Origin of the sequence: Actinosynnema sp. NPDC091369, assembly GCF_044757065.1 — a bacterium.
Lineage (GTDB): Bacteria > Actinomycetota > Actinomycetes > Mycobacteriales > Pseudonocardiaceae > Actinosynnema.
Map to the genome: position 1 here is coordinate 1 of NZ_JBIVUG010000025.1, position 41,695 is coordinate 41,695.

30 protein-coding genes and 1 pseudogene are annotated in these 41,695 nt (G+C 71.8%); 11 read left to right on the forward strand and 20 right to left on the reverse strand.

Annotation, left to right across the window (positions count from 1 at the left end; all coding sequences use genetic code 11):
* The 4 genes from ACIQMJ_RS39980 to ACIQMJ_RS39995 all read left to right on the forward strand — a co-directional run.
* Positions 1 to 510 (forward strand): cellulose binding domain-containing protein (locus tag ACIQMJ_RS39980; RefSeq protein WP_499766228.1); only part of this gene is annotated, 510 nt, incomplete at its 5' end.
* A 382-nt stretch (positions 511 to 892) separates the two neighbouring features.
* Positions 893 to 3,583 carry an RICIN domain-containing protein gene (locus tag ACIQMJ_RS39985; protein WP_499766229.1) on the forward strand — a complete coding sequence of 897 codons (2,691 nt, stop codon included), beginning with the start codon at positions 893 to 895 and terminating at the stop codon, positions 3,581 to 3,583.
* Positions 3,584 to 3,667: 84 nt separating this feature from the next.
* Entirely contained in the window at positions 3,668 to 4,561 is an 894-nt protein-coding gene (locus tag ACIQMJ_RS39990; protein WP_499766230.1) for a sugar phosphate isomerase/epimerase family protein, read from the forward strand.
* Positions 4,562 to 4,597: 36 nt separating this feature from the next.
* A complete protein-coding gene (locus ACIQMJ_RS39995; protein WP_499766231.1) occupies positions 4,598 to 5,614 on the forward strand; it encodes a LacI family DNA-binding transcriptional regulator in 1,017 nt (338 codons plus the stop codon).
* A gap of 7 nt (positions 5,615 to 5,621) precedes the next feature.
* Here ACIQMJ_RS39995 and ACIQMJ_RS40000 read toward each other — a convergent pair whose 3' ends face one another.
* On the reverse strand, positions 5,622 to 7,991 hold the full coding sequence (locus tag ACIQMJ_RS40000) for a glycoside hydrolase family 9 protein (RefSeq protein ID WP_499766232.1): 2,370 nt from the start codon (positions 7,989 to 7,991) through the stop codon (positions 5,622 to 5,624).
* Positions 7,992 to 8,688: 697 nt separating this feature from the next.
* Between ACIQMJ_RS40000 and ACIQMJ_RS40005 the strand changes: the two genes are divergently transcribed.
* Positions 8,689 to 11,418 carry a beta-L-arabinofuranosidase domain-containing protein gene (locus ACIQMJ_RS40005; RefSeq protein ID WP_499766233.1) on the forward strand — a complete coding sequence of 910 codons (2,730 nt, stop codon included), beginning with the start codon at positions 8,689 to 8,691 and terminating at the stop codon, positions 11,416 to 11,418.
* On the opposite strand, the gene ACIQMJ_RS40010 is transcribed toward ACIQMJ_RS40005, so the two are convergent.
* The 9 genes and pseudogenes from ACIQMJ_RS40010 to ACIQMJ_RS40050 all read right to left on the reverse strand — a co-directional run bounded on the left by ACIQMJ_RS40010 (position 11,369) and on the right by ACIQMJ_RS40050 (position 20,987).
* Positions 11,369 to 11,629: an acetylxylan esterase gene (locus tag ACIQMJ_RS40010; RefSeq protein ID WP_499766234.1), complete on the reverse strand. Its 261-nt coding sequence runs from the start codon at positions 11,627 to 11,629 to the stop codon at positions 11,369 to 11,371. The genes ACIQMJ_RS40005 and ACIQMJ_RS40010 overlap by 50 nt on opposite strands.
* A gap of 31 nt (positions 11,630 to 11,660) precedes the next feature.
* Positions 11,661 to 12,128: pseudogene (locus tag ACIQMJ_RS40015) on the reverse strand (acetylxylan esterase); the annotation flags it as partial.
* A gap of 15 nt (positions 12,129 to 12,143) precedes the next feature.
* On the reverse strand, positions 12,144 to 13,643 hold the full coding sequence (locus ACIQMJ_RS40020; protein WP_499766235.1) for a glycoside hydrolase family 43 protein: 1,500 nt from the start codon (positions 13,641 to 13,643) through the stop codon (positions 12,144 to 12,146).
* 87 nt (positions 13,644 to 13,730) lie between these two features.
* Positions 13,731 to 15,692, reverse strand: coding sequence for a beta-galactosidase (locus tag ACIQMJ_RS40025; protein WP_499766236.1), 1,962 nt, complete (start codon positions 15,690 to 15,692; stop codon positions 13,731 to 13,733).
* A complete protein-coding gene (locus tag ACIQMJ_RS40030) occupies positions 15,689 to 16,228 on the reverse strand; it encodes a TIM-barrel domain-containing protein (protein WP_499766237.1) in 540 nt (179 codons plus the stop codon). The genes ACIQMJ_RS40025 and ACIQMJ_RS40030 overlap by 4 nt, the downstream gene beginning before the upstream one ends.
* Before the next feature lie 51 nt (positions 16,229 to 16,279).
* Positions 16,280 to 17,320, reverse strand: a complete 1,041-nt coding sequence (locus tag ACIQMJ_RS40035; RefSeq protein ID WP_499766238.1) for a LacI family DNA-binding transcriptional regulator — start codon at positions 17,318 to 17,320, stop codon at positions 16,280 to 16,282.
* Between the two features lie 69 nt (positions 17,321 to 17,389).
* Positions 17,390 to 18,367 (reverse strand): carbohydrate ABC transporter permease, encoded by a 978-nt coding sequence (locus ACIQMJ_RS40040; RefSeq protein ID WP_499766239.1) that lies wholly within the window; start codon positions 18,365 to 18,367, stop codon positions 17,390 to 17,392.
* The gene (locus tag ACIQMJ_RS40045) at positions 18,364 to 19,269 is read right to left on the reverse strand and encodes an ABC transporter permease (RefSeq protein ID WP_499766240.1); all 906 of its coding nucleotides are present in this window, start codon (positions 19,267 to 19,269) and stop codon (positions 18,364 to 18,366) included. The genes ACIQMJ_RS40040 and ACIQMJ_RS40045 overlap by 4 nt, the downstream gene beginning before the upstream one ends.
* A 38-nt stretch (positions 19,270 to 19,307) precedes the next feature.
* Positions 19,308 to 20,987, reverse strand: coding sequence for an ABC transporter substrate-binding protein (locus tag ACIQMJ_RS40050; RefSeq protein WP_499766241.1), 1,680 nt, complete (start codon positions 20,985 to 20,987; stop codon positions 19,308 to 19,310).
* Between the two features lie 198 nt (positions 20,988 to 21,185).
* On the opposite strand from ACIQMJ_RS40050, the gene ACIQMJ_RS40055 reads away from it, so the two are divergent.
* Positions 21,186 to 24,032, forward strand: a complete 2,847-nt coding sequence (locus ACIQMJ_RS40055) for a glycoside hydrolase family 3 C-terminal domain-containing protein (protein ID WP_499766242.1) — start codon at positions 21,186 to 21,188, stop codon at positions 24,030 to 24,032.
* Between the two features lie 97 nt (positions 24,033 to 24,129).
* On the opposite strand, the gene ACIQMJ_RS40060 is transcribed toward ACIQMJ_RS40055, so the two are convergent.
* Positions 24,130 to 25,122, reverse strand: coding sequence for a PaaX family transcriptional regulator (locus ACIQMJ_RS40060; RefSeq protein WP_499766243.1), 993 nt, complete (start codon positions 25,120 to 25,122; stop codon positions 24,130 to 24,132).
* 246 nt (positions 25,123 to 25,368) lie between these two features.
* Between ACIQMJ_RS40060 and ACIQMJ_RS40065 the strand changes: the two genes are divergently transcribed.
* Positions 25,369 to 26,709, forward strand: a complete 1,341-nt coding sequence (locus tag ACIQMJ_RS40065; RefSeq protein WP_499766244.1) for an extracellular catalytic domain type 1 short-chain-length polyhydroxyalkanoate depolymerase — start codon at positions 25,369 to 25,371, stop codon at positions 26,707 to 26,709.
* A 42-nt stretch (positions 26,710 to 26,751) separates the two neighbouring features.
* Here ACIQMJ_RS40065 and ACIQMJ_RS40070 read toward each other — a convergent pair whose 3' ends face one another.
* On the reverse strand, positions 26,752 to 29,112 hold the full coding sequence (locus ACIQMJ_RS40070; RefSeq protein WP_499766245.1) for a family 43 glycosylhydrolase: 2,361 nt from the start codon (positions 29,110 to 29,112) through the stop codon (positions 26,752 to 26,754).
* A gap of 566 nt (positions 29,113 to 29,678) precedes the next feature.
* Between ACIQMJ_RS40070 and ACIQMJ_RS40075 the strand changes: the two genes are divergently transcribed.
* Positions 29,679 to 30,662 carry a LacI family DNA-binding transcriptional regulator gene (locus tag ACIQMJ_RS40075; protein ID WP_499766246.1) on the forward strand — a complete coding sequence of 328 codons (984 nt, stop codon included), beginning with the start codon at positions 29,679 to 29,681 and terminating at the stop codon, positions 30,660 to 30,662.
* 7 nt (positions 30,663 to 30,669) lie between these two features.
* Here ACIQMJ_RS40075 and ACIQMJ_RS40080 read toward each other — a convergent pair whose 3' ends face one another.
* Complete coding sequence (locus tag ACIQMJ_RS40080) at positions 30,670 to 31,458, reverse strand: inositol monophosphatase family protein (protein ID WP_499766247.1); 789 nt, start codon at positions 31,456 to 31,458, stop codon at positions 30,670 to 30,672.
* A 10-nt stretch (positions 31,459 to 31,468) separates the two neighbouring features.
* On the reverse strand, positions 31,469 to 32,437 hold the full coding sequence (locus ACIQMJ_RS40085) for a helix-turn-helix transcriptional regulator (protein ID WP_499766248.1): 969 nt from the start codon (positions 32,435 to 32,437) through the stop codon (positions 31,469 to 31,471).
* A 125-nt stretch (positions 32,438 to 32,562) separates the two neighbouring features.
* Here ACIQMJ_RS40085 and ACIQMJ_RS40090 point away from each other — a divergent pair, with 125 nt between their 5' ends.
* Positions 32,563 to 33,510 (forward strand): alpha/beta fold hydrolase, encoded by a 948-nt coding sequence (locus ACIQMJ_RS40090; protein WP_499766249.1) that lies wholly within the window; start codon positions 32,563 to 32,565, stop codon positions 33,508 to 33,510.
* Between the two features lie 67 nt (positions 33,511 to 33,577).
* On the opposite strand, the gene ACIQMJ_RS40095 is transcribed toward ACIQMJ_RS40090, so the two are convergent.
* The 3 genes from ACIQMJ_RS40095 to ACIQMJ_RS40105 form a co-directional block, all read right to left on the reverse strand.
* A complete protein-coding gene (locus tag ACIQMJ_RS40095) occupies positions 33,578 to 34,681 on the reverse strand; it encodes a pectate lyase family protein (RefSeq protein ID WP_499766250.1) in 1,104 nt (367 codons plus the stop codon).
* A 394-nt stretch (positions 34,682 to 35,075) separates the two neighbouring features.
* Positions 35,076 to 36,302: an MBL fold metallo-hydrolase gene (locus ACIQMJ_RS40100; RefSeq protein ID WP_499766251.1), complete on the reverse strand. Its 1,227-nt coding sequence runs from the start codon at positions 36,300 to 36,302 to the stop codon at positions 35,076 to 35,078.
* Positions 36,303 to 36,461: 159 nt separating this feature from the next.
* Positions 36,462 to 36,941, reverse strand: coding sequence for a nuclear transport factor 2 family protein (locus ACIQMJ_RS40105; RefSeq protein ID WP_499766252.1), 480 nt, complete (start codon positions 36,939 to 36,941; stop codon positions 36,462 to 36,464).
* A gap of 123 nt (positions 36,942 to 37,064) precedes the next feature.
* Here ACIQMJ_RS40105 and ACIQMJ_RS40110 point away from each other — a divergent pair, with 123 nt between their 5' ends.
* Both ACIQMJ_RS40110 and ACIQMJ_RS40115 read left to right on the forward strand, forming a co-directional pair.
* Complete coding sequence (locus tag ACIQMJ_RS40110; RefSeq protein WP_499766253.1) at positions 37,065 to 37,982, forward strand: LysR family transcriptional regulator; 918 nt, start codon at positions 37,065 to 37,067, stop codon at positions 37,980 to 37,982.
* Positions 37,979 to 38,494, forward strand: a complete 516-nt coding sequence (locus ACIQMJ_RS40115; protein WP_499766254.1) for a GNAT family N-acetyltransferase — start codon at positions 37,979 to 37,981, stop codon at positions 38,492 to 38,494. The genes ACIQMJ_RS40110 and ACIQMJ_RS40115 overlap by 4 nt, the downstream gene beginning before the upstream one ends.
* Positions 38,495 to 38,507: 13 nt before the next feature.
* Here the strand turns inward: ACIQMJ_RS40115 and ACIQMJ_RS40120 are convergent, their stop codons facing one another.
* The 3 genes from ACIQMJ_RS40120 to ACIQMJ_RS40130 all read right to left on the reverse strand — a co-directional run bounded on the left by ACIQMJ_RS40120 (position 38,508) and on the right by ACIQMJ_RS40130 (position 41,482).
* Positions 38,508 to 39,728, reverse strand: a complete 1,221-nt coding sequence (locus ACIQMJ_RS40120; protein ID WP_499766255.1) for a low temperature requirement protein A — start codon at positions 39,726 to 39,728, stop codon at positions 38,508 to 38,510.
* Positions 39,729 to 39,954: 226 nt separating this feature from the next.
* Positions 39,955 to 40,299, reverse strand: a complete 345-nt coding sequence (locus ACIQMJ_RS40125) for a ricin-type beta-trefoil lectin domain protein (protein WP_499766256.1) — start codon at positions 40,297 to 40,299, stop codon at positions 39,955 to 39,957.
* A 157-nt stretch (positions 40,300 to 40,456) separates the two neighbouring features.
* Positions 40,457 to 41,482: a LacI family DNA-binding transcriptional regulator gene (locus ACIQMJ_RS40130; protein WP_499766257.1), complete on the reverse strand. Its 1,026-nt coding sequence runs from the start codon at positions 41,480 to 41,482 to the stop codon at positions 40,457 to 40,459.
* Between the last annotated feature and the right edge of the window lie 213 nt (positions 41,483 to 41,695).

Below are 41,695 nucleotides of genomic sequence, written 5' to 3' on the forward strand. Positions count from 1 at the left end.
GGCACACCCAGCACCACCAACACCGGCGACTCCCGCATCGCCGCGTTCCTGTGGGTCAAGCTGCCCGGCGAAGCCGACGGCTGCATCGCCCAGGCAGGCCAGTTCGTGCCCCAACGCGCCTACGACCTGGCCATCGCAGCCGGCCCGACCAGCACGACGAGCTCCACGACTACCACCACGTCGTCGGGCAACAACCCGGGCGGTGGCTGCACGGTGAGCCACCGCGTGGTCAGCCAGTGGACGGGCGGCTACACCGGCGAGATCGTGATCACCAACCGGGGGCAGCTGCTCAACGGCTGGACCCTCACGTTCTCCGCGCCGGGCGTGTCCGTCACGCAGGGCTGGAACGGGACGTGGACCGACACGGGCGACGTCGTCCGGGTCACCAACACGTCCTGGAACGGGTCACTCCCGACCGGTGGGCAGACCACCATCGGGTACAACGCCGGCTACAACGGAACCACACCGCCGTTCAGCTCACCCGCCCTGAACGGCACCGCGTGTTCCTGACGCGGTAGCCGCGCCAAGCGGTTCCCCGTCCCGGTCATCGCCTCCACGGGACGGGGAACCGAGGCCGCCACGGGACGGCAAGGTCCACAATGGACTCCCTGTCGGGTGGGTGTCGGAGCCGGACGAGCGGCCGGCACCGGCCCGCCCGGGTGGTCGTACCCCCCCGGCCGAGCCCGGATGAGCACACCTATCGCTTGACGTCGAGTGGCCCTGCTGCTCTGATGGACTACCCGAGCCGCGCGTCCACATCCCGCCTGTGACAACGTGTTCGGTGGCGTCCCCGGCACCTCGCTCGGCGTGCGCACGGGCCTGTTGCGCCGAGATGAGTAGCACACATCGGGGCGGAGTCCGACCATCGGAACCGAGCGAAAGCGAGAAGAGGGTGGATCCAGCCAAGACCGCCGCGAGGTCGTTGGTCGCGATCGCGGTGTTCGTGTCCGCCGCGCTGCTGCCTACCGCCGGGGGCCACTTCCAGGCTTCGGCCGCCGTCCAGGCGACGTACTACGTCGCGCCCACCGGCGACGACGCCAACCCCGGCACGATCGCCTCGCCGTTCCGGACGGTGCAGCGCGCGCGGGACGTGGTCCGCGCGACCAAGGGGACCATGTCGGGCGACATCCACGTCTACCTCCGCGGGGGCACCTACCCGGTCACCGGCGCCGTGGAGTTCACGTCGAGCGACTCGGGCACCAACGGGTACCGGGTCTTCTACTCCGCGTACCAGGGCGAGACCCCGGTGCTGAGCGGTGGTGTGCAGGTCACCGGGTGGTCGCAGCACAGCGGCAACGTCTGGAAGGCGCCGCTCAACCGCGCCAACAAGCTCCGGGCGCTCTACGTCAACGACAAGCGCGCCTTCATGGCCACCAAGACGATCACCTCGCAGGGGTGCTACGGCACGTACGCCGTCACCGCGGGCCAGGCTTCCTGGGCGCGGGAGTCGGGCACGCAGTGCGACGGCGCGAAGTACGGCCTGGCCGACCTGCCCGCGATCTCCCGCAACGCGGACGACGTCGAGATCGAGACGGCGACGACCTGGACGACGGCCATCGCGGGCGTCCGCCAGGTCACCACGAGCGCCGACGGCGCGAACCGCGTGGCGCTGTTCCAGCAACCGGGCGCGGCCATCGCGCAGGGCGCGTTCAACGGCAACCACCAGGTCGGCGGCAGCCACAAGTTCATGAACGCCTACGAGTTCCTGGACTCGCCGGGCGAGTTCTACTTCGACAAGACGAGCCGGACGCTGTACTACTACAAGGCCGACGCCGAGAACATGGCGACGGCGGCGGTGTACGCGCCGAACAACGTGCCCACCGTGCTCCGGGTCGCCGGCACCTCCACCACCGACCACGCCCGCAACATCACGTTCGCCGGCCTCACCGTGCAGCACTCGGACTGGAACCTCTTCACCGTGGCCGGCTCCGCGTTCAAGCAGGCGCAGCAGGGCAACCTGGGCAACACCCAGTACGTCAAGGGCAACTTCCACGTCTACTACTACCGCAACGTCGACGTCCCGCCGGGCATCATCCAGATCGAGAACGCCGACGGCGTCCACCTCGACCGCAACCGGGTCCAGCACACCGGCGTCGACGGCATCACCATGGTCAACGACGTGCAGAACACGCGGCTGACCGGCAACCGCACCAACGACGTGGCCGGTTCCGCCATCACCGTGGGCCACCCCCAGCACGTCTACATCGGGGACCACACCGCGACCAACGGCGAGAAGTACCCGGCTAACGTCGAAGGTCTGCCCAAGAACATCGAGATCAGGAACAACCACCTGTACGACAGCGCCGTGCTGTTCAACGGGCACAGCCCCATCTCGGCCTACTTCGCCGACACCCTCTCGATCCAGCACAACCGGATCGAGAAGAGCCCGTGGTCGGGTATCACGCTCGGCTGGGGCTGGTGGAACTTCGACGGCTCGGCGGGCTCGATCGCGCCCAACCGGCCGACGACCACGGCGAGGAACAACACCATCAGCCACAACCACATCGTCGACACGGTCCAGCGCCTCAGCGACACGGCCCCGATCTACACGCTGGGCAGCCAGCCCGGCACCACGATCAGCGACAACTACCTCCAGGGCGTCCCGGCGGGCCACAAGTACGGCCTGCACCCGGACGAGGGCTCGGCGTACATCACCTTCCGCGACAACGTGCTGAGCGTGGACAAGAACGTCACCTGGCTGATCAACTCCGACGACTTCGGCCGCAAGCACGACCTGAGCATCACGCAGACCTACGGACCCATCAACAAGGTCTCCCAGAAGGTCCTGCCGAACAGCACCATCCAGGACATCCTCACCTACCCCGACTACGTGTGGCCCGCGCCGGCCTACGCCATCGCGGTGAACTCCGGTCCGGAGGACGCCTACCGGGACGTCATCCAGCCGGCCACCCTCTCCCTGCCCGACCACGTCCTCCCGGCGAGCACGTTCGTCGGCTCCGGGAGCGCGGCGATCCCCATCCGGAGCGCCGGTGACGCGACCAGGACGGTCTGGTTGGCGCCTGCCGGCACGACGTCGTTCGCGGTCGGCCCGACGATGACCAGGGCGGGCGGCACCGCGACGACCATCGACGTGCCGAGCTCACCCGGCGACTACCGGCTCTACGTCGTGGACGCGCAGGGCGCCCGGTCGCCCGAGTCCAAGTCGCTGGCCCGGCGGCAGGGCGGCGGGCAGCAGGGCGTGACGATCGTCGGCGGGCAGTCCGGCCGGTGCGTCGACATCCCCGGCACGGCCACGACCAACGGCGCCCAGGCCCAGCTGTGGGACTGCCACGGCGGCGCGAACCAGCGCTTCACGCACACCTCGGGCAAGCAGTTGCAGGTGGGCGGGACCAAGTGCCTGGACGCCAACAACCAGGGCACGACCAACGGCACCACCGTCGTGGTCTGGGACTGCAACGGGCAGACCAACCAGCAGTGGAACGTCAACGCCAACGGCACGATCACCGGTGTCCAGTCCGGCCTGTGCCTGGACGCGAGCGGTGCCGCCACCGCGAACGGGACGAAGATCATCCTGTGGTCGTGCGGCGGCGGCGCCAACCAGCAGTGGAGCCTGCGCGGCTGAACCGACCCGCCGCACGCCCGCGAGACCCGGGGGCGTGCGGCGGTGGAGGTGACCGCGTCCTCGACCCGTGTGGACGGAGGAAGAGTGCACGCGATCGGTGTGAGCACGTGGGTCTGGACGTCGCCGCTGCGGGACGCGGCGCTGGCCGAGCTGGCGTCGCGCGTCGCGGGGTGGGGGTTCGACGTGCTCGAACTGCCGGTGGAGGAGGTCGGTGACTGGGAGCCCGCGCGTGCCGCGCGGGTGCTGGCCGACCACGGCCTCGCCGCGACGGTGTGCCTGGTGATGCCGCCGGGCCGGGAACTCGTCGCGGCGGATCCCGCCACCGTCGCCGCCACCCAGGACTACCTCCGGCGGGTCGTCGACATCGCGGCGGAGGTCGGGTCGCCGGTCGTCGCGGGCCCGGCCTACGCCTCGGTCGGCCGCACGTGGCGCATGGCGGAGCAGGAGCGGCACGACCGCGTCGCCGAACTGCGGGACAACCTGGCGCCGGTGGTCGAGCACGCCCGCGCGGCGGGAGTCCGGGTCGCGGTCGAACCCCTCAACCGGTACGAGACCAGCGTGCTCAACACGATCGGGCAGACCCTCGCGGCGCTGGACGGGCTGCCTGTCGACGGCTGCGGCGTCGCGGTCGACGTCTACCACCAGAACATCGAGGAGAAGCACGTCGGCGCGGCGATCCGGTCCGCCGCGGGACGGGTGGCGCACGTGCAGGTGTGCGCCAACGACCGCGGCGCGCCGGGTGACGACCACTTCGACTGGCCCGACATCACCGCCGCGCTCGCCGAGGCGGGCTACACCGGGCCGCTGTGCATCGAGTCGTTCACCGCGCGGAACGCGAGCATCGCGACCGCGGCGTCCATCTGGCGGCCGCTCGCGCCGACCCAGGACGCGCTCGCGGTGGACGGGCTGGCGTTCCTCCGGGGGCTGGTCGCCGGCGACCGGGGTCATCGCACGACCGGGCGATCCGGCGGGTCATGATCGGTTGACCTCGCCCGTTCGCGTAGGCTGCCGCCCGTGGCTGCGGATCGGCGCACGGGCGGTGAGGTGCGGGTCTCCTGGATCGCGGACCTGGCCGGGGTGTCCGCCTCGACCGTGTCGAAGGTGATCCACGGGCGGCCGGGCGTGTCCGACGGGACGCGCCGGCGCATCGAGGAGCTGATCCGCGAGCACGGCTTCCAGAAGAACGAGAAGGTCGAAGCGGTCCCGATCGTCGAGGTGGTCTTCCAGTCGCTGGACAGCCTGTGGGCGCTGGAGATCATCCGCGGCGTCGAGGAGGCGGTCCGACCGGACGGGCTGGCCGTGACGCTGACGGAGATGCGGGGCGGCCACACCCCGGAGAGCGCCTGGGCCCGGCAGATGCTGGCCCGCCGGCCGGTCGGCGTCATCGCGGTCTCCGCCGAGTTCAGCGAGGCGCAGCTGGCCCAGCTGGGCAGCCGCGCCATCCCGCTGGTGGCGCTGGACCCGACCGGCGAGCCGACCCACTCGATCCCGTCGGTCGGCGCGACGAACTGGAACGGCGGCCTGGTCGCCACCCGGCACCTGGTCGGGCTCGGCCACCGCCGCATCGCCATGGTCAACGGCCCGTCGGAGTTCCTGTGCTGCCGCGCCCGCCTGGACGGCTACCGCGCGGCCCTGGACGCGGCCGGCGTGCCGCAGGACCGCAAGCTCGTGCGGACCGCGCCGCTCTACCACGACGGCGGTCGCGACGCCGCGCGCGAGTTGCTGCGCCTGCCCGACCGCCCCACCGCCGTCTTCGCCGCCAACGACCTGCAAGCCCTCGGGGTGTACGACGCCGCGCGGGAAGCGGGGCTGCGCATCCCGCACGACCTGAGCGTGGTCGGCTTCGACGATCTGGCGTTCACCCAGTGGTCCGACCCGCCGCTGACCACCGTCCGGCAGCCGCTGCGGCGGATGGGCGCGGAGGCCGCCGGGATGCTGCTGACGCTGGCGGCGGGCGGTGAGCCGGACAACGACCGCGTCGAGTTGCCGACGAAGCTCGTCGTCCGGGGCAGCACCGCACCGCCGCCGTGACGGGCGGTCAGCCCGTGCAGGTGTAACCCGAGGGCAGCGCCGTGCTGCCGTCGGGGCGTGACGCCTGGAACCCGAACTCGGCCGTCGCCCCCGGTGCCAGCGAGCGGATCGCGCGTGCGGTCACGGCCTGCCCGCCGGTGGTCAGCGCCGCGTTCCACGACCCGGTGATCGAGTGCCCGGACGGCAGCGTGAACGCCACCGTCCACGTGATCGTCGACGACCCGGTGTTGGTCACCCGCACCGGCTGGACCACGTACCCGGTGCCCCACTGGGTCTGGGTCGTGGCGACGACCGTGCAGCCGGCCCCGCCGCCCGACACGGTCACCGCGACCGCCGACGACGCGGGCGAGGTGTTGCCCGCCGCGTCCCGCGCCCGCACCTGGTACCGGTAGGCGCCCGCGCTCAGGCCGGAGTCGGTGTAGCCCGTGCCCGACGCCGTGCCGACCTGCGTGAACGAGCCGGACGAGCTGGTGGCGCGCAGGACGTCGTAGCCGGTCACGCCGACGTCGTCGGTGGAGGCGCCCCACGACAGCGCCACCGAGCTGCCCGAGGCCGACGCGGTCAGGCCGGACGGCGTGCTCGGGGCGGTCGTGTCGGCGGGCGAGCCGGACCCAGCCCGCTCCGCCGCCCACGCCGACAGCCACGCCAGCGCGGAGTTCCAGTTCAACGCCACCTCGTTGACCGACCAGGCGTTGATGTCGTCCAGGTAGCACTTCTGGGGCTTGCAGCCCGCCAACTGCGCCTGGGCCACCGGGTCCTGCAAGTCGGCGTTCGGACCGCCCGCGAGCGCTCCCGCCGGCGGGGTCGGCAGCGTCGGGTCCAGCTGGTTGGCCCAGAAGCGGTGGTGGGAGTTGCGCGTGGCGCGCTCGCCGTAGCCGGTCACGTAGGAGTGGTTGAACGGGTTGCGCCCGAACAGGTAGTCCAACGCCTGGTACACGCCGGTCCGGTACTTCGCCTGGCCGGTGAAGTCGTGCGCCAGCGCCAGCACGTTCGCCGCGTTGGCGACCACGCCGTTGGAACCCCAGTAGTAGCCGCTCGCCGGCGCCGGGTAGCCCTGGGTCGACGCCTGGGTCAGCAGTCGGTCGCCGTACGAGGCGAACGCCGCGCGGGTGGCCGACACGTCCGAGGCGGACAGGCCGTTGGGCACCAGCGCCAACGTCGTGTCACCCAGTCCCGCGGTCCACCACCAGTCGAACCCGCCCTGCTCGAAACCCCGGCCACGGAAGAACGACGACCCGGTCACGTCCGACCGGTAGCCGCTGGAGCCGGTGGTGGTGAACAGCTCCGCCGCGGCCCAGAAGAACTCGTCGGTCACGTTGTTGTCGACGTACGTGCCGCCGCCGTTGCCGTCGTTGGGGTCGGCGTAGCGCGCCGGGTTGGCCTTGGCGGCGGTGTAGGCGCGTTGCGCGGCGGTCAGCGCCCGCGAGGCGAAGTCGGCGTCGATGGTGCGCCACACCCGCGCGGCCTGCGCGGCCACGGCGGCGAGGTTGAGCGTGGCGGCGGTCGTGACGGCCGACAGCAGGCGCGGCTGCGGGTCCTGGTCGGGCCGCATCGGCAGGGCGGTCCAGTTCTCGTCGCTGACCTTGTGCCGCACCATGCCCGCGTCCGCGCGCCCCGGGGGCACCTGCATCTTCATCAGGAACTCGACGCCCCACCGGGCCTCGTCGAGGATGTCGGGCACGCCGTTGCCGCGCTCGGGGATCGCGAGCTTCCCGTCACTCAGGGCCGCGCCGTCCGCGCCGTTCACGTAGAGGGTGCGCTCGTACTCGTTGATCAGCTGCCAGGCCGCGATACCGGTGTTCACGCCGTACTTGCCGTGGTCGCCCGCGTCGTACCAGCCGCCCCGCACGTCGGAGGTGTAGCCGCACGACACCCGGCACGCCACCCCGTTGTCGCCCTGGTTGGGCGAGACGTTGAGGTGCCCGGCGGGCCGCGCGTACCGCGAGCCGACGTGCTCGGCCAGGATCGGCGTGCCGCTGCGCTGGTGGTAGAAGAACGCCAGGGCGTCGTACCGGAGGCGCTTGAGCGGTTCGGCCGAGATGTCGAACGGGGCGCTGTCCGACCCCGCCACCGAGAGCACGTAACCCGTGCCGGGCGTGTCGAACGCCGAGAAGTCGACGACGTGCACGCTGTCGCCCGACAGGGAGTCCGCACCCCGGACGCTGGTCTGGCCCGAGGCCACGGTGGTCCCGGCGGCGTTGCGCAGCGCCCACGCCGAGGGCGAGCCGGAGCCGTTGACCACCGTGGCCTGTTTCGGCAGGCCGGGCACGTAGGCCACCTGGTTGGCCTTGACCTCGGGACCGGCGTCGGGAGCCGCGAGCGCCGCCGACGGTGTCAGCGTGGCCGCGGTCAGCGCCAGAGCCCCCGCGACCGCCACCCCCCGACGGAGTTGGTGATGAGTGCGCACGGACAGATCCTCCTTGGATCACGCCGCCACCCTGGCCGAAACATTCTCGATCCAGAACGACAGTGTTGCGGACCGGGAGCGCTCCCAGAGGAGCGCTGTCAGTGTCGGATCGTGGCGCACCGGGACTGATTCGGTCAACGTTCGCTGCCAAGAGAGAAAATTTCTCGATCGCTGGTTAGTGCACTTCATCGGGGCCGAGGAGGATGTTCACGCTCACACAAGACGTCGCTCGAAGCCGTCCAGCAAACTTCTGAACTGTGCCAGCCGGCTTAAGAGCTAAAGTGAGCGTGAACATTTTTAGCCGTCCGAGCCGTTGACGCCCCCTTCCGGCCATGGCTACTGTCCAGACGGGCCGCCAGGTCCGACTCGGCCACGCGTCCGCCGGTACGACCGCCCGTCAACGACGACGATGGGGACTTCGATGCGACCAGCACGGCCTACCGCTCCCGTCCCGCCTCGCGCGTCGTCGCCTCGGTGCGATCCGCGCCCGCGAACGCTCTGACCCCGCGCTCACCGGCTCTCCCTACGCGGCGAACCGTCGCGGTGGTGTGCCGGGAGCCCGCACCTCCTCCGCCCTCCGACCGGTCCCGCCGCTGTGCGCGCCGGCGTGCTCGCGCGCGTCGCAGCCCGGTCGGACCCGACCGTCACCCGATCCCCAGGAGACCCCATGTCGTCACCTCTGAACCGCCGCACGCTGCTGCAAGCCGTCGGTGTCGCGGCCGTCGCCACGGCCGTGCCCGCCCTGGCCCCGGGGTCCGCGGTCGCGGCGACGGTTCCGCCCGCCCGCGGTGACGTCGGCGCGTCCGCCTACGCGTTCGACCTCGGCGAGGTGCGCCTGAGCCCCGGACGCTGGATGGAGAACCAGAGCCGGACGCTGACGTACCTGAAGTTCGTCGACGTCAACCGGCTGCTCTACAACTTCCGCGCGAACCACCGCCTGTCGACGCAGGGCGCGGCGGCGCTGGGCGGGTGGGAGGCGCCGAACTTCCCGTTCCGCACGCACAGCCAGGGGCACTTCCTCAGCGCGTGGGCGCAGGCGTGGGCGGTGCTGGGGGACACCACGTGCCGGGACCGGGCCAACTACATGGTGGCCGAGCTGGCGAAGTGCCAGGCGAACAACGCGGCGGCCGGGTTCAACTCCGGGTACCTGTCCGGGTTCCCGGAGTCGGACTTCGACGCGATGGAGGCGGGCAGTCCGAAGTCGGTGTCGTACTACGCGCTGCACAAGACGTTGGCGGGCCTGCTCGACGTCTGGCGGCACGTCGGCAACACCCAGGCGCGGGACGTGCTGCTGCGGTTCGCCGGGTGGGTGGACTGGCGCACGGCCCGGCTGTCCTACAGCCAGATGCAGCGGGTGCTGGGCACGGAGTTCGGCGGGATGAACGCCGTGCTGACCGACCTGTACCAGCAGACCGGCGACGCCCGCTGGCTGGCGACGGCGCAGCGGTTCGACCACGCGGCCGTGTTCGACCCGCTGGCCGCCAACCAGGACCGGCTCAACGGCCTGCACGCCAACACCCAGGTGCCCAAGTGGATCGGCGCGGCACGCGAGTACAAGGCGACCGGCACGACCCGGTACCGCGACATCGCGTCCAACGCCTGGAACATCACCGTGGGGGCGCACACCTACGTGATCGGCGGCAACAGCCAGGCCGAGCACTTCCGCGCGCCCAACGCCATCGCCGCCTACCTCAACACCGACACGGCCGAGGCGTGCAACACCTACAACATGCTCAAGCTGACCCGCGAGCTGTGGCTGCTGAACCCGAACAACGCGGCGTACTTCGACTTCTACGAGCGCGCCCTGCTCAACCACCTCCTCGGCCAGCAGAACACGGCCGACCCGCACGGCCACATCTGCTACTTCACCGGCCTCAACCCCGGCCACCGGCGCGGCAACACCGGCCCCGCCTGGGGCGGCGGCAACTGGAGCACCGACTACACCACGTTCTGGTGCTGCCAGGGCACCGCGCTGGAGGTCAACACCTCCCTCGCGAACTCGATCTACTTCCACAACGGCACCACGCTCACCGTGAACCTCTACACGCCGTCGGTGCTGACCTGGGCGCAGCGGGGAATCACGGTCACGCAGACGACGACCTACCCGGCCTCCGACACCACCACCCTCACGGTGACCGGCAGCGTGAGCGGGTCGTGGACGATGCGCCTGCGCATCCCCGCCTGGACCACCGGCGCGACCGTCAGCGTCAACGGCGCGGTGCAGGACATCGCGACCACCCCGGGCTCCTACGCCTCACTGACCCGGTCGTGGACCTCCGGCGACGCGGTCACCGTCCGCCTGCCCATGCGCGTCGCGCTCCAGCCCGCCAACGACAACCCGGCCGTCGCCGCGATCACCTTCGGACCGGTCGTGCTGTCGGGCAACTACGGCAACACCGCCCTGAGCAGGCTCCCGGTGCTGGACACCACCTCGATCACCCGCACCTCGGGCCTGGCGTTCACCGCGCGGGCCGACGGCGCGACGGTCAACCTCGGGCCGTTCTACGACGCCCACGGCTTCAACTACACCGTCTACTGGAGCACGAGCGGCGGCGGTGGCGGCACGGCGGCCGGTTACCGGCTGGTCAACGCGGCCAGCGGGCTGGTGCTGGGCGTGCAGGACATGTCGACCGCCGACGGCGGCCTGGCCGTGCAGTGGAACGACACGGGGACCGCCGACCACAACTGGGAGCTCGTGCCCGACGGCAGCGCGGTGCGGCTGCGCAACCTCAACAGCGGCAAGGTGCTCGGCGTGGAGGACATGTCCACCGCGGACAACGCCCGGGTCCTCCAGTGGAGCAACACCGGCACGGCGGACCACAAGTGGACCGTCCTGGACAACGGCGACGGCACCCACAAGCTGCGCAACGGCAACAGCGGCAAGGTGCTGGGCATCCTCAACGGCTCCACCTCCGCCGGTGCGCAAGCCGTGCAGGACCCGGACAACGGCACCGCCGACAACCGCTGGCGGTTCGTGCCCTCCGGTGCCCGCCGCGTGCAGAACCTCGCCAGCGGCCTGGTGCTGGGCGTGCAGGACATGTCGACCGCCGACGGCGGGCTGGCCGTGCAGTGGGACGACAACGGCACCGCCGACCACCTGTGGACCGCCGTCGTCGACCCCGACGGGTACTTCCGGCTGCGCAACTCGCACAGCGGCAAGGTCCTGGGCGTCGAGAACGCGGCCAACGCCAACGGCGCCCGCGTGCTGCAATGGGCGGACAACGGCACCACCGACCACAAGTGGCGGCTGCGCTACGGCTCCGGCGGCTACTTCCGCATCCAGTGCGGCAACGGGGGACGCGTCCTCGGCGTGAACGGCGCCTCCACCGCGCGCGGCGCGCAGATCGTCATCTGGGACGACAACGGCACCAACGACCACCTCTGGCGCTTCGTCTGAGCACCGGATCGGGCCGGCCGCGCGATGGACGTGGCCTGCCCGATCGGCTCATGGTCCGGTCGGAGCCCGCGTAGTGGTTGAAGGCGGCGTACACGGTGGACGGCGGGCGGATCGGGTCCATCAGGCCGACGCTGAACAACGCCGGAGCCGTCGCCCGCTGGGCGAAGTGGACACCGTCGAAGTAGGCCAGGGTGGCGAAGGTCCACGGCACGTGCCGGCGGAGGTACTTCGGCGAGTTCCAGGTACGGGCGCTCGCCGCTGGTCTCCGCCGCCCGGCGGTAGTGGCACAGGAACGGCACGTCCGGCAGGACCGCGTCCGGCGCGAGCCCGGCCACGGCGAGCGCGAGGCCGCCGCCCTGGCTCCCGCCGGTGACGATCACCCGTCGGGGGTCGAGCCCGGGTAGCTCGCCGACTGCGTCCACCGCGCGGACGCAGTCGGTCATGAGCCGCCGGTAGTAGTAGTGGTCGGGGGAGTCGACGCCCCGGGTCATGAAGCCCTCGGCCCACTGCGTGCCGCGGCCCTCGGTCGGGTCCGGGGTGTCGTGGCCCTGGCCGCGGCTGTCCACGACGACGTGCGCGTACCCGGCGGCGGACCAGAGCAGGTGGTCGGTGGGCAGGCCGCGGCCCCCGCTGTAGCCGAGGTAGGTCACCACGACGGGCAGCGACCCTTCGGCGTCACGGGGTCGCAGCAGCCAGGCGGCCACCGGTTCGCCGTTCCAGCCGGGTCAGCCGTCGAGCGGCTCGTAGTCGAACCAGTCGAAGTGGACGGTGCGCGCGCCGGCGTACAGGCCGATGACCCGGCCGGTGAAGCCGCCCGCCACCTCGGTGGAGAGATAGCGACCATCGAGCGCGGCGAGGGTGGTGAACGACCCGTCCGGCTCGCCGACGCCGAAGGAAACGGTGTCGGGACCGGTGCGGGCGTCCCGGAGTTGCTTCTCCTCCCGCACGTCCACGCCGAGGACCACCGGCCCTCCCCGCACCGCACGGGACGCGACCACGGTCTTCAGCGAGCCGACGCGGGCGACCACGCGCACCTCGTCGGCGCTCGCCTCGATCTCGTGGTGGTGCTCCTCGTCCAGCCGCACGGCCAGGCCGCCCGTTCCGCCCGCGGCGTCCACCAGCGTGCGCACCCGGCACGACGGGTGCTGCTGGCGGCGGCCGACGAACACGACGTCGCGGTCGTCCGGGGACGCCCCACGCGCCCGGAGGGTCAGCCAGCCGGGGCGTTCCGCCGTCGTGCAGTGCTGCTCCTGGCGGTCGCGCAACGAGATCCAGGCCGGCTGGAGCGCGGGCAGGTCGAAGTCGTCGCGAGGCACCGCGGGCGGCTCCGGAGCCACGGGCCAGGGCACGCTCGCCGCGGGGTCCAGCGGGCCGATCACCGGCCAGTCGTCCACCCAGGTCACGGGTGCGAGGAAGGTCTCGCGCCCCAGCACGTGCCAGCCGGGGGTCCCGCCACCCGGCCGGACGCCGAGCAGCACCAGCCACCACGAGCCGTCCGGCCCCCGCACGAGGTCGCCGTGCCCGGTGTTCTGGATCGGGTGGTCGGTGCCGCGGTGGCTGAGCACCGGGTTGTCCGGGCACGGCTCGAACGGCCCCGCGGGCGTGCGGCCGCGGGCGATCGACACGCCGTGTCCGCGTTCGGTGCCGCCCTCGGCGATGAGCAGGTACCAGTACCCGCCGATCCGGTACAGGTGCGGCGCCTCCGGCGCCTTCGCGCCGGGTGCTCCCGACCAGATCCGCCGGGGAGCGTCGAGCACCTGCCCGGTGTGCGGGTCGATCCGGACCTGGGACACCCCGGCCACCGTGCACCAGCAGTTCCCGTCGTCGTCCCACGCGAGGTCCGGGTCGATGCCGTGCAGGTCGGGCAGCAGGACCGGGTCCGACCACGGTCCGGCCGGGTCGGTGGCGGTGACCAGGAGGTTGCCGTCGCCGCTCACGTTCGTGGTGATGAGCCAGAACCGGCCGTCGTGGTGGCGCAGGGTCGGCGCGTACACGCCCGCGGACGACGGCGTGTCGAGCGGAAGGCGCAGCTGGTCGGGCCGGTCCAGGACGTTGCCGACCTGCCGCCAGCGCACCAGGTCGCGGCTGTGGAAGATCGGCACGCCCGGGAAGTACTCGAAGCTGGAGCACACCAGGTAGTAGTCCTCCCCGACGCGGCACACGCTCGGGTCGGGGTGGAAACCCGGGATCACGGGGTTGGTGAACGCGCTGCGGTCGGGGGACATGCCATCGGACCTTTCCGTGGTCGGGGCGCACGCCTGCGCACCGGTGCGGCACGGCGCACGGTGTGGTCGGCCGGGGGTCGGGTGCGGTCAGGGCCTCCGGAGGACGGCGCAGCCGCCCGGTGCCAGCTCGGTCAGAGGCCCACCGGTGAGCAGGTCGTGGTCGGCCCGGGGCAGCGGCACGGCGTCGTCGCCGTGGTTGAGCAGGAAGCACCACCGGCCGCGGGTGACGGCCTCCACGCCGGGCGGCCACTCGCGGACCACGCCGACCTCCCGCAGCAGGCGGTCGACCAGCGCGCCGTAGTCGGGGGCGTCCAGGACGGTGGAGAGGTACCAGCCGTGGCCGGAGCCGAAGGCGTGGCGGGTGAGCGCCGGGCGTCCGGAAAGCATCCCGCTGGTGTAAGTGGCGACCGCCTCCGCTCCGTCCAAATGCAGGTACTCGCTCCACACCGTGCCGTGCGCGCCGTCGGACAGCGTGATCCGCTCCTCCCGCGGCAACGGCCGCGGCTCCTCGACCCGGATGCCGAGGGCTTCGCGCAGCGGCCCGGCCGGGTAGCCGCCGAGGCGGGCGTGCGGTCGCTCGTCGACCACGCCGCTGAAGTGCTGGACGAGCAGCGTGCCGCCGTCGGCGACGTAACGCCGCAGGTTCGCCGCCCCCGCGTCGGACAGCAGGAGCAGGGCGGGCGCCAGGACGAGCCGGTACCGGCCCAGGTCGTGCTCCGGGTGGGCGAAGTCGGTGACGACCCCCGCGTCCCACAACGCCCGGTGCGCCCGCCGCAGCATCGAGTGGTAGTCGAGGTCCGCCGAGGGCAGGCCGTCCGCCTGCGACGCCCACCACGCCTGCGCGTCGTGCAGCACGGCCACCTCGGCGGTCACGGTCGACCCGGCCACCTCCGCGAGCCGGGCGACCGCTTCGCCGACGTCCGCCACCTCCCGGAAGACCCGGCTGTCCGGACCGGCGTGCGGCACCATCGCCGAGTGCCACGTCTCGGCGCCCGCCTTCGACTGCCGCCACTGGAAGAACAGCGCGCCGTCCGAACCGCGCGCGATGTGGCCGAGGGTGTGCCGCAGCACGTCGCCGGGCTCCTTCGGCAGCACCCGGCCCTCGGCGTAGACGGTGTTCGCGCCCTGCTCCATGAGCAGCCACGGCCGGCCGCCGCCGAACGACCGGGCGCGGTCCGCGCCGAACGCGGTGTCCGCCGCCGCGTCGAGGCCGGGCCGGTCCGGGTAGTGGTCGATGGTCACGAAGTCGAGCTCCCGGCCGAACGCCCACAGGTCGAGGTTCTGGTAGCCGGGCAGCATCAGGTTCGTCGTCACCGGGCGGTCGCTGTGGGCGCGGATCGCGTCGCGCTGCTCCCGGTAGGCGGCCAGGGCCAGGTCGGAGGAGAAGCGGCGGAAGTCGAGCGACTGCCCGGGGTTGTGGTGCCACTGCGTGGCGCGCGGGGGCAGGACGTCGTCCCACGAGGTGTAGCGCTGGCTCCAGAACGCCGTGCCCCACGCCTCGTTGAGCGCGTCCAGCGTGCCGTGCCGCTCGCGCAGCCAGGTGCGGAACGCGGCGGCGACGTGGTCGCACCAGCAGAGCGTGGCGTACTCGTTGTGCACGTGCCACAGCGCGACGGCGGGGTGGTTGCCGTACCGCTCGGCCAGGGCGGAGGCGACGCGGCGGGCCGCGTCGCGGTAGGCGGGCGCGGCGAGGCAGTAGGTGTCGCGGCTGCCGTGCACCAGCCGGACGCCGTCGGCGGTCACCGGCAGCGCGTCCGGGTGCGCCCTGGTGAACCACGGGGGAGGGGACGCGGTCGGCGTGGCCAGGTCGACCGCGACGCCGCCCGCGTGCAGCCGGTCGAGGTGGGCGTCGAGCCAGGCGAACTCGTAGCGGCCCTCCTCCGGTTCCATCAGGGCCCACGAGAACACGCCGACCGTGGCCAGGTTGACCCGAGCCCGGCGCATCAGCTCGTCGTCCTCGGCCCACACCGGCTCGTCCCACTGCTCGGGGTTGTAGTCACCGCCGAACGCGAGGCCGCCGAGGCGGTCGGTCAGGTCGCGCGTCGTCATGCCGACTCCTCGGGCGAAGGCGGCCGTGCGCCGTTGCGCACGAACCGCGGGATGCGTTCGACCGGGGCGGCGACGGTGACCGCCCGCCCATCCGCGTGCTCCCGGCCGGTTCGGGTCCGGTGGACGAAGTCGCGCACGATCACCGACAGCGGCAGGCCGCGCCGCCGGTGCTCGCGGGTGACCCCCGGCAGCTCGTCCTGGGTGCGGTAGCGCCGCCGGCACTGCCGGAACCCGGTCACCCACCACGGCGGTTCCGGCGGGTGGCCGGTCGTGTCGGTGTACTGGCTCGGCACACCGGCCGCCGACCGCGGACCCGACCACCGGAAGTGGGCCGGCAGCTCCGCGCCGTCCCCGTTCCGCACGAACGTCCGCCGGCCCGCCGTCGCAGGGAGGCGCGGGGTGAGGGCGTCGAGCCCCTGACCGCCGGTCCGCGCCCGGACTCGGACCCGGACCGTGTCCGGCCCCCACGCCCCGACGTGCGGTGTCACGCCGTTCGCCCGCCGTTCGAGGGCGTCGCCGCAGTCGCGGACGTGCATTCGGTGCTCCTGGCGGGTGGGTTCGTCGCGTCCGGACCGGGGCGGACGGGGTCAGGACTGGCTGGGCGTGCGGCTGCGGTGCGGCCCGGTGCTCTCCCGAACGGTCAGGACCGGTCGGAGCAGCACGAGCTCGTCGTCCGGTGTCTCGTCGCGCCCAGCGGCGGTGATCCGCTTCAGCACCTGCTCGACGGCGACCCGGCCGAGCTCCTGCGCCGGGCCGGTCACCGCCGTCAGCGCGGGCGCGTACTGCTCGGCCAGCAGCTCGGGGCACAGCGCGATCACGGAGGCGTCCTCGGGCACCGTCCGCCCGCTGATGCGCAGCAGGCTGAGCAGCGGGCCGATCGCGCCCTCGTTCTGCACCACGAAACCCGTGGTGTCCGGCCGGTCGGCCAGGATGCGGGCCAGCGTGCCCGCGGTGCTCTCGTAGGTGCCCTCGCACGGCCGGTGCACGAAGCGCAGACCCCGTTCTTCGGCCCGTTCCCGGAAGCCCACCAGGGTGCGCTCGGCGTACCCGGCGTGCCGCTGGTACACCCCCGAGCCGTACCCGATGAACGCCACCTCCCGGTGACCGAGGTCGGCCAGGTGGTCCGCGCACAGCGCGCCCGCCGCCGTGAAGTCGTGGTCCACGCAGGACAACCCGCTCCGGTCGTCGGGCAGGCCGATCAGCGCGGCCTGCGTGCGCAGCTCGCGCAGCACCGGGATGCGCTCGTCGTCCAGCCCGACGTCCATCAGGATCACGCCGTCCGCCAGCCCGCTGACCGCGACCCGGCGCACGCCCTCCGGGCCCTCGTCGTTGGTGATCAGCAGCACGTCGTAGCCGTGCTGGCGGGCCGTCATGGTGACCGAGATGGCGATCTGCATCATGATCGGCACGTAGACGTCGGCCCGCAGCGGCACCACCAGGGCGATTATGTGCGACCGCTTGGCGGCCAGCGCCCTGGCCCCGGCGTTGGGGTGGTAGCCGAGCTCGGCCACCGAACGCTCGACGCGGCGCCGGGTCTCCTCGGAGATCGAGCGCTTGCCGCTGAGCACGTAGCTGACCGTGCTGGCGGACACGCCCGCGTGCCTGGCCACATCGGCGAGTGTCACCATGCGTGATGCTCCTGCTCCTCGTCCTCTTCCGGGCCCGATCCGGCGCCCGTGCGCGCCAAGTGTGCCCGGTCAGCCCTTGACCGCCCCGGTGAGCACGCCGACACGGAAGTGCTTCTGCATGAACGGGTACACCAGCAGCAGCGGCACCAGCGTCAGCACCACCACCGCCATCTGCAACGACAGGGGCGCGGTCTGCGAGAACTGGGTGCCGAAGCCGGAGTTCACCGACCCCGGCAGCCCGTTGCCGCGGTTGACGTAGGTCAGCAGCACGTACTGCAACGGCCACTTCTCGCTGTCGGTGGGCATGTAGAGCATCACGTTGAAGAACGAGTTCCAGTAGCCCACGCCGTAGAACAGCGAGACGACCGCGGTCACCGCCCGTGACGTCGGCAGCACGATCGACCACAGGATGCGCCAGTCGCCGGCCCCGTCGATGCGCGCCGCCTCGATCAGGTCGGACGAGGTGTCCGCGTAGAAGGCCCGCAGCACCAGGATGTTGAACACCGACACCGCGCCGGGCAGGATCAGCGACCACCACTGCCCGTACCCGCCCAGTTCGGTGACCACCAGGAAGGTCGGGATGAGGCCGCCGCTGACGAACATGGTCACGATCAGCGTCACCAGGATCAACCGGTGGGCCACCGAGCCCGGCCGGGACAGGCCGTAGGCGCACAGGATCGACACCACCATGGACACCACCGTGCCGACCGCCGTGATGCCGAGGCTGACCAGCAGCGCGTTGCGCACCGTGGCGTCGCCGAGCATCACCCGGTAAGCCTCGAAGGTCACCTCGTCCGGCCAGATCACCAGGCCGCCCGCGCGGTTGACCGCCGCCTGGGTCGACAGGCTGGTCACCACGATGATCCACAACGGGACCAGGACGGCCGCGACGACCAGGCCGAGGGTGAGGCCCTTGGTCGTCTGCCCCGCCGCGGTCGGCGGCTCCTCCCACGCCGGGCGCGTGGCGCGCTTGCGGCGTCCGGCGGGCTTGCGGCCGGCCGCGCCGCGCTCGTCCCGGGTGCGGTCGATGGTCAGCGTCTCGGTCATTTCCGGTACAACCCGTCTTCGCCGAAGGCGTGCGCCAGCTTGTTCGCGCCCCAGATGAGCAGGAGCGAGATGACGCTCTTGAACAACCCGGCCGCCGCGCCGTAGCTGTAGTTGTTGGTGGCGATGCCGTAGTAGAACGCGAACGTGTCGAGCACGTCGGCCGCTTCGTGGCCGACCGCCTGCCGCTGGATCAGGAACTGCTCGAACCCGACGGTGAGCGCGTTGCCCAGGCGCAGCACCAGCATGAGCATGATGACGCCGCTCATCCCGGGCAGGGTGATGTGCCACAGCCGCCGCCAGCGCCCGGCCCCGTCCACCGCAGACGACTCGTAGAGGTCGGTGTTGATCGCGGCGAGCGCGGCCAGGAACACGATGATCGACCAGCCGGCCTCCTTCCAGATCGCCTGCGACGTGACCAGCAGCACGAACGAGTCGGGGTCGGTCATGATGTCCCACGTGCCGATGTCGTGGCTGCGGAGGAACTGGTTGAGCAGCCCCGCGCCGCCGAGCATCTGCTGGAAGATCGTGATCGCGAGCACCCACGAGAAGAAGTGCGGCAGGTACACGATCGACTGGAACAGGTTGCGCAGCCGCTCGCTGAGCACCGAGTTCAGCAGCAGGGCCAGCGCGATCGGGATCGGGAAGAACAGCACCAGCTGCACGAAGCTCAGGTACAGCGTGTTGGTCAGCGCACCCCAGAACAGCGCGTCCCCGAACAGGGCCTCGAACTGGGCGAAGCCCACCCACTCGCTCTGCCACACCCCGACCAGCGGGTTGTAGTCCTGGAACGCCGTCAGCAGCCCGAACAGCGGCACGTAGTTGAAGACCAGCAGCAGGACCACGGCGGGCACGGTCATCACCAACAACGACCGGTCGCGCCGCAGCCTGGTCCGCAGGCTCACCTTGTTCCTCCGTGCGGGCGGCCGCGTGTCCACCGAGCTCATTGCCCGGTGCCGTACTTCTGCAGCACGTTCTCGTCCATCCACTGGACGAGCTTGTCGCCGCCGCCGCTGGACTTCCAGGTGGTGATGGCCTCCTTCACCTCCGAGACCTTCTTCTTGCCGTGGTAGCAGTCCTTGATGGCGTCCTCGACGGCCTGCGCCGCGTCGGCGGTGGCCATCGACCGCGGCAGGCTGATGTTCATGTTCCAGAAGACCGGCTTCTTCAGGTGCTCGACGTTCGCGGCCTGCCAGGCGGCGTAGTCCTGCGTCACGACGTCCGACCCGGGGTTGCTGATCACCGCGGGCGGCGAGGCCAGGAACGGGAACGTCTGCGCCTGGACGTTCTTCCTGCCCTCCTCGGTGGCGGTCGGCACACCGTTGACCATGGTGTGGTGCACGCCCTCGACGCCGAAGTTGACCAGCGTGTACTCCACCGAGCCGAACGGCGCGGCCAGGTAGTTGGCCACCGCCAGCAGCTCCTCGATCTGCTCGGGCTTCAGGTTGCTGTTGAGGTAGCTCATGATGCTGGTGGACGGGCCCATGAAGATCTGCGGCTCGCCCTTGCCGTCGGCGGTGAAGAAGTCGAACGCGCCCCGCCGGAAGGCGGGGTTGGCGGCCGTGCCGGACTGGTGGTCGGCCGCGTTCCACGCGCCGGTGCCGCCGCCGGCGATCAGCACCTTGCCGGAGTAGAAGCGGACGTTGCCGTTGGCGTTGTCGCCCGCCATCGCGTCCGGGTGAAGGTAACCCGCGGTCGCGAGCTGGTAGTGCCACTCCAGGGCGTCCAGCAGCTCCGGCATGTCGTACTTGTGGACCAGCTTGCCGTTGTCCACCTTCCACTTCAGGGGCACGTTCCAGGACGGGGACAGGTAGGTCCACACGTCGTCGAACGCCCACACGCCGGCCTTGGCGTCGGTCAGCTCCTTGCCCAGGTTCATCAGGTCGTCGGCGGAGCGCACCTGGTCGGGCGTGATGCCCTTGGCCTCGAACACGTCGCGGCGGAAGTAGGTGGTGCCCGCGACCACGAACCCGCTGGAGAACGACGGGATGCCGTAGATCTTGTCGCCCCACGCCCCGGCCCGCCACGCGCCGGTCGGGATCGCCGCGAGGTTCGGGTACTTCTTGATGTTGTCGCCGGACAGGTACGGCGACAGGTCGGCGAGCTGCGACCCGGCCAGCTCGCCGACGTTGAAGTTCGCGTTCCACCAGGTCGGCAGCTGGATCCAGTCGGGCAGCCGCTTGGCGGCGGTCATGGTGGGGATGATCGTGGCGTAGTTGTTGCCGTCGGCCGGCTTCATCTCCAGCGTGACGCCCAGCGCCTCGTTCATGGCCTGGTAGAACGAGTTGTCGGCGGGCGGGATCGTGCCCCACAGCGGCGTGACGGTCGTGTACTTGCCACCCTTGCCCGGCACGCCCGAGACCGTGGCGACCCGGTTGGTGGGGTAGGTGAGGAACCCGGGATCGGTCAGGGCGTCCGCGGCACCGGCGACCGAGGGGATGTCGGGCTTGATCGAGCTGTTCGGCACGTAGTTCGGCAGCGCGGACTTCAGCGCGTCGCTGTTCGCGCCCGTCTTCTGCTGAGCGCCGCCGCCGCAGGCGGACAACAGGCCGCCCATGGCCGTGAGCCCCGCGACCGAGGCCGAGACGCTCAGGAACCTCCTGCGGTTCAGCTCAATCCCCATCACAGGGCCCACCCTTCTTCGTTGAAAGCGGAGTGTCGAAGCGCTTGACGATGTCGGGAGAGTAGTCATGTGACGTAAGGCACGGCAAGGGTCAGTTCCGCGCGGGTTTCGAGGCCCCGTCGAGCCGATTGACAGCGTCAAGCGGTCCGTGTCAGCGTTGAAGCGCTTCACCTGATCTGATGCGAGGGGTTGTGCCGCGTGAGTTCCTCATCCCTGTCCGCCACCGGGCGGCTGCCGTTCCACGACTCCGGGCTGGACGTGCGCAAGCGCGTCGATGATCTGCTCGCGCGGCTGACGCTGGACGAGCGGCTCGCGATGCTGCACCAGTACGCCCCGGCCGTGCCGCGGTTGGGCGTGGCCGCGTTCCGCACCGGCGCCGAGGCGTTGCACGGCGTCGCGTGGCTCGGCGTCGCGACGGCGTTCCCGCAGGCCGTGGGCCTGGGCGCGACCTGGGACGAGGACCTGGTGCGCCGCGTCGCCGAGGCGACCTCGGTCGAGCTGCGCGCGTTCCACCTGCACCGCCCGCCGGCCGAGGGCGAGGGCCGCACGAGCCTCCAGGCGTGGGCGCCGGTGGTGAACCTGCTGCGCGACCCGCGCTGGGGGCGCAACGAGGAGGGCTACTCCGAGGACCCGGTGCACACGGCGCGGATCGCGGAGGCGTTCTGCCGCGGCCTCGCGGGCGACGACCCGCGGTTCCTGCGCGCGGCACCCGTGCTCAAGCACTTCCTGGCCTACAACAACGAGGACGACCGCTGCACGACCTCCTCCGGCGTGCGCCCCCGCGTGCTGCACGAGTACGACCTGGCGGCGTTCCGGCCGGTGGTGGCGTCCGGGGCGGCGACCGGCGTCATGGCCGCCTACAACCTGGTCAACGGCCGCCCGTGCCACGTCAGCCCGCTGATCGAGGACGAGCTGCGCCGCTGGGCCGAGCCGACCGGGCACGAGCTGTTCGTGGTCAGCGACGCGGAAGCGCCGTCCAACCTGGTCGACCTGGAGCACTACTTCGACGACCACGCCGAGTCGCACGCCGCGGCGCTGAAGGCGGGCATCGACAGCTTCACCGACCACGGCCTGGACAGCGACACGCCGGTCGGGCGGCTGCGCGAGGCGCTGGACCGCGGCCTGATCGACGAGGCCGACGTGGACCGCGCGGTGCGCCGGCAGCTGGCGCTGCGGTTCCGCCTCGGCGAGTTCGACCCGGACCTGGACCCGTACGCGGCGATCGGCCCGGAGGTCGTCGACCACCCGGAGCACCGGGTGCTCGCCGCGCGTGCCGCGACCGAGTCCGTGGTGCTGCTGAAGAACGACGGGCTGCTGCCGCTCGACCGGGCCGCCGCGCCCCGCGTCGCGGTCATCGGCCCGCTCGCCGACGTGCTGCACGAGGACTGGTACAGCGGCACGATGCCGTACCAGGTCACCATCGCCGCCGGTCTGGACGAGGCGGTCGGCGGTGTCGTCCGGGTGTCCGGTGAGGACCGGGTGGCGCTGCGCTCCCGCACCACGGGCCGGCTCCTGGCCGACACCGAGTTCGACGTCACCGACTGGGGCGACGACGTGGTGACGCTGCGGTCCGCCGACACCGGCCGCCACCTCGGCGCGAAGTACGGCCTGCTGGTCGTCGAGGAGGAGCGCATCAAGAGCTGGGACGTGCACGAGACGTTCCGCCTGGAGCCCGTCGCGGACGACCCCGGCACCGTGCTGGTGCGCAACGTGCTCACCGGCCGTTACGCCGTGGTCGACGCGGTCGACGGCCGCGTGGCCGTCACGGGCGAGACGCCCGAGGCCGCCGAGCGCTGGTCGCGCGAGGTGGTGCGGGACGGCGCGGAGGAGGCCCGTGCCGCCGCGGCCGCCGCCGACGTCGCGGTCGTCGTCCTCGGCAACCACCCGCTCATCAACGGCCGCGAGACCCAGGACCGCACCGGCACCGCGCTGCCCGCGCGGCAGGAGGCGCTGCTCCGCGCCGTCGCCGAGGTCCGGCCGGCCACCGCCCTGGTCGTGATGAGCAGCTACCCCTACGCCGTGGACTGGGCCGACGAGCACCTGCCCGCGGTGGTGTGGACGTCCCACGGGGGCCAGGAGACGGGTCACGCGCTCGCCGACGTGCTGGTCGGGGACGCCGAACCGGCCGGTCGGCTGCCGCAGACCTGGTACCGGGGCGACGACGAGCTGCCCCACCCGCTCGACTACGACGTCATCAAGGCCGGGTGGACCTACCAGTACCACCGGGTCGCGCCGCTGTACCCGTTCGGCCACGGCCTGTCCTACACCGAGTTCACCCACCGCGACCTGAGGCTGTCGTCGGAGGTCGTGCCGCCGGACGGGTCGCTCGACGTGTCGGTGACGGTGGAGAACGCGGGTGCGCGGGCCGGCAGCGAGGTGGTCCAGGTCTACGCGCGGGCGTTGGGCGCGCGTTACGACGCGCCGCGCCTGCGCCTGGTCGACTTCCGCAAGGTCCGCGTCGACGCGGGGGAGGCGCGGGAGCTCACGTTCCGGCTGCCCGTCGAACGACTCGCCCACTGGGACGTCGCCCGTGGCGCGTTCACGGTCGACCCGGGGGACTACGAGGTCGTCATCGCCCGTTCCGCCGAGGACCACGTCCTCGTCGCCCGGCTCACCGTCACCGGCGAAGCCCCCGCCCCGCGCGCGCTGGTCGACCGCGACACCCGTGCCGTGGACTTCGACGACTACGCGGCGATCGAGCTCGTCGACGCGAACCGGACCACCGGCGACGCGGTCGGCCCGGTGGACCCGGCGCGACCGGCGGAACTGGTGTTCCGCGCCGCCGACCTGACCGGCGCGGTCGGCGTGGAGGTCGAGGTGGCGCGGGCGGGTGGCGCGGGCTTGGCGTGGCTGGAGCTCCGCTCGGCCGGTCGGACGCTCGGCGCGGTGGACGTGCCGGTGACGGGCCACCGCCACACGTGGACGACCGTCGCGCAGCGGTTCGAGGAGGCGGTGGACGGGGTGCACGACCTGACGCTGGTCCTGCACGGGGACTTCCGGCTCGCCGCGTTCCGCCTCACCTCCTCCCGACCGGCCGCCGGCTGAGCGCGGTCGGACGGTCCTCGCGGGCTTCGGCGGGATCGCCGGTCGGCTCAGTGAGGTCGCACGGTCCTCGCCGACTCCGGCGGGATCGCCCGCCGGGTCACGGCCCGGCGGGCGATCCCGACCGCTCGGTGGTGGGCTCCCACGCGGCTTGCAGGCCGACGAGCATGTCCGCGACGGTGTGCGCCCGGACGTCGGTGAGCGGGTCGGTGGTGAAGCGGCTCGCGACGGCCCGCACGTGCTCCTCGGCCGGTCCGGCGAGGCCGTCGTAGACCGCGGCGAACAGGTCGCGCGCGGGTTCGCGCAACCACCCCGACGGCAGCAGCCGCAGCGGCAGGCGCGGGTCGAGGATCGGCAGCCGGCGGTAGGTGTCCATGACCTCCGTGCGGGCGCGGACCGCTTCCACGCCGGTGATCCGGGACGCGCGGATGTCGGGCAGCAGCGGGCGCCAGCGCCGGATGAAGTCCTCGTAGTGGCGCGTGATGGCGGCCGTGTCCCAGGCGTCGAGCGGGTCGCGCCCGGTCGAGTGGCCCAGCTCGACGTGGCGGGCGCGGAAGACGGTCATGGCGCCGAAGGCGAGGTCGGCCAACTGCGCCCTCGTCTTGTCGGTGAGGTCGTGCGGCGAGATCCAGAGCCCGTCGTACAGCGGCGCGCAGCCGATCCAGCGCAGCCGGTCGCGCAGTTCACGTCGTCGGGCGACCTCGTCCTGCGGCACGGAGAAGGCGATCAACGTCCACCGGTCGTCCCACGGCTCGTCGGCGGCTGCCGCCGCGACGATGGACCGACCGCCGGCGGCCAGGTTGAGCGCGGCGGCCGAGGTGAGCCGGTAGGAGCTGTTGCGGCCCTGCCTGCTGCCCTCCAGCACGCCCCGCCGGGCGAGCCTGCTGATCGTGGTGCGGGCCCCCGCGTGGCTGACGCCCGCCTCGGCGAGCAGCGCCACGATCGCGCCCGACGGCAGCCACGCCCTGGCCCGCAGCGTGTAGTCGGCCAGCAGCGTCACGGTCAGACCCTGGGGTGAGTTGCCGGACTGCCGCCGGGGGAGCCGGACCGACTCGTCCGGGAAGATCTCCTCGATGTCGTACGGGCTGGTCACGGCGGCTCCGGCGGTGGCTCGGACGGGTCGTCCCCACCGACCCTAATGCGGGGGCGACCCGCCGCGCGGCTCCCGCACCGGTCGAGACAGTTGATTGACAGTTTCTTGGTCGAGCGGCACGCTAACTGTCACACGATGGGCGGGCCCGGTCGGCCGGGCGCGTCCACCCGTGCACCTCCGCCGCCACGCGAGCCGCACCCGCGGCCGCCCTTGTTCGACCGTGCGCGAACCGAAGGAGCCAAGCGCATGAAGGTCACACCGAGTCTGTTACTGGCCGCGGCGACGTCACTGGTCGTGGCCGGCCTCGTCGCCGTCGCGCCCGCGCCCGCCTCCGCCGCGTCGTTGACCGAGGTCACGAACTTCGGCGCCAACCCGGGCGGGATGCGGATGCACGTCTACGTGCCGGATTCCCGCCCGACCAACCCCGGCATCGTCGTGGCCATGCACGGCTGCGGCGGTTCGGGCCCCGGCTTCTACTCGGGCAGTGAGTTCGCCTCGCTGGCCGACCGGCACGGTTTCGTCGTGATCTACCCGAGCGCGCAGCAGGAAGCCGGGTTCGGCAAGTGCTTCGACACCTGGTCCGACGCGGCCAAGCGCCGTGGCGGCGGCAGTGACCCGGTGTCGATCGTGTCGATGGTGAACTACGTCCAGCAGCGCTACAGCGGCGACCCGAACCGGGTCTTCGCCACCGGCTCGTCGTCCGGCGGCATGATGACCAACCACATGCTGGCGCTCTACCCGGACGTGTTCAAGGCCGGCGCGGCGTTCATGGGCGTGCCCTACAACTGCTTCGCCAACGCCGCCGACTACCCGCCCGGCAGCAGCAAGTGCACCGGCGGCGGGGGCGCCAACCGCACCCCGCAGGAGTGGGGTGACGCGGTGCGCCAAGCCTACCCCGGCTACACCGGCGTCCGGCCGCGCGTGCAGCTCTGGCACGGCACCAACGACACCCTCGTGCCGTACGCGCTGTTGCAGGAGTCGATCGAGCAGTGGACCAACGTGTTCGGCCTGAGCCAGACGCCCACGTCCACCGACACACCGCAGACCAACTGGAACCGCCGCCGCTACTCCGACAAGGTCGAGGCGTACAGCATCCAGGGCGCGGGCCACAGCCTGCCGTCCAGCGGCATGGCCGCCCAGGCGATCGCGTTCTTCGGCCTGGACCGGTCCGTCGACCCGACCTCGACCACCACGTCGACCTCCACGTCCACCACCACTTCGACGACGACCACGACGACCACCACGACGACGACCACCACGCAGCCGCCCGGCACGTGCCGCGTCACGAGCACCGTGAACGCCTGGAACACCGGCCTGACCGAGAGCATCACGATCACCAACACCGGCACCACCGCCGTCAACGGCTGGTCCCTGGCCTTCACCCTGCCCGCCGGCCAGACCATCACCGCCGGCTGGAGCGCGACCTACTCGCCGACCTCCGGCCAGGTCACGGCCAGGAACGTGGCGTACAACGCCTCGATCCCGCCGAACGCCTCGATCGGCATCGGCTTCCAGGCCACCCACAGCGGCAACACCGCCAAGGCCACGTCGTTCAGCCTCAACGGCATGGCCTGCACGACCGCGTGACGGGGCGAGGCGGCCCGGGAGGAGTCCCGGGCCGCCTCACCGTCAACGACAGGTGCGCGCCTCGTACGGCACCGAGAGGGTGGTCGACACCTCCTGCCCGTCGACCAGCGCCGTCGCCGTCACCTCCGCCGCACCCGCGGCCAGGGTCGACTGCCGGGTCGTGAACGGGTGGAACCGGGTCTTGCCGGGCTCCACGCCGTCGAACGACTTCGAGCCGAACGGCGTCCGGACCACGACGTCGACCGGCACGGCCTCGCCGTTGGTCACCCGCACGGTCAGCTTGGCGTTCGGGCCGGCGCACCGGGTGTCGGCCGAACCCTCGACCTCCAGGGACGGCTTGGCGAACCGCCAGCTGTCCACCTCCACCAGGTCGCGACCCTCGGGCCCGACGAACGTGAAGTACACGTCGTGCGCGCCCGAGACGCCGTCGAGGTCGGCGGAGACCTCGGTCCACTCGCCGACCGGCCCGTCGACCGGGATGGTCGCCACGACGGGCGCGGTGCGGTCGTCCAGGCGGACCTGGACGGACCCGCCGGCGACGAGCGGCTTGACGCGCGCCGAGACCCCGGCGGCGCCGGTCCCGAAGTCCGCCGACGACAGCGACGTCCAGTCGCCGTTGTCGACGTCGTGCAGGGCCAGCTGCGGCACGTCGTTCGGCGCGTTGAGGCGCTTGGTCGCCAGGCCCTGCTGCCAGGCGATCGTCTCCGCCTCGATCACGCGGTACGGGTCGAGGTGGCGGACCTGCTCGACGCCGTCGAACGTGCCGAGCACCTCCTTCACGGTCCCGTCGGCGTTGAACTCCAGCTTCGCGATGTGCGGGCTGCGGAAGCCCTGCGTCGCGCCGCCGGTGATGCGGCGGTTCAGCGTCTGCGCGTGGTAGGTGAAGTAGTGCTCGCCGTCCAGCTCGAACACGGACTGGTGGTTGTTGCCGCCGGCGCCGAAGTAGACGCCGGGGTTCTTGAAGATGACCCCGGCGTACGTCTCCGGCGTCCAGGGTCCCATCGGGCTGTCGGCCATCAGGTACGCGATGGCGCCGGTCGGCGGGCCGTTCGGGTCGATCGGTCCGCCGAAGCCGAAGTTCGACGAGTACGAGTAGTAGTACTTGCCACCGCGCTTGAAGACGTGGCCGGCCTCGAACACCAGCGGCGCGTCGATGGTCTCGGCGGCGCCCTCGGTGCTGATCATGTCGTCGCCCAGCTTGATCACGCGCGTGGACTTCGGGTGGTTGGTGTTCTCGGCGGAGTTGGAGCCGTCGTTGCCGCCGCCGCCGAAGTACAGGTAGCCCTGGCCGTCGTCGTCGACGAACACACCCGGGTCGAACAGCCAGTTGCGGCCGTCCGAGGCGCCGGGGGTCTGACCGGTGATCAGCAGGCTGCCGCGCTCGTCGCGCCACGGGCCCAGCGGCGAGTCGCCGACCAGGACGCCGGTCGCGGCGCCGTTGTTGGCGAAGTACAGGAAGAACCGCTCGACGCCGTCCACGACCCGGCTCTCGACCGCGGGCGCCCACGACTGCGAGGCGTACTTCGCGATGCCGTTCGGCCCGGCGACCGGGATCTCGCCGTGGTCGGTCCAGTTGACCAGGTCGTCGGACGAGATGACGGTGATCGTGTTGATGCCGCCGTAGGTGTTGGTGGGGGAGGTGCCGTCGGGCCCGGGGCTGTAGACCTGGGTGTCGTTGGTCAGGTAGAGGTAGACCCGACCGCCGTGCACGAACGCGTTGCCGTCGGCGCCGAACTTGTGGGAGATCAGCGGGTTGCCCTCGCCGGGGTTCTTGCCCAGGACCTCGATCGTGGTCGACGGGGTGAACTCCCGCAGCGTGACGTCGTCCACCGCGAAGTCCATCAGGTGGGTGGCCGGCGCGGCGGCCGGGTCCGCCGTCCACGGCGTCTCGACGAAGACGCGCGGCGTCGTCACGGCCTGCCCGGCCGGGATCGTGAACGTGCCCTGGAGCAGCCCCCACTGCCCGCGCGGCACGGTGCCGGTGCCCAGGTTGGTGTAGGTCGACCCGCCGTAGTGCATGGTGACGAAGAACTGCTTGGTCGCGGGGCTCGCCGCGTTCTCGTACTTCACCCACGCGGTGACGGTGTAGGTCTTGCCCGCCTGCACCTTGCCCGCCAGGTCCTGCGCGGGCCCGGACCCGGTGGTCCTGCGGTTGGTCACCAGCACCGAGGCCGTTCCCGAGTGGGCGTCGGCGGTCGGCGCCAGGGTCGCGCCGTCGGTGGCGTTGCCGTTGTTGGTGGTCCAGCCGGCGAGGCCGTCCTCGAAGCCGGGGTTGGTGATGAGGTTCGGCCCGGAGGCCGTCGCGGCCGGTGGGACCGCGAGGCCGCCCGCGAGCAGGGCTCCGACGGCGGCGAGGACGACGGCTCTGCGCCGTCTCGACCGCTGTGGGCGTGGTCGGTGCACGTGGTTCTCCTCGGTATCGGCTCGGACGTCGTCCGGGTGGCGGTGAGAGGGGGAAGAGGGCATGCACGACTCCGGGATCCCAAGGGGTGGGTCGGACTCGGGCAGGCCGGGGTATCCGGCGGAGAGGGCTTCCGCACGGACGGCGGAAAGGCAGGTCAGAGGCAGATGTGATCGTTAACATTCGCGCTCGATCAGTGTTGGCGATCACGCATTTCAGTGTCAAGACCGCCGCTGCCGGGGTCGGCGTGGACGGCCGGGTGCGCCGCGGTTCGCGACACGTCGCCACCAGCGCGTTCGTCCACAAGCGAGCCGCGCCGCGCGAAACATTTGCGTGGCGCTAAAATTAGCGCCCGAACATTTAGCGCGTGTTCGCGTTGACTGTCCAAATAGGGCGTGGCTACATTGACTTGCTGGTCAGAGTCGATCGGCCCCGGTGCGGCGCGTCGATTGCCGCAGGTGTCGCCCGCGCCGTGTGTCAACCATCGACTTCGTGGCCGGCCGACCGGTCCAGTGCGGGCGCCGCGCAGATTGGACAGGTAGTGGGGAAGACATCCGGTGTGCCCGCGATGGCTGACGTCGCCCGGCTGGCCGGGGTGTCGCACCAGACCGTGTCCCGGGTCCTCAACGGGCACCCGTACGTCCAGGAGCAGACGCGCCTGCGCGTGCGCGCGGCGATCGACGAACTGGGCTACCGCCCGAACCGCGTCGCCCGCGCCCTCGTGACGGGCCGCTCCCAGCTGATCGGGGTGGTGGCCCAGAACACGACCCTGTGCGGGCCCGCGTCGTTGCTCGCGGCGTTCGAGCAGGTGGCGCAGGCGGCCGGGTTCGTGGTGACCACGCACCGGGTGAACGTGCTGGACCGCGAGTCGATCACCAAGGCCCTGGAGCGGCACCGCGACCAGTGGGTGGCGGGCATCGTGGTCATCGCGCCGACGGCGTCGGCGCACGACGCGGTCGACACCGTGCCCCCGGGCCTGCCGCTGGTGATGGTCGACGGCGACCCGGAGCGCTCCACCCCGCTGGTGACCGTCGACCAGGAGGCGGGCGCGGTGGCGGCGACGCGTCACCTGCTGGAGGCGGGCCACCGCACGGTGTGGCACGTCTCGGGACCGCCGGACTGGTTCGACAGCGCGGGCCGGATCAAGGGCTGGCGGTCGGTGCTGGAGGCGGCGGGCGCCGAGGTGCCGCCGGTCGTGCCCGCGGACTGGAGCGCCGCGTCCGGGTACCGGGCGGGACAGATGCTCGCCCGGATGTCCGAGGTGACCGCGATCTTCGCGGCGAACGACCACCTGGCGCTGGGCATCCTGCGGGCCATGAGCGAACGCGGCCGGCGCGTGCCGGAGGACGTGAGCCTGGTCGGCTTCGACGACGTGCCCGAAGCCGCCTACTTCATCCCACCGCTGACCACGGTCCGCCCGGACTTCGACGCCGTCGCCCGCGACGCCCTGGACCTGCTGCTGGCGCAGTTCGACCACGACGAGGTCGAGGACGTCCGACGCACGTCCGACCCGACCCTGGTGCCGCGGTCCAGCGTCCGGCCACCGCGCTGAGCCGGCCTCAGGTCCGGGACACGAGGTCGAGCAGTTCCGCGTGGGTCGCGGCGTCGGCCGCGGCGATGAGACCTTGGACGCCGGTGTGCACGGGTTCGCCGGCGAGGGTGGTCACGACGCAGCCCGCCGCCCGGCACAGCGCGATGCCGCTGCTGAAGTGCGCGCTGCCGGCCAGGTGCCCGTCGGTGACGTAGGCGGCACGGCGGCCGGCCGCGACCCAGGTCAGCGCCAGGGTGGTGGACAGCACCCTGGGCCGGAACGCGGCCGTGAACCCCTCGTCGGTCAGCAGCCGGGCCGCCCGGAACCGGTCCGCGTTGGGGAACGGCGGGTCGAGGTTGAGGTCGACCAGCCGGCTGGTCGGGTCGGGTCGCGCCGGCTCGTCCCGGCCGTTCGCGCGGACGAAGGCGGCTTCGCCGTCGGTCCAGAACACCTCGTCGGACAGCGGGTCCGCGGCGGCTGCCGCCGTGGTGCGGTCGCCGGCTCGCAGCGCCACGTTGACCGCGACCAGCGGGGTGCGCGCCGCGAAGTTGCGCGTTCCGCACAGCGGATCGACCAACCAGCGGCGACCGGAGGTGGCACCGCCGACCTCGCCGCCCTCCTCGCCGAGGACCGCGTCCGCCGGGCGCGCCTCCCGGAGCACGGCCGTGGTGGCCAGTTCGGCGACGATGTCCGCCTCCGTCGCGAAGTCGTCGCCGGACTTGGCGAACCGCTCCAGCGGGCGGCCGTACATCGCCCGCACGACCCGTGCCCCGGCCTCGGCCGCCCGGATCGCCAGTTCGGCGTCGGTCTCGCTCATCCTTCGGACCCTACGGCGACGGTCGGTCTCGGCCGTACCGCTCGACGAGCGCGCGGCCGATCGAGGCCAGGTGGTCTCGCACGCCCGCGGGGCCGGTGACGTCCAGCCATTCGACCAGCCCGGCGAGCTCGCCGGCGAGCGCGTACTCGTTGTAGCTGCGGATCACCACCTCGATGCGGCCGTCGGCCGTGGCACCTCCCACCCGGAGCCGGTCGCCGAGCACCATCCGGAGCCGGGCCGTCCCCTCGGGTGCGCAGGTCGCCTGGATCTCCAGGGGCGTCCGCCTGCGGTCGACCTCGTCCGAGATCTCGCGCCAGCTCGCGGCGAGGTCGAAGTCGTCGGGCCGGTGCGCGGGATCGCCGGTCGGGTCGACGGACGACACGCGGTCGACCCGGAAGGTCCGCCGACCGGCCTCGGTGTCGCCGACTAGGTACCACCACGGACCCTTGGCGACGATGCCCAGCGGGTGGACGGTCCGCTCGGTCGCGGCGCCGCCGCCGTCGACGTAGCCGAGCCGCACCTGGACGCCGCGGATCACCGCGTCCTGGAGCTCGTCGAGGTGGTGGGGCGGTGGCCGGTGCTCGACCCGGCTCGTCCCCCACCGCTGCGGGTCCATGACCAACGACGACGCCGCCGCCTCGGCCTGCACCCGGAACGGCTCCGGCAGGGCGCGCACCAGCTTGCGCAGCGCCGCTCTCACGGCCGGCGTCGCGGCCGCGGCCGGGCCGGCGACCAGGAACAGGGCGCGGGCCTCACCCGCGGTCAACCCGGACAGGTCGGTGCGGGCGCCGCCCACGAGGCGCCAGCCGCCGCCCCGGCCCTGGATGGAGTACACGGGCACCCCGGCCACGGCCAGGGCGTCCAGGTCGCGGCGGGCGGTGCGCTCGGACACCTCCAGCTCCCGGGCGACGTCCGCAGCCGTCAGCTGCTCGCGCTGTTGCAGCAGCAGGAGGACGGCCATCAGCCGGTCGGCTCGCACACCGGCAACACTCCCACAGCAAACCGGTCACGGGGTGACCGGTTTCGGTCGGCACGATGGCGACCTCGCCGCAGCGGCCGTCGGCCGCGTCGGCGTCGACGCCCGAACGACAGAGAGGAAATGCGATGTTCGATCCGACCGACTTCCCGGAACCGACCCTCGTCCCCGTCAACGGTGTGGAGCTCGAGGTCTTCGAAGCGGGCCGGGAGAACGCGGGGAACCCCATCGTGCTCTGCCACGGCTGGCCGGAGCACGCCTTCTCCTGGCGCCACCAGGTGCCGGCCCTGGTCGCGGCGGGTTACCACGTCATCGTCCCGAATCAGCGGGGCTACGGCTGCTCATCCCGTCCGACCGAGGTGACGGACTACGACATCGAGCACCTGTCGGGTGACCTCGTCGCGCTCCTCGACCACTACGGCTACGACAACGCCACCTTCGTCGGCCACGACTGGGGCGCGTTCGTCGTCTGGGGACTGACCCTGCTGCACCCGGAACGGGTGAACGGTGTCGTGGCGCTGAGCCTGCCCTACCAGGAGCGCGGTGAGGTGCCTTGGATCGAGTTCATGGAGGCCGTGTTCGGCGCCGACTTCTACTTCGTCCACTTCAACCGGCAGCCGGGCGTCGCGGACGCCGTGCTCGACGGCCACACGGCGCGGTTCCTGCGCAACGTGTTCCGGAAGGGCGAGCCGCCGAAACCGCCTCAGCCGGGCATGGTGATGATCGATCTCGCGAGGGCGGAGACCCCCGCGGGCGAACCCGTCATGAGCGACTCCGAACTGGCCGTCTTCGTCTCCGCCTTCGAGTCGACGGGTTTCACCAGCAGCATCAACTGGTACCGCAACCTCGACCGCAACTGGCATCTCCTGGCCGACGTGGACCCGGTCATCCGCAGACCCGCGCTCATGGTCTACGGCGACCGCGACTCGATCCCCAGGTCCGAACGGCTGGCGGACTTCGTGCCCGACGTCGAGGTGGTCGGCCTGGACTGCGGTCACTGGATCCAGCAGGAGGAGCCGGACGAGACGAACCGGGTGATCCTGGAGTGGCTGGAGCGAACCCGCGCCCAGCGGTGAGGGCGGGCCGGAGGCGACTGCGGGCGTCGCCTCCGGCCCGCCCCCCACTGGTGCGGCGGCCTCGTGGCTAGCAGGAGCCGTTCGACTCCTGCATCCCCGTGTTCGCACCCGCGGTCCGCGTCACGATGCTCGGCACGCAACCGGTCTGGTCGAGCGGGAAGCCGTACGGGACGCTGACCGTGGTGGTGGACTTCACGTCCGGACCGGCCGGGTTGTGCTCGCTGCTGCGGGCCGACCAGGTGACGTTGTCGAACGTGTTGCCGCTGACCTGCCAGTAGCCGGCCTCGTCGGTGTAGAAGGTGCCGAGGACGTCCTTGGAGTTCTTGAAGTAGTTGTTGTCCACCCTGGCCTTGGCGCCGGCACGCGAGTTGATGCCGGACTCGTTCAGGCTCACGTAGTAGTTGTTGTACATGTGGCCGATGCCGCCGCGCAGCAGGGGAGCGCGGGAGTCGATGTTCTCGTACAGGTTGTGGTGGTAGGTGATGAACCCGTTCGAGAGGTCGCTCTCGCTCGACCCGACCAGCCCACCTCGACCCGAGTTGCGCAGGATGCTGTAGGACAGCGTCACGTACTGGGTGTTGTTCTTCATGTCGAACAGGCCGTCGTAGCCCTCCGACTCGCCGCCGGACGCGAGCAGGGTGGTGTGGTCGACCCAGACGTTGCGGACGTTGCTCTCCATGCCGATGGCGTCACCCCCGTTGGACGTGGGGGAGCCGGACTTCTTGACGTTCCGGATGGTCACGTTCCGGATGATGATGTTGCGCGACTCCCGGATGTGGATGCCCAACTGGTCGAACACCGCACCGCCGCCGACGCCGATGATGGTGACGTTGCTGATCCGCTTCAGCTCGATCACGCCGGCGGCCGTCTCGCAGCTGTCGCCGGAGACCTTGGCCGTGTTGCCGTGGTTGATGGTGCCCTCGACCTCGATGATGATCGGCGTGCTGCTGCTCGCCCGCGTGCACAGGGCCTGGTGGATCTGGGTGCCCGTGGTGGCCCGGACCGTCTTGCCGCCCTGACCACCGGTGGTCCCGCCGTTCACCGACGCGTACCCGGTGGCGGTGCCGGCCGCCGCCGACGCCGGCGACGTCGCCAGCACCACACCGGCCGACGTCGCGACGGCCAACGCGGCCATGACCGCGGAAACCCGCCATGCGACTGATCGTGTCATCTCATCTCCTGTGTCTTCGGACAGCTGAACGGCACGGCAGGACAGCCGTCGTCGGCGGAGGACGGCTGTCGTGCCGGGGTGCGAGGGGAAGGCGCGTTCGACGTCACCGACCCGGCGTCGCCCTACCGCGGCGGGCAGGGGGCGGGGTGGGCCCGGGATGCGAGCGGGGGCATCATTGCCTCCGGTGATTCGAATGATCGGCTGACGGGTAAGCGCTTGCCTCAAGCTAGTGACCGATTTTCGCGGTGTCAATGAGTGACGGCCCGTTCACGAATGTGGACAACGACGGGCAGGACTTCGACTAATCACGTACATGAATCCGTTCGGCTATGTGAACATCGGCCGTCGTTCCCCTTTTTCAATTCGGCGATCCCGTGCCGGAACCGGAACGCGGTCAACGGGCGTAGGTGAGTTCCGCCCTGCTGATGGACGACCCGGTCACGGTGAAGGCGTAGTGGGCGTCGAAGCCCCCGGTCCCGCGCGGGGCGAAGCGGACCAGCAGGCGCTGGTGGCCGGGCCGGTTCTCGGCCACCTCGGTGACGGTCAGCTGCCCGCCGACCACCTCGTCCTCGGCCCACGTCCGGATCGCGGCGCGGCCGGTGAACCGCCGGCCGACGTCGACGAGCTCGGCGTCCTCGGTGAACGCCCTGGCCACCGCGTCCGGGTCCCCGGCGTTGACCGCGTCGACGTAGGCGCGCACCGGAGGTAGCAGCTCTTCCGCTTGGGCGCAGTCGGCAGGCCCCTCGGCCGACAGCTCCTGCGCCACGGCCTTGATGTTCGCCGGCGTCAGCGCCGGCAGGTCGGCCACCGGCGGGTGGTCGGGGTAGGCCCGGTCCAGCTCGGCGACGATCGAGGTCTCCTCGGCGGCGGTCACGGTGCCGCCCTCGGGGGAGCCGGGCGCGATGGCGAGCCGGACGAGGTCGCGGAACCGGCGGAGGTAGCGGCGCTGCCCGTCGATCAGCTCGCGGGCCTGGCCCGGTTGCCCGTGCCCCGGGTACAGGGTCCGCACCGCGGGGAAGCGGCCGTCCAGCTCGTCGAGCACCTTCAGCCACCCGCAGCTGTTGCCCTCGATCAACGCGGGCGTCACGTTGCCCGTCGCCAGGTCGCCGGAGTAGAGGTCGCCGGTGTCCGCGCGGTAGTACGCGGTCGCCGTGTCCGACTCGCCCTCGGTGAACGTGGCGGTCTCGAAGCGCAGGCCGCCGACCTCCACCACCGCGCCGTCCTCGAAGACCCGGTCCGCGTAGGTGAGTTCGGCCGGGAAGTTCGCGTTCGCCGAGTGCGCCAGAGGGTAGAAGCCGCGCCTGTCCTCCCGCATGGCCTGGTCGGTCGTGCGGGAGGCGTGGATCGGGGCCTGCGGGAACGCCTCGTGGAACGCGCCCGCGCCACCCACGTGGTCGGGGTGGGAGTGGGTGAGCAGGACGCCGACGACCGGCCTGCCGGTCTTCCTGATCTCCGCGATGGCCTGCTCGGCGTCACCCGGTGTGCGCAGGGTGTCCACGACGACCAAGCCGTCCGGCGCGGGGATCCAGTAGGTGTTGACCGAACCGGGGTCGGGCGAGGCGAACCGTCCCGGCCGCGGGTCCGGCGGCGCGGGCGTGCCGTGGTCCGAACAGCCGGTCACCGTCGCGACCGCGCATGCGGCCGCGAGGAGGCGCCGCAATCGCTGAGTCATCTGATGCCTTCGGAATGGTCGTGAGAGCTGGAAGCACTCGGCTGCGAGGTGACCTGGTGCCGGGTCGTCACCGAAGGTCCTCTCCGGATGGTCGACGGGTGGCGGTGGTCACCCGACCGCCTTCGCCGGCAGCGCCTCGTTGCCGTCGGCCCACTGCACCGTCATGGCCACACCGCGGATCTTCCACGTGCGGTCGGCGCGGACCAGGTCGAACCGGTACGTGCCGCCGACCGTCCACAGTGGCCCGTCCAGGTCCGCCAAGCGGTGCGTGGCCTGGAACGAAGCGGTGCACACGGCGGTGTCGCCCTGGAGCGTCACCAGGTGGTTGGCGATCATGTGCTGGGTGGCGTCGAACCCGCCCAACACCCGCGACCAGGAGTCGACGACCTGCGCCGGCGACAGCACGGCCGGCTCGCCGCCGTTCAGGCTCGTCCAGTCCAGCCGCACTTCGTCGGCGAACAGCGCCCGCAACTCCTCCCACTCGTGCTGGTCGGCGTGCCACGCCATGCGCGTGCAGACCTCCACGACGGCATGGCGCTCCACGAGGTGGTGCGGACCCGCCTCGACGGCGCGGTCACTCGTGTCCACTCGGATCTCCTGTTCTGCCTCGGGTGTGAAGCCAGGGAGAGTCTGGACGCGACGGTCCCGGCGCGGAAACAACGATGCGTTGTGCCGGCCACAGCGGAAAGGCGTGGGGTTAGGGTGGTCGTCGTGAGCGACATCGACCTCCGGCACCTGCGCTCGTTCCTGGCGGTGGCGAGCGAGCGGTCCATCACCGGCGCCGGCGTAGTGCTCCACCTGACGCAGCAAGCGGTGTCGACGCACGTGCGGCAGCTGGAACGCGCGCTGGGCGTGGTGCTGCTCGTGCGCACCTCGCGCGGTGTCCTGCTCACCGCGGCGGGGGAGGAGCTGGCCGCCGGTGGCGCGACCGTGGTCGAGGACGTCGCCCGCCTCGCCGAACGCGTCCGTGCCGCGGCCGACGCCCAGGCTGGCACCCTCCGCCTGGTCTGCTGCCCCGCCGCGACCTCCCTGTTCGCCGTGGACGTGGCAGAGGTCCTTGAGCGGGCCGTTCCGGGCCTGCGGGTGCGGTTGATGGGCGCGGACACCCCCAGGCGCGAGCACGAACTGCTCGTGGACGGGCACGCGGACGCGGCGTTCATGTGGCTGCCGCTCGGTGACGTCGGGCTGCACCACGCGGTCGTGCGCCGCGACCAGCGCGTCGCGGTGCTCTCCGCCCGCCACCCCTTGGCCGACCGCGCGGAACTCGGCCTGGGTGACGTCGCCCGGGAACCGGTCCTGCGACCGGACGTCCTCACGTCCCCGGAGTCCGAGCGGTTCTGGTCGGTGGACCCCCGGCCCGACGGCACACCCGCGCCCCTCGGCCCGGTCGTGCCCCTGGTGGCGGACTGCCTGCTGGAGGTGAGCCGGGGCCGCGGCATCTGGCTCGCACCGCGACCGCTGGAAACCCTCATGCCCGCGCCCAACGTGCGCTGGATCCCGATCACCGACGCGGCCGGCTTCGACCTGGCGCTGGTGTGGACCGACCGCGCCCCCGAGGCGTTGATCACGCGCCTGATCGCGGAGGTCCGGACCATCACCGGCCACGAGCAAGGGCTGGACGGGACGTGAAGCCGGATGCGGTGCGGCAGGTCACCCCCGCGGACGAAGCCTTCCTGTGGCTGATGCTGTTCCACGCCTCCCGCTCGGACGCCGAGGACGGCACCACACTCGACGACGTGAAGAACGACCCCGAGCTCGCGCGCTACGTCGAGAACTGGGGCCGCCACGGTGATCTCGGCGTGGTGTGCGAGCGGTCCGGCGAACCGGTGGGCGCGGCGTGGCTCCGGCTCCCCGTCGGCGACGGACGCCTGGCGCCCGGCTTCGTCGCCGACGACGTCCCGGAGCTCGCGATAGCCACCCGACCGGGGCACGAGGGCCGGGGCATCGGATCACGGATGTTGCGAGCCCTGATCGGTCACGCCGCCGGCCGCTACCCGGCGATCACGCTGAACGCCCGACTCGACAACCCGGCGGTCGCGCTGTACCGGCGTTTCGGGTTCACCGAGATCGGCGTGCTGACCAACAGGGTGGGCACGACCTCGGTCAAGATGCTCCTCCGCCCCGTCCCGGAACGCCCGTGACGGCAGTCCCGGCTCAGGGCGTCAAGGCGGGGGCGGCGTGGATGCTGTCCCTGATCTCCCGGCGTGCCGGGCCGTAGACGCGCACCTCCACGCCGATCCAGATGACGCAGGCCAGGGTGAGGATGCCCAGCGCGGCCCACGCGGGAACGAGCAGGGCCACCGGCGTGAGCGCCACGAGAGCTATGGCCATCACGACGCGGACGCCGTTGACCGAGCCCATGTTGCGCAGGCGGAAGCCCAGGTGCCCCAGCACGTAGAGCAGCACGCCGCCGAACAGGGCGTACGGGCCCACACCGTGCAGGTGCTCGTTCGCGGTGTGGCCGTCGGCGCCGGCCAGGTAGTTCATCGTCTTCTTCAGTCCCAGGGCCAGCAGCACGATGCCGGCGATCATCGGCAGGTGCAGGTAGTTGTACGAGTCGCGGGCCAGCGCGGCGCGTTGCGCGCCCGAGGCGTGGTGCAGGATCTTCTCCGCCGTCGGCGCGACCACGTCGAAGTACGCCCACCACAGGGCCGCGGCGATGACGAGGCCGCAGGTGGTGCCGTAGATGATCGGCCACGACACCGGCAGGTCGGCCACGCCGACGCCGACGGCCACGATCGACTCGCCCAGCGCGATGATGATGATCAGGCCGTACCGCTCGGCGAAGTGCACCGCCGAGTGCACGCGCCAGCCGGAGACGCCGGTCAGCAGCACGCCGACGTAGTCGACGGTCAGCGCGAGGCCCCACAGCACGGTCTGGGTCAGGCCCGACGTGAACGACGCGCAGCTCAGGATCACCGTGCCGGACAGCATCGGCGCGGCGGTGATGGCGAGCTGGCGGCGCAGGCTCGCGTCACCGGCGGCGAAGCGCCAGTACGACACCAGGTGCAGCACCCGGACCACCAGGTAGCAGGCGGCGAACACGAGCGGACCCGGCAGGTTGCCCGGGATGTCCACGAACGCCTCGGGGATCGTCACCGACGCGACCAGCATGACCGCCATCGCCGCGAACAGGACGATCCGGGCGCCGTCGTCGTCGGCGTGCACGCGGTTGCCGAGCCACGAGTAGCAGCACCAGCACCACCACAGGATGCCGAGCAGCAGCATCCCCCGGACCACGCCGCGGGTCGTGGGGTCGGCGGCCATGAACTGCGTGACCTGGGTGATCGCGTAGACGAAGACCAGGTCGAAGAACAGTTCGAGGGGCGTCACCCGGGCGCCCTCGTGGACCACCCTGGCCCTGCGTGTGGACATGACCCGGGAGTGTGCCATCCCGACCTGCGCGAACGCATGATCGCTTCGCTCACGGTGAACCGTCGACGGCGGTTCCGGTCGGATAGGACGGACCAAAAAGGACAAGGCGGAGGAACCGGCTCGCGGACGCCCGGTCGAACCGGATCGACCGGCGAACTCCCGGCCGTGGGGCTCCTGGCGCCGGTGATCGCCCCGGCCGGCCGCGGAGCCTGTCGGGGCAGGGCGGTCACGCGCGGGTCCACCGCTGGTTCGCCTGGCTGTTGCAGGTCCAGAGGATCAGCCGGGTGCCGTTGGCGGTGCCCTGGCTGTCGACGTCCAGGCACATGGAGTCGAACACCCGGATCTCACCGCCCGCCCACAACGAACTGCCGGATAGGCCGAGCTGGGCGGCCGTGGCGGAGATCGTCGCGGTGCCGCCACCCCGGTTGAACAGGCCCACGGTCACCGAACCGTCGCTCAACGGCTTGGCGAAGACCTCGGTGTTGCCGTCGTCGCGCACCCGCCGGCCGCCCGCGCCGAGGCTGTTCTGGTTGACCGCCGGCAGTCGCGGGTTGCGCAGGATCGCGGACATCGGGCGTCCTGGGCCTCGCGCCCGCCGCTGCGGGCCGCGCGCATGCCCGAGTTCACCATGGCGTCGACGGCCTGGCGAATAGTGCCTTCGTTGATGTTGCGACATTGAACGTTACAGTCGGCCTGGGCGGAGGCGTGCCCAGTGCCGGCCGACGGCGTCAGGCGCTGCCGCCGCGCACCAGTTCGGTGGCCAGCAGGAGCCCGGGTCCGTCGTCGCCGCCGTGCTCGACCTGCCGCAGGCAGCGGGCGACCAGCTCGCGGCAGACCCGGTCGACGGGGATGCGCGCGCTGGTCAGGGTGGGTTCGGTGACCAGTCCGACCGCGCCGCCGTCGAAGCCGGTGACGGCCACGTCGGAGCCCACCTCCAGGCCGAGCGAGTGGGCGACGTTGACCACGACGGCCGCCACGGCGTCGCTGCCGGTCATGATGGCGGTCGGCGGGTTCTTGCCGGTGAGCAGTTGGCGCGCACGGCGGCGCACGCCCTGGCCGGAGCCGCGGAAGACGGCGGTCCTGGGCAGGCGGACGCCGTGGTGGGCGAGGCGGCGGACCGCACCGTCGAGCCGTTCGAGCTTCCAGTACTGGTCGCCGTCGGCGGCCAGGTAGGCGAACCGCAGGTGGCCGTCGGCGACCAGAGCGTCCACGACCGCGCCCATGCCGGCGGTGTTGTCGACGTCCACCCAGTGCTGCGGCAGGTCCGGGGCGAGGCGGCCGAAGCAGGCGAACGGGGTGCCGCTGTCGGCCAGGAAGCGGGCCCGCTCGTCGTCGACGGTCGACTCCGACAGCACGATCGCGTCCACGGACTGCCGCGCGACGAGGTCCTTGAACACGCCCAGCGGGTCGTCCGGGCGGTGGGTGAACACCAGGACCTGGTGGTCGACCTCGGCGGCGGCCTTCACCAGCGACTGGAGGAAGTGCAGGGTGAACCCCTGCGCCTGGTCCAGCTGCTCGCCGAAGATGTGGTAGCCGAGTTGCGCCGTGCGGCGGGAGCGCAGCGTCTGCGCGGCGCGGTTGGGCCGGTAGCCCAGCGCCCGCATGGCGCTCGTGACCTTCTCGTAGGTCGCCGCGGAGTAGTACTCGTCCCGCCCGTTGACGACGTTGGACACCGTCTGCCGCGACACGCCCGCCGCCGCGGCCACGTCCACGATGCCGACGCGCCGTCGTTCCCGGTCCGCGCCTGCGGGCACCGGCCACCTCCCTCGTCACCGGACACCGTCCCTACCCCGGCCGGCGCCGGGCATGGAACGATCAATGCCAGTCTAGTGCTGCATCTCGGAACGTTGACCCGGTAATCGTGACGCAGCACTAGTGTCCTGCGCCTGAAATTCGTTGAGTAAGTGTAGATTTGTCCGATGGCTCGGACGGGTCGGCCGGTGGCCGCTGTGGTGTTGACCGACGAG

Coding starts and splice junctions, on each gene's coding strand:
- ACIQMJ_RS40005 (WP_499766233.1), top strand. CDS start 8,689: ATGTCGTCACCTCTGAACCGCCGCACGCTGCTGCAAGCCGTCGGTGTC.
- ACIQMJ_RS40020 (WP_499766235.1), bottom strand. CDS start 13,643: ATGTCCCCCGACCGCAGCGCGTTCACCAACCCCGTGATCCCGGGTTTC.
- ACIQMJ_RS40025 (WP_499766236.1), bottom strand. CDS start 15,692: ATGACGACGCGCGACCTGACCGACCGCCTCGGCGGCCTCGCGTTCGGC.
- ACIQMJ_RS40030 (WP_499766237.1), bottom strand. CDS start 16,228: ATGCACGTCCGCGACTGCGGCGACGCCCTCGAACGGCGGGCGAACGGC.
- ACIQMJ_RS40035 (WP_499766238.1), bottom strand. CDS start 17,320: ATGGTGACACTCGCCGATGTGGCCAGGCACGCGGGCGTGTCCGCCAGC.
- ACIQMJ_RS40040 (WP_499766239.1), bottom strand. CDS start 18,367: ATGACCGAGACGCTGACCATCGACCGCACCCGGGACGAGCGCGGCGCG.
- ACIQMJ_RS40050 (WP_499766241.1), bottom strand. CDS start 20,987: ATGGGGATTGAGCTGAACCGCAGGAGGTTCCTGAGCGTCTCGGCCTCG.
- ACIQMJ_RS40065 (WP_499766244.1), top strand. CDS start 25,369: ATGAAGGTCACACCGAGTCTGTTACTGGCCGCGGCGACGTCACTGGTC.
- ACIQMJ_RS40075 (WP_499766246.1), top strand. CDS start 29,679: ATGGCTGACGTCGCCCGGCTGGCCGGGGTGTCGCACCAGACCGTGTCC.
- ACIQMJ_RS40080 (WP_499766247.1), bottom strand. CDS start 31,458: ATGAGCGAGACCGACGCCGAACTGGCGATCCGGGCGGCCGAGGCCGGG.
- ACIQMJ_RS40090 (WP_499766249.1), top strand. CDS start 32,563: ATGTTCGATCCGACCGACTTCCCGGAACCGACCCTCGTCCCCGTCAAC.
- ACIQMJ_RS40095 (WP_499766250.1), bottom strand. CDS start 34,681: ATGACACGATCAGTCGCATGGCGGGTTTCCGCGGTCATGGCCGCGTTG.
- ACIQMJ_RS40120 (WP_499766255.1), bottom strand. CDS start 39,728: ATGTCCACACGCAGGGCCAGGGTGGTCCACGAGGGCGCCCGGGTGACG.
- ACIQMJ_RS40125 (WP_499766256.1), bottom strand. CDS start 40,299: ATGTCCGCGATCCTGCGCAACCCGCGACTGCCGGCGGTCAACCAGAAC.